The sequence below is a fragment of the Amycolatopsis sp. NPDC051371 genome (genome assembly GCF_040682155.1).
In the GTDB taxonomy this organism is placed as follows: Bacteria; Actinomycetota; Actinomycetes; order Mycobacteriales; family Pseudonocardiaceae; genus Amycolatopsis.
The window spans coordinates 1-56677 of record NZ_JBFBAG010000011.1 but is presented as its reverse complement, the minus strand read 5'-3'; the positions used below and the strand labels follow the sequence as shown (position 1 = coordinate 56677).

55 protein-coding genes (1 of these 55 cut by a window edge) are annotated in these 56677 nt (G+C 72.4%); 29 read left to right on the top strand and 26 right to left on the bottom strand.

Features of this window, described 5'->3' with window-relative positions:
- The 3 genes in view from AB0M59_RS16060 to AB0M59_RS16050 are tightly spaced (at most 29 nt apart) and all read left to right on the top strand, a layout consistent with a single transcriptional unit that may run on beyond the window.
- Positions 1-847, top strand: partial view of a cytochrome P450 gene (locus AB0M59_RS16060; RefSeq protein WP_364615015.1) — the 3' portion only. Its footprint begins 356 nt before the window's first position; 847 of the gene's 1203 nt are visible here — the last part of the coding sequence; the start codon falls outside the window, past its left edge; its stop codon occupies positions 845-847.
- Between the two features lie 29 nt (positions 848-876).
- Complete coding sequence (locus AB0M59_RS16055; protein WP_364615012.1) at positions 877-1266, top strand: hypothetical protein; 390 nt, start codon at positions 877-879, stop codon at positions 1264-1266.
- 2 nt (positions 1267-1268) lie between these two features.
- The gene (locus tag AB0M59_RS16050) at positions 1269-1922 is read left to right on the top strand and encodes a response regulator transcription factor (protein ID WP_364615009.1); all 654 of its coding nucleotides are present in this window, start codon (positions 1269-1271) and stop codon (positions 1920-1922) included.
- 48 nt (positions 1923-1970) lie between these two features.
- On the opposite strand, the gene AB0M59_RS16045 is transcribed toward AB0M59_RS16050, so the two are convergent.
- From AB0M59_RS16045 to AB0M59_RS16035, 3 genes are all read right to left on the bottom strand, one after another.
- On the bottom strand, positions 1971-3122 hold the full coding sequence (locus AB0M59_RS16045) for a S8 family serine peptidase (RefSeq protein WP_364615006.1): 1152 nt from the start codon (positions 3120-3122) through the stop codon (positions 1971-1973).
- Between the two features lie 14 nt (positions 3123-3136).
- Positions 3137-5269: a hypothetical protein gene (locus AB0M59_RS16040; RefSeq protein ID WP_364615003.1), complete on the bottom strand. Its 2133-nt coding sequence runs from the start codon at positions 5267-5269 to the stop codon at positions 3137-3139.
- 111 nt (positions 5270-5380) lie between these two features.
- Positions 5381-6106, bottom strand: a complete 726-nt coding sequence (locus tag AB0M59_RS16035; protein ID WP_364615001.1) for a FadR/GntR family transcriptional regulator — start codon at positions 6104-6106, stop codon at positions 5381-5383.
- A gap of 142 nt (positions 6107-6248) precedes the next feature.
- On the opposite strand from AB0M59_RS16035, the gene AB0M59_RS16030 reads away from it, so the two are divergent.
- From AB0M59_RS16030 to AB0M59_RS15990, 9 genes are read left to right on the top strand one after another with little or no spacing between them, the layout of a single operon-like run.
- Positions 6249-7847 (top strand): ABC transporter substrate-binding protein, encoded by a 1599-nt coding sequence (locus tag AB0M59_RS16030; RefSeq protein ID WP_364614998.1) that lies wholly within the window; start codon positions 6249-6251, stop codon positions 7845-7847.
- Between the two features lie 13 nt (positions 7848-7860).
- Complete coding sequence (locus tag AB0M59_RS16025; RefSeq protein WP_364614995.1) at positions 7861-8820, top strand: ABC transporter permease; 960 nt, start codon at positions 7861-7863, stop codon at positions 8818-8820.
- Complete coding sequence (locus AB0M59_RS16020) at positions 8817-10721, top strand: dipeptide/oligopeptide/nickel ABC transporter permease/ATP-binding protein (RefSeq protein WP_364614992.1); 1905 nt, start codon at positions 8817-8819, stop codon at positions 10719-10721. The genes AB0M59_RS16025 and AB0M59_RS16020 overlap by 4 nt, the downstream gene beginning before the upstream one ends.
- Positions 10718-11671 (top strand): ABC transporter ATP-binding protein, encoded by a 954-nt coding sequence (locus AB0M59_RS16015; protein ID WP_364614989.1) that lies wholly within the window; start codon positions 10718-10720, stop codon positions 11669-11671. The genes AB0M59_RS16020 and AB0M59_RS16015 overlap by 4 nt, the downstream gene beginning before the upstream one ends.
- Positions 11671-12594 carry a dihydrodipicolinate synthase family protein gene (locus AB0M59_RS16010; RefSeq protein WP_364614986.1) on the top strand — a complete coding sequence of 308 codons (924 nt, stop codon included), beginning with the start codon at positions 11671-11673 and terminating at the stop codon, positions 12592-12594. Before AB0M59_RS16015 ends, AB0M59_RS16010 begins: the two co-directional genes overlap by 1 nt.
- Positions 12594-14555, top strand: coding sequence for a beta-galactosidase (locus tag AB0M59_RS16005; protein ID WP_364614983.1), 1962 nt, complete (start codon positions 12594-12596; stop codon positions 14553-14555). The genes AB0M59_RS16010 and AB0M59_RS16005 overlap by 1 nt, the downstream gene beginning before the upstream one ends.
- A 2-nt stretch (positions 14556-14557) precedes the next feature.
- Positions 14558-16384, top strand: a complete 1827-nt coding sequence (locus tag AB0M59_RS16000; protein WP_364614980.1) for a sialidase family protein — start codon at positions 14558-14560, stop codon at positions 16382-16384.
- Between the two features lies 1 nt (position 16385).
- Entirely contained in the window at positions 16386-16934 is a 549-nt protein-coding gene (locus tag AB0M59_RS15995) for an alpha/beta fold hydrolase (protein WP_364614977.1), read from the top strand.
- Positions 16935-16960: 26 nt separating this feature from the next.
- On the top strand, positions 16961-17164 hold the full coding sequence (locus AB0M59_RS15990) for a hypothetical protein (RefSeq protein WP_364614974.1): 204 nt from the start codon (positions 16961-16963) through the stop codon (positions 17162-17164).
- A 7-nt stretch (positions 17165-17171) separates the two neighbouring features.
- Here the strand turns inward: AB0M59_RS15990 and AB0M59_RS15985 are convergent, their stop codons facing one another.
- From AB0M59_RS15985 to AB0M59_RS15975, 3 genes are all read right to left on the bottom strand, one after another.
- Positions 17172-18530: a protein kinase gene (locus AB0M59_RS15985; RefSeq protein WP_364614971.1), complete on the bottom strand. Its 1359-nt coding sequence runs from the start codon at positions 18528-18530 to the stop codon at positions 17172-17174.
- 169 nt (positions 18531-18699) lie between these two features.
- Positions 18700-19161 (bottom strand): HNH endonuclease, encoded by a 462-nt coding sequence (locus AB0M59_RS15980; RefSeq protein WP_364614968.1) that lies wholly within the window; start codon positions 19159-19161, stop codon positions 18700-18702.
- A 110-nt stretch (positions 19162-19271) separates the two neighbouring features.
- Positions 19272-20210: a ferulic acid esterase gene (locus AB0M59_RS15975; RefSeq protein WP_364614965.1), complete on the bottom strand. Its 939-nt coding sequence runs from the start codon at positions 20208-20210 to the stop codon at positions 19272-19274.
- A gap of 163 nt (positions 20211-20373) precedes the next feature.
- Here AB0M59_RS15975 and htpG point away from each other — a divergent pair, with 163 nt between their 5' ends.
- The gene (htpG, locus tag AB0M59_RS15970) at positions 20374-22278 is read left to right on the top strand and encodes a molecular chaperone HtpG (RefSeq protein WP_364614962.1); all 1905 of its coding nucleotides are present in this window, start codon (positions 20374-20376) and stop codon (positions 22276-22278) included.
- A 174-nt stretch (positions 22279-22452) separates the two neighbouring features.
- Here the strand turns inward: htpG and AB0M59_RS15965 are convergent, their stop codons facing one another.
- Positions 22453-23898, bottom strand: coding sequence for a glycoside hydrolase family 76 protein (locus tag AB0M59_RS15965; protein WP_364614959.1), 1446 nt, complete (start codon positions 23896-23898; stop codon positions 22453-22455).
- A gap of 112 nt (positions 23899-24010) precedes the next feature.
- Between AB0M59_RS15965 and AB0M59_RS15960 the strand changes: the two genes are divergently transcribed.
- Genes AB0M59_RS15960 through AB0M59_RS15950 form a run of 3 tightly spaced genes read left to right on the top strand, consistent with a single transcriptional unit; the run spans position 24011 to position 25544 of the window.
- Positions 24011-24349 (top strand): hypothetical protein, encoded by a 339-nt coding sequence (locus AB0M59_RS15960; RefSeq protein ID WP_364614956.1) that lies wholly within the window; start codon positions 24011-24013, stop codon positions 24347-24349.
- 45 nt (positions 24350-24394) lie between these two features.
- Complete coding sequence (locus AB0M59_RS15955; RefSeq protein WP_364614953.1) at positions 24395-25051, top strand: phosphoribosyltransferase family protein; 657 nt, start codon at positions 24395-24397, stop codon at positions 25049-25051.
- A gap of 58 nt (positions 25052-25109) precedes the next feature.
- Complete coding sequence (locus tag AB0M59_RS15950) at positions 25110-25544, top strand: DUF6292 family protein (RefSeq protein WP_364614950.1); 435 nt, start codon at positions 25110-25112, stop codon at positions 25542-25544.
- A 1-nt stretch (position 25545) separates the two neighbouring features.
- Here AB0M59_RS15950 and AB0M59_RS15945 read toward each other — a convergent pair whose 3' ends face one another.
- The 4 genes from AB0M59_RS15945 to AB0M59_RS15930 all read right to left on the bottom strand — a co-directional run bounded on the left by AB0M59_RS15945 (position 25546) and on the right by AB0M59_RS15930 (position 27743).
- Complete coding sequence (locus AB0M59_RS15945; protein ID WP_364614947.1) at positions 25546-25908, bottom strand: VOC family protein; 363 nt, start codon at positions 25906-25908, stop codon at positions 25546-25548.
- Positions 25905-26315, bottom strand: coding sequence for a hypothetical protein (locus tag AB0M59_RS15940; RefSeq protein ID WP_364614944.1), 411 nt, complete (start codon positions 26313-26315; stop codon positions 25905-25907). Before AB0M59_RS15940 ends, AB0M59_RS15945 begins: the two co-directional genes overlap by 4 nt.
- Positions 26312-26761 (bottom strand): DUF4383 domain-containing protein, encoded by a 450-nt coding sequence (locus AB0M59_RS15935; RefSeq protein ID WP_364614941.1) that lies wholly within the window; start codon positions 26759-26761, stop codon positions 26312-26314. Before AB0M59_RS15935 ends, AB0M59_RS15940 begins: the two co-directional genes overlap by 4 nt.
- A 157-nt stretch (positions 26762-26918) precedes the next feature.
- Entirely contained in the window at positions 26919-27743 is an 825-nt protein-coding gene (locus tag AB0M59_RS15930; RefSeq protein ID WP_364614938.1) for an SDR family oxidoreductase, read from the bottom strand.
- A gap of 153 nt (positions 27744-27896) precedes the next feature.
- Between AB0M59_RS15930 and AB0M59_RS15925 the strand changes: the two genes are divergently transcribed.
- Together AB0M59_RS15925 and AB0M59_RS15920 are read left to right on the top strand one after the other, a co-directional pair.
- Positions 27897-28916 carry a hypothetical protein gene (locus AB0M59_RS15925; RefSeq protein WP_364614935.1) on the top strand — a complete coding sequence of 340 codons (1020 nt, stop codon included), beginning with the start codon at positions 27897-27899 and terminating at the stop codon, positions 28914-28916.
- A 56-nt stretch (positions 28917-28972) separates the two neighbouring features.
- Positions 28973-29161 (top strand): DUF2795 domain-containing protein, encoded by a 189-nt coding sequence (locus AB0M59_RS15920; RefSeq protein WP_364614932.1) that lies wholly within the window; start codon positions 28973-28975, stop codon positions 29159-29161.
- A 39-nt stretch (positions 29162-29200) separates the two neighbouring features.
- Here the strand turns inward: AB0M59_RS15920 and AB0M59_RS15915 are convergent, their stop codons facing one another.
- From AB0M59_RS15915 to AB0M59_RS15905, 3 genes are read right to left on the bottom strand one after another with little or no spacing between them, the layout of a single operon-like run.
- Positions 29201-29770, bottom strand: a complete 570-nt coding sequence (locus tag AB0M59_RS15915) for an antibiotic biosynthesis monooxygenase (RefSeq protein ID WP_364614929.1) — start codon at positions 29768-29770, stop codon at positions 29201-29203.
- Between the two features lie 2 nt (positions 29771-29772).
- On the bottom strand, positions 29773-30813 hold the full coding sequence (locus tag AB0M59_RS15910) for a glycosyltransferase family 9 protein (protein ID WP_364614926.1): 1041 nt from the start codon (positions 30811-30813) through the stop codon (positions 29773-29775).
- Complete coding sequence (locus AB0M59_RS15905) at positions 30810-32288, bottom strand: HAD-IIIA family hydrolase (protein WP_364614923.1); 1479 nt, start codon at positions 32286-32288, stop codon at positions 30810-30812. Before AB0M59_RS15905 ends, AB0M59_RS15910 begins: the two co-directional genes overlap by 4 nt.
- 89 nt (positions 32289-32377) lie before the next feature.
- Between AB0M59_RS15905 and AB0M59_RS15900 the strand changes: the two genes are divergently transcribed.
- Complete coding sequence (locus AB0M59_RS15900) at positions 32378-33727, top strand: aldehyde dehydrogenase family protein (RefSeq protein WP_364614920.1); 1350 nt, start codon at positions 32378-32380, stop codon at positions 33725-33727.
- Positions 33728-33839: 112 nt separating this feature from the next.
- Positions 33840-34895: an FUSC family protein gene (locus tag AB0M59_RS15895; protein WP_364614917.1), complete on the top strand. Its 1056-nt coding sequence runs from the start codon at positions 33840-33842 to the stop codon at positions 34893-34895.
- A gap of 77 nt (positions 34896-34972) precedes the next feature.
- Here AB0M59_RS15895 and AB0M59_RS15890 read toward each other — a convergent pair whose 3' ends face one another.
- The 9 genes from AB0M59_RS15890 to AB0M59_RS15850 all read right to left on the bottom strand — a co-directional run bounded on the left by AB0M59_RS15890 (position 34973) and on the right by AB0M59_RS15850 (position 43477).
- Complete coding sequence (locus tag AB0M59_RS15890) at positions 34973-35152, bottom strand: hypothetical protein (RefSeq protein ID WP_364614914.1); 180 nt, start codon at positions 35150-35152, stop codon at positions 34973-34975.
- Positions 35153-35242: 90 nt separating this feature from the next.
- Positions 35243-35848 (bottom strand): NAD(P)H-dependent oxidoreductase, encoded by a 606-nt coding sequence (locus tag AB0M59_RS15885; RefSeq protein WP_364614911.1) that lies wholly within the window; start codon positions 35846-35848, stop codon positions 35243-35245.
- On the bottom strand, positions 35845-37155 hold the full coding sequence (locus tag AB0M59_RS15880) for a UDP-glucose/GDP-mannose dehydrogenase family protein (protein ID WP_364614908.1): 1311 nt from the start codon (positions 37153-37155) through the stop codon (positions 35845-35847). Before AB0M59_RS15880 ends, AB0M59_RS15885 begins: the two co-directional genes overlap by 4 nt.
- Complete coding sequence (locus AB0M59_RS15875) at positions 37148-38098, bottom strand: glycosyltransferase family 9 protein (RefSeq protein WP_364614905.1); 951 nt, start codon at positions 38096-38098, stop codon at positions 37148-37150. The genes AB0M59_RS15880 and AB0M59_RS15875 overlap by 8 nt, the downstream gene beginning before the upstream one ends.
- The gene (locus tag AB0M59_RS15870; RefSeq protein ID WP_364614902.1) at positions 38089-38775 is read right to left on the bottom strand and encodes an SDR family oxidoreductase; all 687 of its coding nucleotides are present in this window, start codon (positions 38773-38775) and stop codon (positions 38089-38091) included. Before AB0M59_RS15870 ends, AB0M59_RS15875 begins: the two co-directional genes overlap by 10 nt.
- Positions 38776-38799: 24 nt before the next feature.
- On the bottom strand, positions 38800-40167 hold the full coding sequence (locus AB0M59_RS15865) for a PfkB family carbohydrate kinase (protein ID WP_364614899.1): 1368 nt from the start codon (positions 40165-40167) through the stop codon (positions 38800-38802).
- A complete protein-coding gene (locus tag AB0M59_RS15860; protein WP_364615477.1) occupies positions 40164-40724 on the bottom strand; it encodes an SIS domain-containing protein in 561 nt (186 codons plus the stop codon). The genes AB0M59_RS15865 and AB0M59_RS15860 overlap by 4 nt, the downstream gene beginning before the upstream one ends.
- Complete coding sequence (locus AB0M59_RS15855; RefSeq protein WP_364614896.1) at positions 40724-42397, bottom strand: carbamoyltransferase C-terminal domain-containing protein; 1674 nt, start codon at positions 42395-42397, stop codon at positions 40724-40726. The genes AB0M59_RS15860 and AB0M59_RS15855 overlap by 1 nt, the downstream gene beginning before the upstream one ends.
- A 114-nt stretch (positions 42398-42511) precedes the next feature.
- Positions 42512-43477 carry a UDP-glucuronic acid decarboxylase family protein gene (locus AB0M59_RS15850; RefSeq protein WP_364614893.1) on the bottom strand — a complete coding sequence of 322 codons (966 nt, stop codon included), beginning with the start codon at positions 43475-43477 and terminating at the stop codon, positions 42512-42514.
- 71 nt (positions 43478-43548) lie between these two features.
- Here AB0M59_RS15850 and AB0M59_RS15845 point away from each other — a divergent pair, with 71 nt between their 5' ends.
- Genes AB0M59_RS15845 through AB0M59_RS15835 form a run of 3 tightly spaced genes read left to right on the top strand, consistent with a single transcriptional unit; the run spans position 43549 to position 46141 of the window.
- Complete coding sequence (locus AB0M59_RS15845) at positions 43549-44409, top strand: polysaccharide pyruvyl transferase family protein (RefSeq protein ID WP_364614890.1); 861 nt, start codon at positions 43549-43551, stop codon at positions 44407-44409.
- The gene (locus AB0M59_RS15840) at positions 44406-45272 is read left to right on the top strand and encodes a glycosyltransferase (RefSeq protein ID WP_364614887.1); all 867 of its coding nucleotides are present in this window, start codon (positions 44406-44408) and stop codon (positions 45270-45272) included. Before AB0M59_RS15845 ends, AB0M59_RS15840 begins: the two co-directional genes overlap by 4 nt.
- Complete coding sequence (locus AB0M59_RS15835; protein ID WP_364614884.1) at positions 45251-46141, top strand: glycosyltransferase; 891 nt, start codon at positions 45251-45253, stop codon at positions 46139-46141. The genes AB0M59_RS15840 and AB0M59_RS15835 overlap by 22 nt, the downstream gene beginning before the upstream one ends.
- A 62-nt stretch (positions 46142-46203) precedes the next feature.
- Here the strand turns inward: AB0M59_RS15835 and AB0M59_RS15830 are convergent, their stop codons facing one another.
- Entirely contained in the window at positions 46204-47412 is a 1209-nt protein-coding gene (locus AB0M59_RS15830) for a glycosyltransferase (protein ID WP_364614881.1), read from the bottom strand.
- A gap of 22 nt (positions 47413-47434) precedes the next feature.
- Positions 47435-48364, bottom strand: a complete 930-nt coding sequence (locus tag AB0M59_RS15825; protein ID WP_364614878.1) for a glycosyltransferase — start codon at positions 48362-48364, stop codon at positions 47435-47437.
- 93 nt (positions 48365-48457) lie between these two features.
- On the opposite strand from AB0M59_RS15825, the gene AB0M59_RS15820 reads away from it, so the two are divergent.
- From AB0M59_RS15820 to AB0M59_RS15795, 6 genes are all read left to right on the top strand, one after another.
- Positions 48458-49072 (top strand): DUF47 family protein, encoded by a 615-nt coding sequence (locus tag AB0M59_RS15820; protein WP_364614875.1) that lies wholly within the window; start codon positions 48458-48460, stop codon positions 49070-49072.
- Positions 49073-50068: an inorganic phosphate transporter gene (locus tag AB0M59_RS15815; protein ID WP_364614872.1), complete on the top strand. Its 996-nt coding sequence runs from the start codon at positions 49073-49075 to the stop codon at positions 50066-50068. It begins immediately after the preceding gene.
- A gap of 100 nt (positions 50069-50168) precedes the next feature.
- The gene (locus AB0M59_RS15810; protein ID WP_364614869.1) at positions 50169-51359 is read left to right on the top strand and encodes a zinc-dependent alcohol dehydrogenase; all 1191 of its coding nucleotides are present in this window, start codon (positions 50169-50171) and stop codon (positions 51357-51359) included.
- A gap of 20 nt (positions 51360-51379) precedes the next feature.
- A complete protein-coding gene (locus AB0M59_RS15805) occupies positions 51380-53404 on the top strand; it encodes a CocE/NonD family hydrolase (protein WP_364614866.1) in 2025 nt (674 codons plus the stop codon).
- A 34-nt stretch (positions 53405-53438) separates the two neighbouring features.
- The gene (locus tag AB0M59_RS15800) at positions 53439-54512 is read left to right on the top strand and encodes an NAD-dependent epimerase/dehydratase family protein (protein ID WP_364614863.1); all 1074 of its coding nucleotides are present in this window, start codon (positions 53439-53441) and stop codon (positions 54510-54512) included.
- Between the two features lie 17 nt (positions 54513-54529).
- Positions 54530-56122: an NAD(P)/FAD-dependent oxidoreductase gene (locus AB0M59_RS15795; RefSeq protein ID WP_364614860.1), complete on the top strand. Its 1593-nt coding sequence runs from the start codon at positions 54530-54532 to the stop codon at positions 56120-56122.
- A 212-nt stretch (positions 56123-56334) separates the two neighbouring features.
- Here AB0M59_RS15795 and AB0M59_RS15790 read toward each other — a convergent pair.
- On the bottom strand, positions 56335-56677 hold a 343-nt coding region (locus tag AB0M59_RS15790), incomplete at its 5' end, for an integrase core domain-containing protein (protein WP_364614857.1).

Genomic DNA, 56677 nt, shown 5'->3' with positions numbered 1-56677 from the left:
GGCCGACGGCTGCTTCGCCGCCATGGAGCGCGCCCGGCCCGCGGACGGGCCCGTCGACCTGCACGAACACCTGTCGTTCCCGCTGCCGGTGCTGGTGATCTGCGAGCTGCTCGGCGTTCCCTACGAAGACCGCGACACGTTCCGCGTGCTGTCCGAGCGGATGGGCCGGATGGACATCGGCTCCGGCGCCGAAGCGGCCCTCGACGAGTTCGCGGCCTACATGGGCCGGCTGGCCGAGGTCAAGCGGCGCTCACCTGGCCAGGACGTCGTCTCGGACATGGTGCGCGCGCAGGCCGAAGACCCCGCGTTCACCGACGACGACCTCGCCCGGCTGGCCGCCGGCCTGCTGTTCGCCGGTCATGAGACGACGTCCAACCGGATCGACCTCGGCGTCCTGTACCTGCTCACCGACCTCGCGCGGCGCGACGCGCTGGCCGCCGACCCTGAGGGCCGGACGCACGGCGTCGTCGAGGAGATCCTGCGGCTGTCCGCGCCGGGCGGGCTCGGGGTGCTGCGGTACGCGCACGACGACGTCGAGCTCGGCGGGGTCACCGTCGCCCGGGGCGACGCGGTCGTCCTCTCGCTGGCGGCGGCCAACCGGGATTCGTCGGTGTTCCCCGCCGCCGCGGAATTCGACCCCGGGCGCAAGCCGAACTCGCACGTGGCGTTCGCTTACGGCGGCTGGTTCTGCATCGGCGCGAGTCTCGCCCGCACGGAACTGCGCGTCGTGTTCGGCTCGCTGTTCCGCCGGTTCCCGGGACTGCGGCTCGCGGTGCCGGTCGATGAGCTGGAGGTCCGGACGAACCGGGTCACCGGGGGAGTGGACCGCGTGCCGGTCCTCTGGTAGACCTGCGGCGGCCACGACAGGAGGAAAACGTGACCCTGTGGGACAAACTCGCGATGGACGACAAGCTCGTCAAGGTGCTGAAGGAGATCCCTCCAGGCCCGGACGCGTCCGAGTTCGGCCCGGCCTACGTCACGATCCACCAGCTGGCCGTCGAGCTGGACCAGCGGTTTCCCGAGGTGCGCAGGCAGCTGGACGTGCCCCTCGGCGGCGGCTCGAACCGGCACACGGGCCTGGTGGAGCTGCTGGGCAAGGAACTGGTCGAGAAGATCAAGCGCTACGGCGACGTGTACCCGATCGAAGCGGCGCAGCTGTCTTCGGTGCGGTTCCGCGAGCTGCGGCTGCGCGGCCCGGGCGGCCGTGACCTGGTGGGCGCGTCGCGGACCGACCTGCCGCTGATCCGCCTGCGGCCCAAGGATTGACCGTGCTGCCACCGCCGCCGGTCCGGGTCCTGGTGGCCGAACGCGACCCGGCGGTGCGGGCCCGCCTGGGCTCCCTGCTGGCCGAGGCCGACGGCATCGAGCTGATCGGCACGGCGTCCGACGCGTCGGCGGCCCGCGCGACCCTCCGCAGCCGGCTGCCGGACGTGGTGCTGCTGGACCTGCGGCTGGGCTCGCTGGGGCCGGTGTTCCGCCGCCCGGCGGTGCTGGCGCTGGTGACGTTCGACTCCGACGCGGGGATCCTCCGGGCGCTGCGCGACGGGGCTTCGGGGTACCTGCTGCGCTCGGCCCGCCGCAACGAGCTGATCAAGGTGGTCCGGCTGGCGGCGGACGGGCACGTGGTGCTCTCACCGGACGCGTCCCGCCGGTTGGTGTCCGCGGCGACGCGGTTGTCCGGGCCGCGGGACGAGCGCTTGGCCGGGGTGGACCGGTTGTCCCTGCGGGAGCGCGAGGTGCTGGTCGGGGTCGGGTCCGCGCTGACGAACGCCGAGATCGCGACGCGGCTCGGTGTGGGGGAGCCGGCGGTGCGGGAGCTGGTGGCTCAGGTGGTGCGGAAACTGGGGTGCGCGCACCGGACCGAGGCCGGGTTGCTGGCTTACGAGCGGGGACTGTGCCGACCGGGTACCGAACGGCCGTGAAGGCCTCCTTACCGGCCATAAGAGCCGGTAAGGAGGCCTTCACGGACTTCAGAAGCCGGTCAGGCCGTTCGGGACCCCCACTCCGGTCGGGGCGTCGTAGCCCGGACCGGCCACGCACAGGTAGTCGTCGCCGCACTTCTTCCCGGCGCCCGACGGGTCGTTGTTGCCCGCCGTGACGTCGACGAACCGGGACGCGTGCGCGTAGATCGTCGATGGCCGGGTCGCGCCCGCCTGACCCGAGCGGCCGATCAGGCCCGCGATGTACGGGGCCGACGCGCTGGTGCCGTTCGCCGGGAGCCAGCCGCCCGCGTCCGTGTAGTGGATCGCGATGTCCTCCGCCGCCGACGCGAGGTCCGCGACCGTTCGCTTGCCGCAGTGGGTGTCCTTCTGCCACGACGGCTTCGCGATGTACGCCGAGCAGCCGCTGCCGCCGTACTGCCACGCGGACTCCGCCCAACCGCGGGGCGAGGACGGGTCGCGGGCCAATGCTGTCCCGCCGACCGCGACCGTGGTGGCCAGGACCGCCGGGTAGCTCGCCGCCGTGAAGCCCGCGTCACCCGAGGACGCCACCACCGTCACGCCCGGGTGCTGGTAGTGGCTCGCGAAGGCCAGCGGTGCGCCGCTTTCCCGCGCGCCGTAGCTGTTCGACACCACCTTCGTTCCCAGCCGGACCGCGGTGTCCTCCGTCTCCGCCAGATCGGCGAACCCGGGTGTGTTGCCTTCGACGACCAGGAGACGGCACGACGGGCAGGCCGCCGACACCATCGAGACGTCCAAAGTGGACTCCATGGCCCAGCCGAAGCTCGCTTCGGGGAGGGGAGCGGACAGACCCTGCTGGTTCACCTTGCGGAAGCAGCCGTTCGCCGTCGTGCAGGGTGGCAGGCCGTACTGCGCCCGGTAGGCCGCGAGGTCCGCCTCCAGGTTCGGTGCGTCGTAGGCGATCGAGATGCCGACGAGCGTGTCCGGCCCCGCCTCGGCCGGCAGCCGGTACGCCGACGCCAGGTCGTCGGCACCCCAGCCGGCCGGGCCGTCGGCCAAGGCGCGCACCGCACCCGGCGTGTACGTGGTGAGGCAGCGCAGCAGGCCTGGACCCGCGTCGGGACACGCTGCCCGCGGTGCCGGTGCGGCGGACGCGGCCGGGGCGAAGACACCCACGGCGACCACTACGGCGCTCAGCACGCCGATGATCGATCTGTGCACAGTGGACCTTCCCCTCAGGACGAATAGACGTGGTAGGCGGCGGTGATCGACTCGGCCACGGTCGCCCCGGCCGCGTCGGCGGCCGTGACGCGCAAGGAGACGTCCATGCCTCGGTACGCGTCCGTGGTCGCGGTGAAGTCCGCGTGGAAGACGCCGCCCCCGCGTGGGGTGACCGTCGCGTCCTGCCAGGTCGTGCCGTCGGTCGAGTACTGCACCGTCGCGGCCGTCACCGGAGAGTCCGCACTCTGCTGCAGGTGCCCGACCGTGAGGTCCAGGCCCTGGCGACCCGACGGCGTCGAGCCGTCCGGCCGCAGGCCGCCGACCGCGTACCCCAGGGTCAGCATCGGCTCGGCCGCGCACGCCCGATCCCGGCCGTCCGAGCCGCGCGCGCAGTACAGCGCCGGCGGGAGCGTCGCGCCCTCGACGTGCTGGGACTTCCACGTCCAGGCCGTGTGGGTGGCCGTGCTCTGGTGGTACATCGGGCCGGTGCGGCCCGCGTCGATCGTGAGCCCCAGGGTCGACGGCCCGGCCGCGACCTCCTGCTCCAGCGCCAGTTCGCTCCATCCCACCGGGCTGCCCTCGGCGATCGTCGCGCCGTCCTGGGTCAGCGTGTAGTGCCCGGTCATCGTGTCCGTCGCCTCGCCGGAGAAGCCGAACCCGGTGTGCCCGGGCTGGTTGTCGCTGAACGGCGTGATCGACAGCCGCAGCAGGTCGCCGGCGCGCGTCGCGGCCGGGATCTCCGGCGCGCTGCCGTCGGACAGCGGCAGCAGCGCCACGCCACCCGCCGGGTGCAGCGGGAACTTGTTCCAGTCCTCCGTGACCGTCGTGCCGCCGGTGTAGGCGTGGAACGGCTCGTACTGGCCCCCGGCCCACGCCGGGAACGGACCGGGCACGACGTACTTCGAGAATCCGCCGAACCAGCGCAGGTCCGGCCCGGCCGAGATGTACTCGGTCTGCTTCCGGGGCGTCTCGATCAGGTGCGACGCCCGGCCGCTGCTGTCCTCGAAGGAAAACATCCCGCTGCGCTGCCGCCGCCCGAGCGTCGCGTACTCGCTGAAGTAGGTCGCGTCCACCGCGGCGACGTCCTTCGCCGTGACCACGTACCGCTGCTGCGGAATCGTACCGACGCTTGCCTTCTGGAGCACGTATTCGTACGGCGTGCCCGGCCCCGGCGGGGACACCAGCCTGCTGTACGGGTACGTCTGCAGCGCGCCGGTCCGGACCGGCGCTGCCGTCGGCGACACCGAGATCGGCACGCCGGGCCCGGCGTCGAAGTCGACCAGCAACGCTGGCCCGGTCCTCGCGGCCCGGCGGAACAGGAACCCGGTGTCGTCGAGCAACGCCGGCCGCGGCGTCACCCAGGTGACCTTGCTGGAGGCGCGTGAAGCGTCCACCCGCACCGTCTTGTCCGCCTTGACCGCGAATTCGGGCTGCGCGCTGAACCGCACCTCGGTCGGGTTGCCGTCGGCGTCGGCGGTCCAGAACAGGCCGAGCGCGCTGTAGTTGCCGTCCGGCGCGCTGAACTTCGCCGTGCCGCCCGCGAAGTGGTTGACGTTCTCGTTCGGGTCGAGCAGGTTGCCGTCGTCGGTGTTGTACAGGAACGCGACGCCGGTGTCGGCCGGTTTGCCCGCGATGTCGTTGGCGTCGACCGACACCGTGCGCAGCACCGAGCGGGGCTGGGCAGCCCGCCGCTCCGGCGCCCCCGAGAGCGCGAAGTTCTTACCCCCGGCGAAGAGCCCCTGACCCCCGAAGTGGCCCCTCGCGTTGTCTTCCTTGAACTGCTTCGCCAAAGCGGCGCCGAACGTCGCCGGGTCGACCGGGACCGAAGCACCGGCCAGGAGCGCCTGGACGTCGAACAGGCTCAGGTCCAGGCCGCGCCCCAGGTAGGGGAGCGCGGTGCCGGGAACCTCGTAGTCGCGTTCGCCCAGCCGCAGGTGGACCAGCGCCCGTGCCATGCCCTTCTCGGCGACAGGCTGGACGTCGTACAGGGACCGGCCGTCCGGCGTGGTCCGGACGGTGACCCGGTCACCGGTGGGCAGGGTGGCGGTGGCCGCTGTTGTCGCGGCCACCGCGGACGGCGGGGCGAGCCCGGTCAGTCCCGCCGAACCGGCGAGCAGGACCGCGAACACCGAAAGTCTTCTTCGCACTGGCTCCTCCGTGTGGTTGTTGATCACCACTACGACGAGCCAGACGCCGGACCCGTTGAGTCCGGTTCTCGATCTTCCGGAAGTTACCTCGATCGGGTCAACGACCGAGAGTCAGGAATGGGCCGCGGGCACCGGCCGCGCGACGCCGAAACCGCCGTACGGACCGGCTTTCGCGCGCTTGCGGACCTCGTCGAAGTGCCGGTGCACGGCTTCGGCCGCGGCGTCGGCGTCGCGCAGCAGGAGCGCGTCGACGATGACCTGGTGCCGTTTCGCGGTGGCCGTCGGCGACGACGCCGGCCCGCCCAGCTCGCTTTCCGCGATCCGGTAGACGTCCCAGAACAGTCCGGTGAGCTCGCGCGCGAGGTCGAACCCGGCCTCGGCGCAGATGAGGTCGTGGAACTCGCGGTCGGCCTCCGCCGCGTCGGGACCCTTGCGCTTCATCCGCGCGACGCACGCCTGCAGCTCTTCGACCAGGCCGGGCCGGTGGTCGGTGGCGACGCGGCGGGTCAGCTCGGTCTCGAGCATCTCCCGCACCTCGAGCAGGTCGCGCAGCCGTCCGACGTCGGTGGCGCCGCGGGCGCGGGTGCGGAAGAGCAGCCAGGTCTGCAGCGACTCCGACCCGGCGGAGCCGACGAACGTGCCGTAGCCGTGGCGGATCTCGACGATGCCGAGGGCCTGCAGGGCCTTGATCGCCTCGCGGATGGAGTTGCGGCTGACGCCGATGTCGTCCATCAGGCTCAGCTCGGTGGGCATGGGTGCGCCCGGCGAGAGCTCCCGCTCGACGATCAGGTCGATGATGCGCTTGGTGATCTCTTCGCTGCGCTGCGGACGGGCCACTGCTGTCCTCCCCGGATGCGTCGTGAGAGGACATCCTACGTCATACGTCCAGAAGGGTTGACCGGCACGCGAACGCATCCTAGGCTCACGCCGGTCATAGGACGTCCCATGTCCTACCGTTCGAGGCCCGCAGGAGACAGCGATGTCCCAGAGCCCGTCGCTCAGCCGCCGCCAGTTGCTGCGCTACACCACCTTCGCCGGGGCGGCTTTGGCGTTCCCGACCGTGCTCGCCGCGTGCGGCGGACCGGCGTCCACCAACAAGACCGGCAGTTCGGCGGGCTCGCTGACCGCCGTCATCGGCTACGGCAACAACCAGACGTGGGACCCGCTGCAGACCGCGTCCGCGTTCTCGATGGCCGCGATCCTGCACTGCTACGAGTCCCTCGTGGAGGGTGACCCGATCACCCGCGCGCCCTTCCCCGGCCTGGCGAAGGCGCTGCCGGCCGACGTCAGCGGCACGAGCCTGAAGTTCGAGCTCCGCGACGGCGCGAAGTGGCACGACGGCCGGCCGGTGACGGCCGACGACGTCGTCTTCACCTACGCCCGCGCGCTCGACGAGAAGGAGAACGTGCTGATCCACAGCTTCTTCTCGCACTGGCTGCAAGAGGTTCGCAAGACCGGCGACCGCTCGGTCGAGTTCGTCCTCAAGTTCCCCTTCCCGTACGCGCTGCAGCGGATCCAGTGCTGCAAGATCGTCCCGAAGCACGTCTACGACGGCAAGTGGGACGACGCCAAGGGGGGCAAGGTCGTCGGCTCCGGCCCGTACAAGGTCGTCGAGCAGGCACCGCTGTCCCACACCAGCTTCGAGAAGTTCGCCGACTACAACGGCCCGCGCCCGGCGGCCTACGACAAGATGCTGTGGAAGTCCATCGTGGACTCCGCCCCGCGCGTCGCCGCGATCTCCGGCGCCACGCCGGACGCGCAGATCGCCGAGAACATCCCGGCCGCCAACGCCGACCAGCTCCGCAAGGCCGGCCGCACGGTCGAGTTCGCCGACGGCGGCAACAACCTCTTCCTGCTCTTCAACACCGCGCACAAGCCGTTCGACAGCAACCTCGTCCGGCAGGCGCTGCACTACGCCATCGACAAGCAGAAGATGATCGACATCGGGCTGAAGGGCGCCGGCTCGCCCGGCACGTCGTTCATCAACCCGAAGCTGCCGTCCTCGCAGCCGGCGTCGCAGGACTTCGTCTACAACCCCGAGAAGGCGAAGCAGCTGCTGCAGCAGGCCGGTGCCACCGGGCTGAAGGTCACGCTGTCCACGACGAACACCTCGCTCGTCGCCGACTGCGTCAAGGTGATCAAGGAGGGCTGGGACGCGATCGGCGTCCAGACCACTTTGGACTCCCAGGACACCAAGGCGCTGTTCTCCAAGCTGGACGCGGGCACCGACTTCCAGGTCGTCGCCACGACCAACAACCCGCTGCAGTTCGGCAACGACCCCGACCTGATGATCCGGTACTACTACGACGCCAAGTCCATCCTCACGAGCAAGTACGCCCGCTTCACCGGCCCCGACGCCCAGTCCCTGCTCACCCTGCAGGACCAGGCCGCGGCGGAGACCGACGAGGCCAAGCGGACCTCGTTGAACAAGCAACTGCTGGACCGGATCTCCGAGCAGGCCGTCATCTACCCGGTCGTGTTCACCCAGCTCGGCACGGCGTGGGACCCGAAGGCGATCTCCGGCGTGCGCGCCCAGGGTTACCCGGGCATCTACCTGAACCAGGCCAAGCCGGTCTAAGAGGAGAACATCCGTGGCCGTCGTCGTGCGGATGCTGCTCAGCCGCATCCTCGCCCTGATCCCGCTGCTGCTCGGCGTGATCCTGTTCGTGTTCATCGTGATGCGGTTCGCGCCGGTCGACCCGGCGCTGGCCGCGTTCGACGGCGCGAACGCCACCGCCGAGCAGCTGCAGCAGTTCCGGCTCGAGAACGGGCTGCTGGACCCGCTGCCGCTGCAGTACGTCCACTTCGTCTGGCACCTGGCCCAGGGTGACTTCGGCACCAGCGTGATCACCAAGCAGCCGGTCGGCGAGACCATCTCGACCGCGCTGCCGCTGACCGTCCAGCTCACCCTGCTCGGCCTGGTCATCGCGCTGGTGACGGCGTTGGTGCTCGGCGTGACGTCGGCGCTGTTCCGCGACCGCTGGCCGGACAAGGTGATCCGCGTGGTCACCCTGGCCGGGGTCGCCGCGCCGGCGTTCTGGGTGGCGCTGCTGCTCGTCCAGTGGCTGGCGGTCGGCCAGGGCCTGTTCCCGACCAGCGGCTACGTCAGCCCGGCCGACTCCTTCGGCGGCTGGCTGAACTCGCTGACGCTGCCCGCGGTCTCCCTGGCGCTGCCGGTGGCCGCGCAGCTGACGCGGGTGATCCGGACGTCGATGGTCGAGGAGCTGGACAAGGACTACGTCCGCACCGCGCGCGGCGGCGGCCTGCCGCCGGTGGTCGTGGTCGGGCGCAACGTGCTGCGCAACGCGCTGGTCACGCCGCTGACCGTGCTCGGCCTGCGGGTCGGCTACCTGCTGGGCGGCGCCGTCGTCATCGAGACGATGTTCGCGCTGCCGGGGATGGGACAGAACATGATCCAGGCCGTCACCGACGGCGACACCGCCAAGGTGCAGGGCTTCGTCATCACGATCGCGATCGGGTTCGTGCTGGTCAACCTGGTCGTCGACGTCCTGTACCTGATCGCGAACCCGCGCCTGCGGAGCCACGCGTGAAGCGCCTGCGCGCGGCCTGGCCCGCGCTCGCGATCCTCGGCGTCCTGCTCCTGGTCGCCGTGCTCGGCACGCTCGTCGCGACGCACAACCCGGACGCGCTGAGCACCGACACCGGCGGCCCGAGCGGCACGCACTGGTTCGGGACGGACACGTCGGGCCGGGACATCTTCTCCCGGCTCGTCGCCGGCACGCGCTGGTCGCTCGCCATCGGCCTGGGGGCGGTGGCGCTCGCGCTCGTGTCGGGGGCGGTGATCGGGGCGTTCGCCGCGACCTCGCACCGCCGGGTGGACGCCGTGGTCATGCGCGTGCTGGACGTCATCATGGCGTTCCCCGGTATCGCGCTGGCCGCGGTGCTCGTCGCGGTGTTCGGCCACGGCATCCTGGTCCTGATCCTGGCCATCGGGTTCCTCAACATGCCGCCGGTGGCGAGGGTGATCCGGGCGAACGTCCTGGCCCAGTACGGCGAGGACTACGTCGCGGCCGAACGCGTCATCGGGGCGAGGCGCTTCTTCGTGCTGACCCGGCACGTCGCGATCAACTGCGCCGCCCCGGTGCTCGTGTACTGCACGGTCACCGTGGCCGACGCGATCGTGTTCGAGGCGTCGCTGTCGTTCATCGGCGCCGGCATCCAGCCGCCGGACCCGTCCTGGGGCTCGGTGCTCGCCGACGGCAAGGACCTGGTGCTCACCGGCGGCTGGTGGGCGACGCTGTTCCCCGGCCTGCTCATCCTGGTCACGGTCCTCGCGCTCAACATCCTGTCGGAGCGCATCTCGGACGCCTGGGCGGCGCCGTCGGCCCGCGCCGTCAAGGCGGCCGAAGTCGCGAAGGCCGTCGCCAAGCGGGAAGACGCCGACACCGCGCCCGTCCTGCCGATCGCCGGCCTGCGGGAAGCGGGGGACCGGCTGGCCCGCACCGCTCGTTCGCTCGACCACCGCGAGACCGTCCTGGAAGTCGACCGGCTCCGGATCGCGTTCCCCGGCCGCCACGAAGGCGTCGACGTCGTCGACGGTGTGTCCTTCAGCGTCCGAGCCGGCGAAGTGCTCGGCCTGATCGGCGAGTCCGGCTGCGGCAAGACGCTCACCGCACTGTCGATCCTCGGCCTCGAGCCCGCGACCGCCCGCGTGTCCGGCCAGATCCGGTTCGCCCAGCGCGACCTCCTCGCGCTGCGCCCCGGCGGCCGCCGCCGCCACCTCGGCCACGACATCGCGATGATCTACCAGGACGCGCTCAGCTCCCTCAACCCGGCGATGACCATCCGCGCCCAGCTCAAGCAGTTCACCCGCCGCGGCGGCACCCGCACCCCGGCCGAGCTGCTGGAGCTGGTCAACCTCGACCCCGAACGGACGCTGCGCGCCTACCCGCACGAACTGTCGGGTGGCCAGCGTCAGCGTGTGCTGATCGCCATGGCGCTTTCACGGGACCCGAAGCTGATCGTCGCCGACGAGCCGACGACGGCTCTGGACGTCACCGTGCAAGCCCAGATCATGGCGCTGCTGCTGCGGCTGCAGGAGGAGCTCGGCTTCGCGCTCATCCTCGTCTCGCACGACCTCGCGCTGGTGTCCGAGATCGCCGACCGCGTCGTCGTCATGTACGGCGGGCAGGTCGCCGAGCTGGGCGCCACCGCCGAGGTCGTCGGCTCGCCCCGCCACCACTACACGCGCGGCCTCCTCAGCGCGGTGCTGTCGCTGGAAGAGAATGAGGCCCGGCTCACCCAGATCAAGGGCGTCGTCCCGGCCCCGGCCGAGTTCCCGGCCGGCTGCCGCTTCGCCGACCGCTGCCCGGCCGCGCGCGCCAAGTGCCACGAAGAAACCCCGGTCCGCTTCGGCGAGCCGGTCGACCACCTCGTCGCCTGCCACTTCCCGGCGGTCGACATCGCCCGCGAGAAGGAGGCGACGGCGTGAACCTCCTGGAACTCGACGGCGTCCACGTCGTGCACAAGATCCGCGGCCGCGGTCTCTTCGGCCACGCCAGCGTCTACGCCCTCACCGACGCCCACCTGGTCGTCAATCCCGGCGAGACGATCGGCGTCGTCGGCGAGTCCGGCTGCGGCAAGTCGACCCTGGCCAAGGTGATCGTCGGCCTGCAGCCCCCGACCGCGGGCACGGTCCGCTTTCGCGGGAAGCCCCTCGACGAGGGTTCCGGGCGGGAGGTCGGCATGGTCTTCCAGGACCCGTCGACCGCGCTGAACCGCCGCCTCGCCGTCGCCAAGATCATCCGCGATCCCCTCGACGTGCACCGCGTCGGGACGCCGGCCGAGCGCGACGACCGCGTCCGCGAGCTGATGTCGCTGGTCGGCCTGCCCGCCAGCGCCGCCGACGCGGTACCCGGCCAGCTCTCCGGCGGCCAGCGCCAGCGCGTCGCCATCGCGCGGGCCCTGGCCCTGCGGCCCGCGCTGCTGGTCGCCGACGAGCCGACGTCCGCCCTCGACGTCTCGGTCCGCGCCCAGATCCTCAACCTGCTGCTCGACCTGCGCGAACAGCTGGAGCTGGCGATGGTGTTCGTCTCCCACGACATCCAGACCGTCAAGAAGATGAGCGACCGGATCGTCACGATGTACCTCGGCCGGGTCGTCGAAGAAGCCCCGGCAACGGCGTTGCCGGACGAGGCCCGGCACCCGTACACGCGGGCCCTCTTCTCGGCGACGCCCAGCCTGCTTCACGCGGTCGAGCCGATCGTGCTCACCGGGCCGGTGCCGTCGGCGACGAACCCGCCGAGCGGCTGCCCGTTCCGCACCCGCTGCCCGAAGGCCACCGACGAGTGCGCCGCCGACCTGCCGCCGCTCGCCGCGGCCGAGGGCGGGCACACCTACCGCTGCATCCATCCCGAGATCCCTACCGGAGTGAGCGCCTGATGCCGAAGTTCGCCGGAATCGTCCCGCCGCTGTGCACGCCGTTCAACGACGACTTCAGCGTGGACACCGACTCGCTGCGGCGCCACGTCGAGGTCCAGCTCGACGCCGGCGTCCACGGCGTGTTCGTCCTCGGCTCCTCCAGCGAGGTCGCCTTCCTGCCCGACGCCCAGCGTCGCGTCGTCGTCGAAACGACGGTCGACCAGGTCGCCGGCCGCGTCCCGGTGCTCGTCGGCTGTATCGACATGACGACATTGCGGGTCGCCGAGCACATCAAGGCGGCCGAAGCCGCCGGGGCCGACGCCGTCGTCGTCACCGCGCCGTACTACACGCGGACCCACGTCGCCGAGGTCGACCGGCACTTCCGCCTGCTGCACGAGCGCACGGCGCTGCCGATCGTCGCCTACGACATCCCGGTCGCGGTGCACACGAAGCTCGACGGCGGGATGGTCCTCGACCTGGCCGCCGACGGCGTCATCGCCGGGCTGAAGGACTCCAGCGGCGACGAAGCCGCGTTCCGGGCCGTGCTGCTGGGCAAGCGCGACCGCGGCCTCGACACCTTCGCCGTGTTCACCGGGTCCGAGCTGGTCGTGGACGCGGCCCTGGCGATGGGCGCCGACGGCGCCGTCCCGGGCCTCGGCAACGTCGACCCGGTCGGGTACGTGCTCATCCACGACCACTTCAAGTCCGGCAACCTGGCCGCGGCCCGCCGCGAGCAGGAGCGGCTGCTGAAGCTGTTCTCGATCACGTCCGTGGCGCCGCCGAGCCGGATGGGCCGCGGTTCGGCCGGGCTAGGTGCCTTCAAGGCCGCGATGAAGATGCGCGGGTTCATCGACAACGCTGTCATGGCGCCGCCGCAGCTTCCCCTGGACGACGAGGAACTGCTGCGGATCAAGGAGAAGCTCGCCGAAGCGGGTCTGCTCTGATGCTCCACTACGGCGCCGACTACAACCCGGAGCACTGGCCCGACGAGGTCCGCCGGGAAGACCTCAAGCTGATGGCCGAAGCGGGCGTCACGATGGTGACGGCGGGGATCTACTCGTGGGCCGGCGTCGAACCGCGGCCGGGGGAGTACGACTTCGGCTGGTTCGACGACGTCATGGACGGCCTCGCCGGCGCGGGAGTCCAGGTCTGCCTGGCGACGATGACCGCGTCCCCGCCGCCGTGGCTGTCCCACGCGCACCCGGAGATCCTGCCGGTACGCGCTGACGGCGTCCGGCTGTCCCCGGGCGCCCGGCAGCAGTTCTGCCCGTCGAGCCCGGTGTACCGCTCGCACGCTTCGCGGCTGGTTTCCGAATTGGCGACGCGTTACGCGGGGCATCCGGCGCTCGCGATGTGGCACGTCGGCAACGAGTTCGGCTGTCACATCCGGGCGTGCTACTGCGATGAGTCGGCCTCGGATTTCCGTCGCTGGCTGCGTGAGCGTTACGAGACGATCGAGGCGCTCAACGCCGCCTGGACGACCACTTTCTGGGCGCAGCACTACTCTGCGTGGGACGAAATCCTGCCGCCGCGCGTCGCGCCGACGTTCCCCAACCCCGCGCAGCAGCTGGACTTCCACCGGTTCTCCTCCGACGCCTCACTCGGCTGTTTCCTGACAGAACAGGCCGTGCTGCGCCGGCTCACCCCGGACACGCCGATCACGACCAACTTCGTCGGCCTGGTGCAGAAAGCCCTCGACTGGCACACGTGGACGCCGCACGAGGACGTCGTCAGCCTCGACTCCTACCCGGACCCGTACGACCCGCGCGCCCACGTCGAAGCCGCGTTCGCCTACGACCTCGTCCGGTCCACGAAGGACCAGCCGTGGATGCTGCTCGAACAGGCGCCGAGCGCGGTGAACTGGCGGCCCCGCAACAGCCCCAAGCCGCCGGGCGCGATGCGGCTCGGCAGCTGGCAGGCCATCGCCCAGGGCGCCGACGCCGTGCTCTTCTTCCAATGGCGGCAGACGAGTGGCGGCGCCGAGAAGTTCCACTCGGCGATGGTCCCGCACGGCGGCCGCGAGACCCGGACGTTCCGTGAGACTGCATCTCTCGGGCAGGAACTGGCGCGGGTGCCCGAGCTGGCCGGGACGCACGTGCGTGCCGACGTCGCCCTGCTGCACGACTGGCCGAGCTGGTGGGGCCTCGAACTGGACTCGCACCCGGCGGCGCTCGAGCAGCTGGAGACGCACCTCGCGCACTACGCGCCGTTGTTCGACGCCAACATCACCTGCGACGTCGTCCACCCTCTGCGGGATCTCACGCGCTACAAGCTCGTGGTCGTCCCGAACTTGTACCTGCTGGAACAGGCTTCCGCGGACAATCTGCGCGCGTACGTCGCGGGTGGCGGGCACGTCGTGGTGTCGTACTTCAGCGGTATCGTCGACGGCTGTGACCGCGCGTACCTCGGCGGTCATCCCGCGCCGCTGCGGGATCTCCTCGGCCTGCGGGTCGACGAATTCTGGCCCCTGACCGGGTCGATCGCGCTGGAATTCGCCGACGGAAAAACGGATTCCGGGTCGATCTGGTCCGAATGGATCGAACCCGAAGGCGCCGAAGTGGTCGCGTCGTTCGCCTCCGGTGACCTGATCGGGCGGCCCGCCATCACCCGGCACGCGTTCGGCGACGGCGTCGCCTGGTACCTCGGCACCCGGCCGGACTTGGGTCCGCTGCTCGACCGCGTCGCGGCGGAGGCCGGCGTGACGCGGGTTCTGGAGGCCCCGCCGGGTGTCCAGGCGGTCGTCCGGCACGGCGCAGAAAGCGCTTACCTGATCATGCTCAACCACGGCACCGAGCCGGTCACCGTCGACCTGCCGCGCGCCGCGCCGGACCTGCTCACCGACCCGTCGCGGCCGGTCAGCGAGGTTCGGCTCGCTCCGCGAGGTGTCGCCGTCCTGAAGGGATGAGAATGAGAACACTGGGGAGATGGGCCGCTCTGGTGGCCCTGGTGGCGAGCTCGCTGCTCGCCGTGAGCCCGGCGCAGGCCGCGCCGCAGTTCGACCAGCAGGTGCTGTTCAAGGCGGCGCAGGACCCCGGGTACAGCTGCTTCCGGATCCCGGCGATCGTGAAGTCCGCCCACGGCACGCTGCTGGCGTTCGCCGAAGGCCGCGTCGACAACTGCGGCGACACCGGTGACATCGACCTCGTGCTCAAGCGTTCCACCGACGGCGGCAAGACGTGGTCGCCGCTGCAGGTCGTCAACCGCGGGGGCGGGGACACGCACGGCAACCCGGTGCCCATGGTGGACCGCCGCACCGGGCGGATCGTGCTGGTCACGACGTACAACAAGGGCCGCACCGACGACAAGGCGTGCGACGTCCCGTGCCCGCGCACCCCGCACTCGCAGTACAGCGACGACGACGGCCTGACGTGGTCCACTCCGGTCGACATCAGCGCGCAGGCCAAGCTGCCGAGCTGGGACTCGTGGTACGCGTCCGGCCCGGTGCACGGGATCCAGCTGACTCGCGGCCGCCACGCGGGACGTCTCGTGTTCGGCGTCAACGCGGAAACCAGCGACGGCACGAACTCGATCGAGAACCACGCCGGGCTCGTCTACAGCGACGACGGCGGGCGCAGCTGGCACGTCGGCGCGGTGGACAGCTACCCGCACCCGGTCGGCGGGACGTACCCGCAGAAGCCGTCCGAAGTGACGGTGGTCGAGCTGGCCGACGGGTCGATCTACGCCGGCGGCCGCGAGCAGGGCGGCACGGACATCGGCAACCGCGACTACGCCATCAGCCGCGACGGCGGCGAGACGTTCTCCCGGTCCTTCACCGCCATCCCCGACCTGGTGACGCCGATGGTGCAGGGGGCGGTGCTGCGCGTCGGGAACCGTCTGCTGTTCTCCTCGCCGTCGGACACCGACCGGCGGCGCTGGATGATGATCCGGTCGTCGTACGACAACGGGCGGACGTGGGAGAACGCCGAGCAGGGCACGCAGATCACCACGGACTGGTCCGGCTACTCGGACCTGGTGCAGATCGGCGGCTCGGAGATCGGGCTCCTGTACGAAGGCGGCGCGGTCGACGCGCGTGACGAGATCCGCTTCGCGCGCTTCGACGAGTCGTACCTGGGCTGGAAGAACTCGGCCGGACCGTCCACACCGGACGTGTCCGGGCATGCGGACGCCCGGGTGCTCGGTGGCGCTTCCCTTGCGGCGGGCCGTTTCGGCGGTGCTGTGACGCTGGACGGCGTCGACGACTACGTCCGGGTGCCGTACGACCCGGCACAGCCTCCGGGAGAGGGTGACCTGACGTGGACGGGCTGGTTCCGGTATGGCGCCACGAAGGGAAACCAGGTGCTGTTCTGGCTGGGCGGGATGGGATCGACGGCGCCCCAGCTGTGGTTGCGCGGTGAACCGGCCAACCACCGGCTGATCGCGATGATGACGACGTCGGCCGGGAGCGCGTCGATCTCGTCAGCCCAGGCGTACGACGACCAGGCCTGGCACCATGTGGCTCTCGAGCGCGCGGGCGGTCGGTTGGTGCTGTGGGTCGACGGCGTCCAGGCCGCTTCCGGGGCCGCGGTCGCCGGTTCGGTGAGCCGGACGGTGTCGTTCCAGCTGCAGCTGGGGCAGCGGCTGGACAACCAGTTCCGCTGGAACGGCTCGTTCGACGAGGTCAGGTTCTACCGCCGGGCGTTGACGGCGGCGGAACTCGACGCTGTCCGGCTGCGGAACGCGGCGGTTCCGGGGGGCCAGGTGCTGCGGCTGCCCTTCGACCGGATCCACGGCTGAGGTGAGACGCCGCCGGCGGTGCCGAACGCACCGCCGGCGGCCTCCGGTTCGAAGGCGGTTCTGGGGCCTTTGTGCTCTGGCGCCGGTCTTCCCGGCGTGTTCGGATCGTGGTCCGGAGGTAACCAAGGGGGCCGTCGGTGACGCCGGCCAGAGGAGCACGGTCGCCATCGGTCTGGCGGACGAGTTCGCCGTCCTCACCTGCGACCGCCGCGCCAATTCGCGCAGCCCGCGCCCGGCCGGCTGGTCCACCACGACCATCGAAGAGCAGGCGGACGACGCGTACGCACTGGTCATGGCACTGGGTCTCGCTCCGGCCGTCGCCTGCGACAACAGCATGGGAGCGATGATCCTCACCGATCTCACGCTGCGGCACCCGGAAGTGGTGCGCGGCGCCATCTTCCACGAGCCGCCGTCGAAAAGTTCCAGCGCTGGGTGGCGGGTGACGACGCCTACGACGCGTTCGATCCGGAGTTCAAGGCTCGGCTGCTGGCCGACGGTGATGCTTGTTCGGCGTCGAACTGACTCCGGCTTTCGGTTACCTCCCCGGTGAAGTCAGCTCGCCGGTGTGCGCGCGCCGTGCGTCGTCACGACGGGTGTGGACAACCGGGATCCGGGGCCACCCACCACTGGCTGTTCGAGTGTTCCCGCTGGCTCTCCGATCGGCTCGGCGCGCGGCTGGTGGAGACCCCCGGCGGGCACGTTCCGCAGCTCACGCACGCGGCGGAGCTGGTGGACCTGCTCCGGCCGATGGTGCGCTCGCTCGCCCGGACCACGGGCTGAACGCGGTTCAGACCGTCCGGCAGGAGAGCTGCGGCCGGCTGGAAGCGTCGCCGTTTCCGGTCACCGCGTTGAAGCCGAACGTCGTCGAGCCGCCCGCGTCGAGTTTCGCGTTCCAGTCCGCGCTGTCCACCGTCACCGTCGAGCCCTCGACCGTGAACGTCCCGTTCCACAGACCCGCGATGTGGTGCCCGTCGGGCAGGGACCAGCGGACGCTCCAGCCGCGCAGGCCGGTGCCGTGGTCGTTGCGGACCGTCACCTGGACCTGGTAGCCGCCCGGCCAGGAGGTCGTCACCGCGTAGCTGGCCGCGCAGCCCAGGTCGGCGGGGGGTGTAGTGGTCGTCGGTGGGGGTGTGACCGGGGGAGTGGACGTCGCCGGCGCGGCGACCGGGGTGCTGCCGTCCGGCACGAGCGCCGTCCCGATCACCACACCCAGGGCCAGCAGGACGGCGCCGCCCGCGGACGCCAGCACCGCCCGCCGGCGCGGGCGGGGGAGGCGCAGCATGCGGGTTTCGGTGCGCGGGCGGGGGCGCGGCGGGGGCAGCGGACGGCCGCCGGTGACCGCCTCGAACAGCTCCTGGACCTCCGCCATCGCCGGGCGCTGGGCCGGGTCGCGCTGCAGGAGGCGGGTGAGCGCTTCGGCGAGCGGGCCGCTGTGCGTCGGCGGAATCGGGTCCTCCCGAGCCACCCGCAGCAGCAGCGCGATCGCGTTGTCGTCGTTGCCGAACGGCGGGCGGCCTTCCAACGCGCGGTAGAGCGTCGCGCCGAGGGAGAACACGTCGGCCGGGAAGCCGGCTTCGCCGCCGCCCGCGACCTCGGGGGAAAGGTAGGCCGGCGTGCCCGCGATGAAGCCGCCGCCGGTCACGGTGCCTTCGCCGGTGGCGCGGGAGATGCCGAAGTCGGCGATCTTGGCGACCCCGTCGTCGGCGAGGAGGACGTTGGCCGGGGTGACGTCCCGGTGCACGATGCCTTCGGCGTGCGCGGCCGCCAGTGCGGAGGCGACCTGCACGCCGATGCGCGCGACCTCGTCGGCGGGCAGGCGCTCCCGGTCGAGCAGGACGTCGGCCAGGCTCCGCGACGGCAGGTACTCCATCACGAGGTACGGCTCGCCGGCCTCCTCGACGACGTCGTGCACGGTGATCGCGTGCGGGTGCCGCAGCCGTGCGGTCAGCCGGGCCTCCCGCAGCGCGCGCAGGGCGGCCTGCTCGCCGGCGGCCTGCCCGATCGCCGGGTCGTACCCCAGCTGCTTGACGGCGACGACGCGGTCGAGCCGCTCGTCGCGGGCGCGCCAGACGACGCCCATGGCGCCCTGGCCGACCCGTTCGGTCAGCCGGTAGCGCCCGGCGATCAGCGGTCCTGCGTCGGTCACGACGACCTCCCGGCCTTCCCCGGAACACACGGATGCGGGGGACGATCGGTTCGAGCTTAACGACCCGCGGTCCGGGACGCCGACGAACGCTCCGGAAGCCATGAAGGGCACCCCCATGGCTTTGAAACCCATCAGGGTGCCCCTCATGGAGCTGGGGCAGGCCGCGTCCTCACCCGGCGAGCGCGTGCAGCTGGTCCCACGTCGGCACGTACGGCGTGAACCGCAGCGTCATCCCCGCCTCGGCCGGCAGCTTGTCCGCCTTCCGCGCGTTGCAGCTGCGAGACGCGCCGCCGCAGGCCGCGACCGTGTTGAGCCAGGATGTCCGCGCGCCGCCGCGGCTCAGCGGCGTCACGTGGTCGATCGTCGTGGCGCGGCGGCCGCAGTACGCGCAGCGGTGGCCGTCGCGGGTCAGCACCCCGCGGCGGGACCAGCGGGGCGGCTGCGTATATCGCCACTTCATGACGACGTACCTCAGCAACCGCACGGTCTTCGGGCGCGGGAACAGCCCGTAGGCGAGACCGTCTTCGGCCTCGTGGATCTCGGCGACGTGCCGCACCAGCATCCGGATGGCGTGCGGAACGGACACGGTCTGGAGCGGCTCGTAACCGGCGTTGAGCACCAGTACACGCATGGAAAACCCCTTTCGATGATGCAAAAGCCGCCCGTCGGCTGGTCCGGCGGGCGGCTTCTGCCTGGTGCGCATCATCGTCGCCGAGGGGCGTGACCTGCGTCAATCGTGTTTCACCGCAGCGGATGCGTGCGGAAGAACCGCCAGATGACCGGCGTCGCGTCGATCACCGTCGGCGTGGCCGAGTCGTTGTTCGGCCGCGTGCTGGGCCAGACGTGCCCGGCCCCTTCGACGCGGTAGTGCTCCAGCGTGCTCCGCCGGTCGCAGCCGAGCCACTTCTGCGCGACGACGCCCTTCACCGGCGTCCACGACACGGGCTTCGGGAAGCAACCGTCCCTTGTGGACCATCCCGCGAGCCAGTCGGGGATGGCGGGCAGGCCCTTCGCCGGGTTGCCGGTGTAGGGGATGGTCGTGTCGGCGGTGCCGTGGAAGTCGAGGATCGGCGCCGGCCGGCTCGGCTCGCAAGCGCCGCCCTGGGGATAGAACGCGCCCGACACCGGGGCGAACGCCGCGATCCGGCCGGGCAGCCGGCAGGCCAGCAGGCCGACGAACCCGCCGCCGTTGGACTTGCCGGCCGCGAAGATCCGGTCGTTGTCGACGCACAGGTCACGCTGCAGCGAGTTCAGCAGGTCGCTGGTGAACAGGACGTCGTCGGCGGCGGCCGAGTAGGGCGCGCCGGTCCAGGCCGACTCGCCGTCGGTGCCGATCAGGCCCTGCGGGTAGACCGAGATCGCGTCGAGCGCCGAGAAGCCGGACAGCTCCTCCTGGTACTGCGACGTGCGCTTGTGCCCGTGGAACGACAGGACCAGCGGGTACGCCCGGCGCGGGTTGTAGTGCGCCGGCAGGTGCACGGTGTACTCGCGGTCAAGACCGCCGGAGACGACGTGCCGGGTGGTCGTCACCCCGGCCGGCACGGGCGCGGCGCGACCGCAGCCGGTGGTGCGGACGGGGTGGTCGACGACGGTCGACGCGGCGGCGGGAGCGGCGAAGACGGTGGTCAGGGCGCAGGCCGCGGCGAACGCGGCCGCCCACCGGGGCAGGGGTCCGGGCACTCGATCCTCCTTGATCGGCAGCGGGGCGTGGCCAGCATCACCCCGGGAGGCGGGGCCCACCTACATTGCGTTCATAAAGTGCGCGACCGGGTGACGCCGAGGAATGTCGGACCGCCTCGGTAGGATCGCCCCACCTCGGCCCCCGCCCCGGAAAGGACCGGAAGTGACCACCCCGATCGAGACGCTCGAGTTCCAGTCGGAAGCGCGTCAGCTGCTCCAGCTGATGATCCATTCGATCTATTCGAACAAGGACACGTTCCTCCGCGAGCTGGTGTCCAACGCGTCCGACGCGCTCGACAAGCTGCGGCTGGAGTCGTACCGCGACAAGGAGCTCGGCGCGGACACGTCCGACCTGCACATCGCGCTCGAGACGGACGCGGCCGGGCGCACCCTGACGGTCCGCGACAACGGCATCGGCATGACACGTGACGAGGTCGTCGCCCTCATCGGCACGATCGCCAAGTCCGGCACCGCCGACTTCCTGAGCAAGCTGAAGGAGGCCAAGGACTCGGCGGCGTCGCAGGACCTCATCGGCCAGTTCGGCGTGGGGTTCTACGCGAGCTTCATGGTCGCCGACAAGGTCACGCTGGTGACGCGCAAGGCCGGCACCACCGAGGGCGTCCGCTGGGAGTCCTCCGGCGAAGGCACGTACACGATCGAGCCGGTCGAAGACGCGCCCCAGGGCACCGCGGTCACCCTGCACCTCAAGCCCGAGGACGCCGAGGACCACCTCTACGACTACACGTCACCGGCGAAGATCCGGGAGATCGTGAAGAAGTACTCCGACTTCATCACCTGGCCGATCCGGATGGCGGGCGAGGCCGCCGAGGGCGAAGAGCCGAAGGTCGAGACCGTCAATTCGATGAAGGCGCTGTGGGCGCGCTCGTCGAGCGAGGTCACCGAGGCCGAGTACCACGAGTTCTACAAGCACGTCAGCCACGACTGGCAGGACCCGCTGGAGACGATCCGGCTGCAGGCCGAGGGGACGTTCGAGTACCAGGCGCTGCTGTTCCTGCCGTCGCAGGCGCCGATGGACCTGTTCCTGCGGGAGCGCAAGCGCGGGGTCCAGCTGTACGTGAAGCGCGTCTTCATCATGGACGACTGCGAGTCGCTCGTCCCCGAGTACCTGCGGTTCGTCAAGGGCGTCGTCGACGCGCAGGACCTGTCGCTGAACGTCTCGCGCGAGATCCTGCAGCAGGACCGCCAGATCCAGCTGATCCGCCGTCGCCTGGTCAAGAAGGTCCTGTCGACGGTCAAGACGATGATGACCGCCGACGCCGAGAAGTACGCGACGTTCTGGCGGGAGTTCGGCCGCGCGGTCAAGGAGGGCCTGCTCGACGACTTCGAGAACCGCGAGGCCATCCTCGAAATCTCGTCGTTCGCTTCGACGCACGACGCGGAGAAGCCGACTTCGCTGCGCGACTACGTCGAGCGGATGAAGGACGGCCAGGAGCACATCTACTTCATGACCGGCGAGTCGCGGTCCGCGATCGAGAACTCGCCGCACATGGAGGCGTTCCGGGCCAAGGGTTACGAGGTCCTGGTGCTGACCGACCCGATCGACGAGATGTGGGTCGACGCGGTTCCGGGCTTCGACGGCAAGCAGTTCCAGTCCATCGCCAAGGGCCAGGTCGACCTGGAGTCGGACGAGGACAAGAAGGCCACCGAGGTCGCGCGCGAGCAGCAGAACAAGGACTTCGAGGGCCTGCTGTCGTGGATGGGCACGGCGCTGGGCGAGGACGTCAAGGAGGTCCGGCTCTCGTCGCGGCTGACGACGTCGCCGGCGTGCATCGTCGGGGACACGCACGACCTGTCGCCGACGCTGGAGAAGATGTACCGCGCGATGGGGCAGGAGCTGCCGCCGATCAAGCGGATCCTGGAGCTGAACCCGGAGCACGGCCTGGTGACGGGCCTGCGGGAGGCGCACACCGCGCGTCCGGAGGACGAGGGCCTGGCCGAGACGGCGGAGCTGCTGTACGGGATGGCGCTGCTCGCCGAGGGTGGCGAGCTGGGCGACCCGGCCCGGTTCATCAAGCTGCTGGCGAGCCGCCTGGAGAAAACCCTCTGAGCCGACGCCCGGGCGGCTCGGCCCGCCCGGGCACGCCGGAGTTCGCGTGAGAGAAGCCGGATCTCGCGTGATTGAAGACGTAACTCGCGTGATTGGGGCCGGAACTCGCGAGTTCCGGCTCCAATCACGCGAGATCCGGGCCGGATCACGCGAGTTACGGCTCGGATCACGCGGTCAGGGGGCGGCGTTCATCAGGTCCAGGGCGCTCTGCTGCCGGGCCGCGTCGGCCTGGTCGAACGGGCCCGCCCACAGCAGCCCGTACGCGTCCGCGCTGTTCCGGTCATTTCCGTACGCCGAGGTCGCCTGGCGCTGCAGGTAGGTCGTGTAAGGGTGGTCCGACAGTGCCTTGTTCAGCGCCGCCAGGTCCCGGGCGTACACGCCCTTGAACGTCGGGCCGTCCGCGCCGCCGCCCCCGGCCGTCTCGCCCGGGTCGCGGAGGATGCCGCCCGGGTTCAGCGAGCCGTTCGTCGTCGACGCGTTCGCCATCGCGCGGGCCTTCGTCAGCAGGCTCGCGTCACCCGTCGCGCGGTTCAGCTCGGTCAGCGCCGCCAGCGGCACGCCCTGGTTGTAGGACCAGACCGCCTGGCCGTTGTTCGCGCACGTCGACGTGTTCAGGCCGTCGTTGACCAGGTTCGAGCCGTTGATCATGCCGCTGCCCGCGAACCACGTCCAGCCCGCGCGGGCGCGCGCCAGGTACGCCGTGTCGCCCGGGATGCGGTTGTGCAGGGCCGCGTTCAGCTGGATGTACAGCGAGTTCGGGATGGCGTTCTTGTAGGTGCGGCTCGTGCTCCACCAGACTCCGCCGCCGCAGACGCCGTCCCAGTAGGCGAACATGTGGTCCGCGTCGGCGCGCGCGGTGTTCAGGTACTTGCTGTCGCCCGTCAGGTCGTACGCGTCCACCCAGGCGAGGCCCCACCACCCGGTGTCGTCCAGGTAGTCGTTCCGGAACTGGCCGCCCTGCGCGCCGAGGTTCTTCGTGTACGTCGTGTCGATCGCGTAGCGGTAGCTCGACATGCCGCTGACGCGGATGTTGTCGATGATCGCGGTGAGCGCGTTGGCCGAGTTCCACCAGCCGGTCGTGTCGAAGAGGCCGGTGCCGAGGTTGTAGCGCTCCATCAGCGCCGTGGCGGCCGCGGTGCGCCGGTCCCAGGCGTTCCACGTCGGGCGGGCCCAGCCGGTGCAGGCGATGCTCCCCGAACCCGCGGGCTGCCCGCAGGCGCGCAGCAGGCCGACGCCCTGGGCGTTCCAGTCGTCGGCGTTGTACATCAGGGTCCGCCAGCCGGTCGAACCCGACGGCGTCGCGGTGTCGCCCAGCTTGCTGCCCGACCCCCACGTGCGCCCGGCGTCGAACGAGCGGTCCAGCCAGACGTGGTCGCCGGCCGCACCGCCGGTGATCGCCGCCCAGCCCATGTCGTCGCCGTCGTCGAGGTGCAGGGAGAGCCGTCGGCCGCTGATGGACGCCGAAGCGCCTTCACGGTCGCCGGGCGAGAGTGCGGGATCCCTGGCGTCGCAGTACTTGTCGCAGATCGCCGCGAGTGGTGCGGCGGCCGGTGCAGGTGCGGGGGCCGGAGTGGGCGTAGCCGCCAGGACCACGGTCAGCAGGGGGATCAGGAAGCTCATCTGTCACCTTCCGCGCTGAAGGGCAATGCTTCCATTTTCGGGTGCTGATAATATTGGTCCAGTCCTTTAACGGACAGGTTTCGGACAGGAATTCCCGCGGTAACCCCCGCGCATGACGAATCTCGACGACACCCCGGCCGCGAAGCTCGACGAATTCGTGCTCGCCCGGCTCGCGGAGGACGAAGAGCGGGTCCGCGCCGGCGAGCTGCCGCTGCTCGACGAGGCCGAGCGGCGGGGCAGGCTGCGCATCATGTACGCCGACGACGGCGACGGCCTCCTGCTGGCCGGCGGCCCGGTCGAGGCGATGGAGGACCGGCACCCGGTGCCGTTCGCCGAGAAGGCCGAGTTCCTGCGCCGCGAGATCCGGGACGTCCACGACGACGCGTCCGTGAAGCTGATCGCCTCGGTGTACGAGGCCCACCCGGACTGGCAGGACGGCTGGCGGGCCTGAGGGGGCGCCGGGCTTACCCTGGCGACTGACGCGGAGGGAGCCGGCATGGGCGGCCAGCGGGTCTTCGCCGACCGCGAGGACGGCGGCCGGCGGCTGGCCGGAGAGCTGGGCCGCCGCACCTGGAGCGGCCTGCTCGTGCTCGGCCTCGCCCGTGGCGGCGTGCCGGTGGCCGCCGTCGTCGCGCGGCGGCTCGGCGCCGAACTGGACGTCGCGGTGGCGCGCAAGATCGGGGCGCCCGGCCGGCGCGAGTTCGGCGTCGGCGCGGTGACCCCGGACGGCCCCGCGATCTACGACGAAGCGATCCTGCGGAGCCTCGAGCTCAGCGCGGCCCGGATGACGCGGGCGGAGCACCGGGAACGCGCGGAGGCCCGCCGCCGGCTCGAGCGCTACCGGGACGGCCGGCCCGCACCCGATCTCGCCGGCCGCGACGTCATCCTCGTCGACGACGGGCTCGCGACCGGCGTCACAGCGACAGCGGCCCTGCGCGACGTGCGGGCCGGGAACCCGCGGACCCTCGTGTTCGCGGCGCCGGTCGGCGCCCCGGGTGCGGTGGCGGGGTTGCGGCACGAAGCCGACGACGTCGTCTGCGTGACCGAACCGCCGGACTTTCGCGCGGTCGGTCAGTGGTACGCGGATTTCCGCCAGACGAGCGACGAAGAGGTCCTTGACCTGCTGCTCCACCTGGGGGAACACCGGGGTTGACCGGGTGGGCGGTGGGGTATCACCCGGCGGGGGTACCGACCGGATGGGCAGGCGCGTGATGATCGAACGGGACGGGCTCGGAGCCGCGGGGCGCGGGCTGAGGCAGTACCTGCTGGCCGTCGCGGCCGCGCTGGACGCGCCCGCCTGGTTCTGCGAGGTGGACGCGCCGGCCACGGCGTACCTCGCGCTCGAGCAGCGGCTCGCGCGGTTCCCGGACCACGAAACGGCACTGCTGTGGGACGAACGCGACGGCTGGGCCGCGGCGGTGGAGTCGGCGACCGGCGAGGACGTCGTCGTGCTCGCGTACCTCGGCGAAGACGTCTTGCCGGCGCCGGAAGCGGTCGTGGCGTTCGTGCGGGGTCTCTACGGCGACAGCTATCCCGGGCAGCCGGATCCGCCGGACTTCCGGAGACCCGGGGCGCCGGACGACTTCGACGAACGCCTCGCCGCCTACGCGGGCGACGACGTCTGCCTGCCCGAGGGCCAAGCCTGAGTCAGCGCGGCGGGAGGACGCAGAACTCGTTGCCCTCCGGGTCGGCGAGCACGATCCACGGGTCGTCCGGCGGGTCGTCGAGGACCTTCGCGCCCAGCATCACGAGCCGTTCCACTTCCGCGCGCTGGTCACCGCCGACCGGTGTCAGGTCGAGGTGCAGCCGGTTCTTGCCCGCCTTTTCTTCGGGCACCGGCTGGAACAGCAACGCGGGACCGTCGTCGAAGTCCAGCTGCCGGTAGATCAGGCCACGGGAGTCGGTCCAGGTCCGCGTCTTTCCGTGCCCCAGCGCCTTTTCCCAGAACTCGGCCAGCAGGTCCGGCTGCCGGCAGTCGACCGCGACGGCGAGGATCCGCGTGGTGCTCACGCCTGCGCCACCACCCGGTTGATCGCGTCGGCGACCAGGTCCGGCTCGGAGACCGTGACCGTCAGACCCGGGTGGCGGATCAGGCCCCACGGGTCGATGCCCGCCACCGGTTCGTGGAACCGCAGGCACACACCGCCTTTGGTCGTGGTGCCGAAGGTCAGGCCGCGGTCGGCGAGCGACAGCCGGACGCCGAGACCGCGAAGCGGGCTGTACGGGCCGCTGACCTCGGCGCCGGCGATATTGTTCAGCGGCGTGGAGACGAGCCACGGCCCGAGCCGGACGCGCAGGCCGTCGGCGTCCAGTTCGAGCCCACTGCGGGGGCCCAGCGCGTGGCGCAGCCACGGGAACCGGACGGCGAAGTCCGCGTGCAGCCGGTAGTGCACGACAACTGCTTCGCTGCTCGTCATGCGCTGCTGCCCTTCGTTGCCTGGCGCGCGGCGGCGCGGGCGCCGAAGATCCCGAGCATCAGCCCGGCGACCGCGGTGAGCCCGTGCAGCACGTTGTCCGCCCAGTTGACGTTGATCGGGTCCTCGGGGTTGATGAACGCCGTCGACAGGACGCCGTAGGCGGTCATCCCGGCGAAGCCCACGAAGAGGACCCAGCAGTAGATGATCGAGCCGGCCCGCCGTGTCGCAGCGAGCAGTCCGAGCACGCCGACCACCGTGTGGACGAGGTTGAGCAGCGGGGTGACGCTGAAGATCCACACCGCGCGGCTGGTCTCGTGGCCGACCGCCGCCGTTTCCGGCGTCAGGAAGCCGGCGATGCCGAGCGCGAGGTAGAGCAGCCCGAGCACGGCGACGGCCGGGCGGAGCCAGACCGGGCCGGTCCGGGAACGGGTCTCGGCGGACGTCATGGGGAGCCTCCTTCGGCGGTCAGAAGCGGATACCCGGCGTCGCGGGCGGGAAACGGGGGGAGTGGAAGGGGCCGGACGGCGGGGGTTGAGGTCCGCCGTCCGGCCCGCGGCCGGGACCCGCGCCGGTCCCTGCAAGCCAGGACGCGGGCCCCTGGTCTCAGGGGGAACGCCACTCGTGCCCGGCGTGCGCCGTTCCGAGCTGGGCGCCCATCAGGAGCAGGCCACCGTCGACGACGAGCGACGTGCCGGTGATGTAGCCGGCCGCCGGCGTCGCGAGGAACGCGACCGCGGCCGCCACTTCGGCGGCGTGGCCGGTGCGGCCGAGCGGGATGCCGGGCCGCTGCTGCTCCCGCGGGTCGGCGTCGGCCTGCCCGGTCATCGGTGTCGAGATTTCGCCCGGCGCCACGGAGTTGACGGTGATGGCGTGCTCGGCCAGCTCCATGGCGAGCACCTGGGTCAGCGCGCCCGCTCCGGCTTTGGCGGCGCAGTAAGGCGCGGCACCGACCCGGGGGATGTGCTCGTGCACGCTGGTGATGGTGATGATGCGGCCGCCCTGGCCGGCGTCGATCATGTGCCGCGCCGCACGCTGCGACAGAAGGAAGACGCCGTCCAAGTCGACGTCGAGGACTTCGCGCCACTGCTCGTAGCTGATGTCGAGGACGCGCTCGCTGCTACCGGTGCCGGAGCAGTTGACGAGGACGTCGATCCCGCCGAGGTCGCCCGCGAACGCGTCGACGACGTCGGCCGCTTCGGGCAGCCGGGTGAGGTCGAGCTGCCTGATGTGGGCGGCTACACCGTGCGACCGGACTTCGGCAGCAGTTTCTTCGGCACCGTCGGCGTCGGAGTGATAGGTAAGGCCCACGTCCAGACCGCCGCCGGCGAGGGCGACGGCGACCGCGCGGCCGATCCCGGAGTCGGCGCCGGTCACGACGGCGCGCCGCGGCGAAGCGGCTTCGGCGGGCAATGGCGCCGGAAGGGACACGGGCCTCTCCTCTCGTTCCCCGGCGGCTACCACGTCCTCAAGGGCCTAAACACCAGGGCTCCGGCAAAGTCCCGGTCGCCCGATCCGGCCTGGCCACCCGACTTCGCGGGAGCCCTGGGCCTAAACGCGACGAGTGCGGGGTACCCCGTCCGGATGAGACTCGCGGTGCTGGACATCGGGTCGAACTCGGCCCAGCTGCAGGTGGTGGACGTGTCCGCCGGGGCGCCGCCGCTCCCGGCGCACGCCGTCAAGGAGCCGACGCTGCTGGCCGAGGAGCTGCTGCCCGACGGGACGCTGAGCGAGACCGGCGTGGAGCGGGTGGCCGCGGCGGTGGGCCGGTCGGTCGACGCGGCGGTGCGGCTCGGCGTCGACCACCCCTACCCGTTCGTCACCGCCGCCGTGCGCGACGCGGTGAACCGCGAGGAGGTCATCGACCGCATCCAGGCGGACTCCGGGATCCGGCCGCAGTTCCTTTCCGGCGAGGAAGAGGCGCGGCTGACGTACTTCGCGGCGCGCCGCTGGTACGGCTGGTCGGCCGGGCGGCTGCTGCTGGTCGACATCGGCGGCGGCTCGATGGAGCTGGTGCTCGGCCGCGACGAGGAACCCGAGCTGGCGATCTCGCTCCCGCTCGGCGCGGGCCGGCTCACCCGCGAGTTCCTGACGGCCGACCCGCCGACGCGCACGCAGCTGAAGGACCTGCGCCGGCACGTCCGCGACACCCTGTCCGAGGTGCTGGACCGGCTGCGCTGGGAGGGCCCGCCGCGGCGGGTCGTCGCGACGTCCAAGACGTTCAAGCAGCTGGCCCGCCTGACGGGCGCCGCGCCCCAGCGCAAAGGACCGTTCGTGCCGCGGGAACTGGCAGTGGCGGACCTGCGGAAGTGGATCCCGCGGCTGGCTCGTCTCCCGGCGGCCGAGCGCGCCGGGCTCCAGGGGATTTCGCGTCCGCGCGCCCGGCAGGTGGTGGCCGGCGCGTTGGGGGCCGAGGTGACGCTCGCCGCGCTCGACGTGCCGAGCGTGGAGATCTGCCCGTGGGCGTTGCGGGAGGGAATCCTGTTGCGGCACCTGGAGAGGGTCGCGAACACGCCGGAGCTGCCACTGCAGCCGCTGACCCGCCACCCGGACGCCACGGTCCGGCAGCTGAGGACGGCGGAGGAACAACCGGTCCCGAGTTGACGTGTGTTCGGCGCAAGCCGGGGTAACCGGCCGTTCCCCGAACGGAAGGACATCCCGTGAGCAAGCCGAACCCGATCGAGCTGCAGAAGTACCTTTCCGGTGTCGACTACCCCGCCCAGCGCGACGATCTCGTACGCGCCGCCGAACGCAACGGTGCCGATGACGGCACCCTCGACGTCGTGCGAGGGCTGCCCGACCGGACCTACGACGGGCCGAGCGGCGTCAGCAAGGAGATCGGCGGCTGACCGGACGCGGCCCGGGCGGGATGCCGCTCGCCCGGGCCGTCACAGCCACCGGCGCAGCAGGCGGGTGACCGCCGGCATCACCACGTACGTCATCGTCGTCAGCAGGACCACGGGGAACATCGCCGCCCTCAGCCACAGCGGCCACGACGCTGTCAGCGGCACCACCCACGCCTGGAACCCCAGCACCAGCGGGTAGACCGCGACCAGCGAGATCAGCCACATCTTCCAGCGGGGCGGGGGTTTCATCGTCGCGATCGCCTCGGACGGGACGTGGAACCACGTCTCCAGCCCCGTCCGGTGCTGCTGGGCCGTCTTGGTCGCGGCCAGGGTCCGGGCGTGGCGCAGCCACTTCTCGCGCTCCGGGGAGTCCAGCCAGTTCCGGAGGTCGCGGCGAGTCGCGAACTGGTGGACCACGTGGAAGTCGCGACTGTCCTCGGTGTGCACGACGGTCGCCGCGAGGTTGCCCGGGTAGTGGGCCGCCTCGGCGGTCGCGCCGCGGGCCCACTCCGCGAACTCGCCGACCCGGTCCGGCTTGGCGCGCCAGCTGTACACCGTGGTCACCGGCTCTTCCGACCGGTCGCGGCGTGACTTGGTGTCCGAAGTGGACATCGCTACAACGCCGAGGTGATCGCCGTGCGGGGGGCGGTGACCGCGCCGAGTTCGGCCACCGCGCGGCAGACGTCGGCCGGGTCGATCGCGTCGAGACAGGGGTGGCCGGGGACCGGGCACACCCGGGCCCGGCTGTCCCGGCACGGCGCGCGCTGGTCGCCGAGCATGACCACCGGCACCCCGTACGGTGCCCACCGCGCCGCCGGCACCACCGGGGCGAACAGCGACACCACCGGGGTCCCCGCCGCCGCGGCCAAGTGTGCGGGGCCGGTGTTCGGCGCGACCACGACCTGCGCTCCCGAGAGCACCGCCGCCAGCTCGGCCAGCGACGTCCGGCCGCCGAGGTGCACCGCCGACGTCCCCGCCACGCCGACGGTGAGGTGCGCTTCGCCCGGCGCGCCCGTCACGATCACGCGGTACCCGTCGGCGGACAGCGCCCGCACCGCCCGGTGGGTCCAGGCGGGCGACGGCTGCCGGGCGGGCACGGACGCGGCCGGGTGCACGACGACGTACGGGCCGCCGCCGGTCAGCCGGCTGACGTTCGGCAGCGGGCGCCGCAGGGCGAGGGCGCCGTGGTCGTCCGGCGGCAGCGAGTACCCGGCCGCTTCGGCGAGCGAGAGCATGCGGACCGCCTCGGGCGGGTCGCCGTCGACGCGGTGGCGCAGGTCGAGCAGGCTCCCCGGGTAGTCCTCGGAGATCGCGCCGATCCACGGCACCCCGGCTTGCCGCAGCAACAGTGCCAACGGCAGCGGCGACTGGTGGAACGAGGTCAGGATCAGCGCCCGGTCGAACGAGCGCGAGCGCACCAGCTCGACGAACGCCCCCGTGTCCGACGCGGTCACCGGCGGGGGCTCGGGGTCGATCCACGGCGCCCGCCAGGTGATCAGGTCGTCGACGCCCGGCAACAGCTCGCCCGCGGCGCGGCCGTGCGGCCCGGCCAGCAGCGTCACGTGGGACGCCCCGGCCGCCACCGCCCGGACGCAGGGCCCGGCGAGCAGCACGTCCCCGAGGTTGTCCTGCCGGACCACGAGCACCCGGGTCATCCGGCGACCCCGGCGAGGCGCAACGCTTCGGACAGGTCCCGGGCGACGGCGGCGTGCCGGCGGGCCCGGGCGATCTCGGGTTCGAGCGTCCGCGCCGTCGGCACCAGCACGGCGCGGGCCCCGGCGGCCAGTGCGGCGTCGACGTCGGCGCCCGTGTCGCCGATGACCACGCAGGACGCGGGATCGACGCCCAGCTCTCCGGCGGCGCGCAGGACCATGCCGGGCGCGGGTTTGCGGCAGGCGCAGCCGTCGCCGTCGTCGTGCACGCACACCTGCCAGGTGCCGAACGGCCCGAACAGCTCCCGGACGCGGGCATTCACGGCCGCGAGCTGGTCCGGGGTGATCAGTCCTTTCGCGACTCCCGACTGGTTGCTCACGACGCCGACCGGGACGCCGCGCTCTCGCAGCCCGCGCACCAGCTCGACGGCGCCGGGCACGGGCCGGACGCCGTCGGGGTCGTTCAGGTAGGGGACGTCGACGATCAGCGTGTCGTCCCGGTCGAACAGCACCGCGACCGGTGGCCTCGGGCGCCGCGCCGCGAGCTCCCCGCGGACGCGGTGGTAGCACGCGGCCGGCGGGATGAGCACGCTGGTGACGGCCATCCGGGCCACCTCGCCCGGCGTGCGGGGACCCGGCAGGATCCGGCGAGTGGCGAACTCCGCCGTGAGCCCGGCCCAAACCCCGGCGGCGAGGACGGCTTTCCCGCGCTGCCGCAGCAACGGCAGCGCGAGCGCGGCCAGTCCGACCACGGTGGACAGTGCGTGCAGCCCCAGCCGGCCGTGGCCGGCACCGGTGCGCTGTCGCCAGAGCACGCCGTGCTTGTGGCGCATGAGCGCGTTGTCGGCGTTGCCGCGCTGGGCTTTCAGGCTGTAGAGGAACCCCGTCCGGCGGGCCGGGTGCGTCGTCAGCCGCTCGCCCCGGTCGATCCGGTGCCCGGCTTCGGCGACGCGCAGCGCGAGGTCGGAGTCTTCGCGGAACGCGCGTGGGAACCGCTCGTCGAAGCCGCCGGCCTCGACGAGCGCGCTGCGCCGGTACGCCATGTCCGCGGTGATCCACCGGGCGTGCTCGAGGCCCGCCGTGCCGCGTTCGTCGTCGGTGGGACGGCGGTCCGCGGGCAGCGGGACCGTGATCCGGCCCTGGGAGGCGGCCACGCCGGCCGGCAGGAACAGCAGGTCCTCGCCCAGCTGCCGGGGCCAGTCGGGGGCGAGCACGACGTCGTCGTCGACGAACGCGATCCACTCGCTCTTCGCCGTGCGCCAGCCGAGGTTGCGGGCGGCCGCCGGTCCGCGTCCGCCGGACCGGAGGACGCGGACGCCGCCGGGAACGTCCAGTTCGGACCCGCCAGGGCGGTCGTCGACGACGAGGATCTCCGCCGGTCGCGGGCCCTCCCCGGTGAGCAGCGTGTCCAGAAGCGGCCGAAGCGTCTCCCGGCCCGTCGTGGGGATCACCACGGTGTAATCGAGCGAAGAAGTCACCGCAGTGGGCTACCCGCGACGGACCCGGTCAAACGGCGTGTCGATCGCGGGCGCGCGGGTAACCGTGCAGCGAGACGAAGGAGGTGCGGATGACCGCGGGGACGATCGAAATCCGGAACCCGGCCGACGACAGCGTCGTCGGCACTGTGCCGGCCGCCGGCGAAGACGAGATCGCCGCCGCCTTGGCGCTGGCGAACGAAACCAAGGCGGAGTGGGCCCGAACCCCGGCCGCCGAACGGGGAGCGCTGCTGCACACCGCGGCCGAACGGCTGCGCGCCCACGCGGACGACCTGGCCGCCGCGAACGAGTCGGAGACCGGGCGCCCGCGTGACGAAGCGCGCGAAGGGGTCATGGCGGGCGCGGGAACCCTCGACCAGTACGCCGAGCTCGGTCCGGTCCACCGCGGGCGCAGTCTGCTCGGCGACGCGGGCGCGACGGACCTCATGGTGCCCGAGCCGCGCGGTGTGGTCGTCGCGCTCACGCCGTGGAACGACCCGGTCGCGGTCGCCTGCGGGCTGCTCGGCGCGGCCCTGGCCACCGGCAACACCGTGGTGCACAAGCCGAGCGAACGCGCACCGCACACCGGGCAGCTGCTGGGCGAGGTCCTGGCCGGCGTGCTGCCCGGCGGCGTGCTGCAGACCCTGCACGGCGACGGCGGGGTCGGCGCGATCCTCGCGATGCGCGACGACGTCGACGTCATCGCCCACGTCGGCAGCACCGCGACCGGCCGGTCGATCGCCGCGAGCGCGGCCGCCACCGGCGCGAAAACGCTGCTCGAGAACGGCGGCAACGACCCCCTGGTCATCGACGGCGACGTCGACCCGGAGTGGGCCGCGAGCCAGGCGGCGCTGGGCGCGTTCGCCAACTCGGGTCAGATCTGCGTGGCCGTCGAACGGATCTACGTGCACGAGGCCGTCGCCGAGCCGTTCCTGGCGGCGCTGGTCAAGGAAGCCGAAGCGCGGACCCTCGCGCCGCTGGTGGACCGGCGGCACCGCGACCACGTGCACTCGCACGTCGAGGACGCCGTCGAGCGCGGCGCCCGGCTGCTGACCGGCGGAGCGGTGCCGGACGGTCCCGGCGCGCACTACCCGGCCACCGTGCTCACCGCGTGCGCCGCCGACCTGCGGGTGCTGCGCGAGGAGACGTTCGGCCCGGTGGCCCCGGTGCGGGTCGTCGCGAGCTTCGACGAAGGACTCGCCGAAGCCGCCAAGGGCGACTACGGGCTCGCGGCGACCGTGCTCACCGCGTCGATGGCGCACGCCCAGCGCGCCTGGCGGGAGCTGCCGGCCGGGACCGTCAAGGTCAACAACGTGTTCGGTGGCGCGCCAGGCGGGGCGTCGCACCCACGCGGCCGCAGCGGGAACGGCTACGGCTACGGGCCCGAGTTGCTCGACGAGCTGACGCAGACGAAGCTCGTGCACCTCGCCCCGCCCGCATGACCGGACGGCGTGACGGGCCCGCGCCCTCCGGCTGAAGGCGGGCGACGACGTCAAGCGCGGCCTCGCCACCGCGTTCGCGCCGGCGGACACCGAACGGCGGGACCGGACCCCGGTGGGCTGGCTCGCCCGCGCGGTGCGCGTGCCGGGCCGCGAACGCCGGATCGTCGTCCAGGCGGCGAAGGCCACGCTGGCGGCGACCGGGGCGTGGCTGCTGGCGACGCTGGTGCTGAAGCTGCCGCAGCCGTTCCTCGCCCCGTACGCGGCCATCTTCCTGGTGGAAGCGACCGTGTACCGGTCGCTGCGCGGGTGGATCCAGCAGGTCGGCTCGGTGGCCACGGGCGTGCTCCTCGCGGCCGTGGCCGGCCAGCTGATCCCGTCGCAGGCCGTCGCGCTGGCCGTCGTCGTGTTCGTGGGCCTGCTCGCGGGGAACTGGCGGCGCTTCGGCGACTCGGGGGTCTGGGTCGGGGTGACCGGCATGCTGCTGGTCTCCTACGGCACGGCGCGGGACCCGGTGCTGATGGGCGACCGCCTCCTGGAGACGGCGCTGGGCGCGGCGATCGGCGTCGCGGTGAACACCCTGATCTTCCCGCCGCTCTACGGCGAACGCCTGGCCACGGCGGCCGACCGATTGGCGACGGCGCTGGCGGACCTCCTGGAGTCGCTGTCGGACCTGGTCCGCCGCGACGAGCCGGGAAACCTCGACGGCCTGCTGTCCCAGGCCCAGGACACGCGCAGCCAGGTGGTGGCGGCCGAAGAGGCGGTCGGCCTGACCCGGGAGGGGCGGAAGCTCAACCTGCGCCGCGGCCGCCCGAAGGACGGCACCCACCACGAGCGTCCACTTCGGACATTGATCGCGCTGTGGCCTTCGGTGGCCCAGCTGATCGCCGCCGTGCGCACCACGGCGGTCCGGCGCGAGCAGCACCCGTTCGAGTACCCGTGGCCGGACGCGCGGAACTCACTGGCCGACCTGGTGCACTTGCTGGCCGGCGCCGTGCAGGCGGTGGCGGTGGCCGGGGAGCCGGTCGACCTGGAGGAGTGCCGCGCGCTGCTGGAGAAGCTGGAGGAGCGGCTGGTGACGGCGGAGGAGGACGGCGTCCCGGCCCGGCTGGGCCTGGGCACGATGACCTTCCCCGCGCGGCTGCTGGTGGAGAAGATCGAAAACCGCTGACTCGGCGGGAAAGCCGTGAATGGCACATCGAGGGACTTCAAGTCCCTCGATGTGCCATTCACGGACCGCGGCGGTCGTCAGTGGACGGCGACGGCTTCCGCTTCGGAGCGGTGGCGGCGGCAGGCCGTGCAGACCATCGTCTGGCCGAGCAGCGTGCCGTCCCCGGCGACCAGCCGGGCGACGTGCAGCGTGGGCAGCCCGCACTCCTCGCACGGAAGGGGCTTGCTGTCGCGGCTGATCATCACTCGGTTCGGCATGGTTTCCCCTGACTGTGGATGGTCCCGACCGCTTACCCCGTGGCCTGCGCCACACTCGTCCGGACCAGTCGCATCACTCGAAAGGAGTAGTCAGGACGGCGGGTACTGCTGCGCTCCGAGCAGGGTCGCCAGGTGGACGGCATTGCGGACGAGCGTCGCGTTCGTCGAGGCCACGGCCTTCGGCGTCTCGTCGAGGTCCTGGTAGTCGCCGCCCTGCATGGCTTCGCCGTTCCAGTACGTGCCGCCCTGCGCGGGCACCGTGAACCCGATGTCGTTCAGCGCCTGGAACAGGTCGGCGATGATCTTGTGGGCACCGTCCTCGTTGCCCACCACCGCCGCGACCGCGACCTTGCCGAACATCGCCGGCCGGCCCTCGTCGTCGGTTTCGGACAGCTCCGCGTCCAGCCGTTCGAGGACGCGCTGGGCGACGCTCGACATGTGCCCGACCCACGTCGGGGTGGCGACCAGCAGGATGTCCGCGGCGGCGATCTTGCGGCGGATCTCCGGCCACTCGTCCCCGGCGCCCATGTCGGCCTCGACGCCCGGGCGGACGTCGTGGTCGACCACGCGGACCACCTCGCCCGTGACGCCGCGCTCGGCGAAGAGGTCGAGCAGCTGACGCGCGATGAGGTCGCTGCTCGACTTCGCGGGCGATGGCTTGAGCGTGCAGGTCAGCGCGAGGACGCGCAGGGTCATGACTGCCTCCGTGGGTGGGTGCCGACCCCGACGTGGGTGAAGCCGGCATGGGCCAGCTCGCCGGAATCGAGCAGGTTGCGGGTGTCGACGACGACCGCGTGCGCGGCCGACGCGGCCAGCCGGGACCAGTCGAGGTCCCGGAACTGCGGCCACTCGGTGAGCACGACCAGCGCGGCGGCGTCCTTGGCCACCAGGTACGGGTCGTCGACCACCTGGACGACGTCCAGGCCCGGCACGGCCCCGACCGCCGGGTCGTGCGCGGTCAGTTCGGCGCCCGCCCGGGCGAGCTCGGCCGCCACCGCCAAGGCCGGCGAGTCGCGCAGGTCGCCCGTGCCGGCCTTGAACGCCAGGCCCAGCAGGCCGATCCGGGCGCCGGCGAGAGAGCCCGCGGCCGACCCGGTGACGGCGAGCCGCACGGCCCGCATGACGCGGGCGCGTTGCCGGGTGTTGACGCGGACCGCGTCGCGCAGGATGCCGAACTCGATCCCGGCCGATTCGGCCGCGTGCAGCAGCGCCGAGGTGTCCTTCGGCAGGCACGAGCCGCCCCAGCCGGGGCCGGGGGCGAGGAACTCCGGACCGATCCGCGCGTCCAGGCCCATCGTGCGGGCGACCTCCCGGACGTCGGCGCCGAACCGCTCGCACAGTTCGGCGAGGACGTTCACGTAGGACAGCTTCACCGCGAGGAACGCGTTGCTCGCGTACTTCGCGAGCTCGGCGCTGGCCGAGTCGGTCGTCACGAGCGGCGCGCCGCTCGGCTCGTAGAGGCGCGCGACCCGGTGCGCAGCGGCCGAACCCGGCGGGTCGGTGCCCACCACGACCCGGTCCGGGTGCAGGAAGTCCTCGACGGCGTGTCCTTCGCGGAGGAACTCGGGGTTGGCCACGACGGGCAGGTCGTCCCGGCGCAGCAACCCGGGCAGCCGGGCCGCGGTGCCGACCGGGACGGTCGACTTGGTGACCACGACGCAGCCGGGCCGCAGCAGCCGGCCGAGCTGCGCCACAACCGTTTCGAGGACACCGAGGTCGGGCCGGCCGTCGCGGTCGGGCGGGGTCGGGAGGCAGAGGAAGACGAGGTCGGCGCCGTACAGCTCGGCCTGGGCGTCGGTGAAGGTGAGCGTGCCGTCGCCGAGGCCCTGGGCGACCAGCTCGGGCAGGCCGGGCTCGGCGATGGCCACCTCGCCCCGGCCCAGCTGGTCCACTTTGGCCGCATCGGCGTCCACGCAGGTCACGCGGTGGCCGAGCCGGGCGAAGCACGCGGCGCTGGTCAGGCCGACGTAGCCCGCGCCGACGATCCCGATGTGCTCAGCCATGCGGCACCCGGGCTTCCAGCGCCGAGCGGGTGGCGGCGAGCACGCGCTCCTCGCCGAGCAGCAGCAGTCCGCCGTCCGGCTCGTCGCCGTGCGGGTTCCCGACGTTCCCGGCCCACAACACGACGTGCTGCCGCGCTTCCGGCGGTGGGCCCCACAAGCGTGGTGGGGTCGGGCCGAACAGGAGCACCGACGGCGTGCCGAACGCGGTCGCGAGGTGCCCGGCGCCGGTGTCGCCGCAGACGACGAGCGCGGCCCCGGCCACCAGCGCGGCCAGCTCCGCCAGATCCGTCCGCCCGGCGAGCACCGCGTCTTCGCCGAGTCCGGCCCGCTCGGCGATCGACCGGGCGAGGTCGCGTTCGCCGGCGCTGCCGGTCAGCACGACGTGGTGCCCGGCCGCGGCCAGCTCGCCGACGACGCGGGCGAACCGCTCCGGCGGCCAGCGGCGCGCGGGGAACGCGGCGCCGGGGTGTACCACGACGGCATCCGGCGCGGGGCTCGGGCCCGGTGGTGCGGGCAGCCGCAGCGCCGTGCGGTCCGCCGGCAGGTGGGCGTACTCGACGAGCCGGCACCAGCGGTCGACCTCGTGCACGTCGGCGCGCCACCGGAGGCCCGGCACATCGGGGAAGTCGGGGTGGTGGTGGGTCAGCAGCTCGGCGGGGTCGGTCTGCAGGAGGTCGTGGAGGCTCTCCGGGCCGCTGCCGTGCAGGTTCACCGCCAGCCTGGGCGGCGGCCCCGGCCACGCCAGCTCGCCGAGCCCGGGCGTCGGCAGGAGCTCGTCGACCGCGTCGATCAGCTCGACCAGGTCGCGCAGACCTTGCGGTGCGGCCAGGACGAGCCGGTCGTCCGGGTACGCGGCCCGCAGCGCCCGCAGCGCGGGGACCGCGGTCAGGAGGTCCCCGATGCCGAGCGCGCGCAGCACGAGGACCGCGGCGCTCACGGCCACGACCCCTCCTCCGACGCGCACACGACGAGCTCGCGGACCTCGGCGCCCGGCGGTTGCTGCAGCGCGAAGACGACGGTGTTCGCGACGTGCTCCGGCTGGTTGAGCTTCGCGTCCGGCGGCGGCTTGTACTGGTCGGTGCGCTCGTCGAAGAAGTGCGTCCACATCCCGCCGGGGATCAGCAGGGTGACGCCGACGCGCCCGGCCAGCTCGGCGGCGAGCGCGCGGGTGAACCCGACGACGCCGAACTTCGAGGCGCAGTAGGCGGTCGCGTCGCTCACGGCCTTGATGCCCAGCGTGGACGCCACGGTGACCACCGTGCCGTGCGAACGCTCCAGGTAGGGGAGTGCGGCCCGGATGACGGCGGCCGTGCCGAACAGGTTGACCTTGACGACCCGTTCCCAGTCCTCTGTGGACACAGTACCGAGGGGGCCGCAGGCGTCGGTGCCGGCGGCGGTGAAGACGCCGTCGAAGCCGCCCGCGCGCTCGGCCAAATCACGTACCGCCGCTTCGGTCGCCGCGGTGTCGGTCAAGTCGGCTTCGACGTATTCGGCCGGGTCGTCGGGGCGGACGCGGTCGAGGACGTACGGGGTCCCGCCCGCCTTGCGGACGGCGTCGACGGTGGCGGCACCGAGGCCGGACGCGCCACCGGTGATCAGGACGTTGCCGAGGGGTCGCATCGCACTCCTTGGGAAGTCGGGGATTCAGGCACCGGTCGCGGCGGCGACCAGGCGGGACGTCGAATAGCCCGGGACGGTCGGGACGAGCACGACTTCACCGCCGTGTCGTTCGACGGCTTCGCGTTCGGGGAGGTCCGCTTGCGCGTAGTCGCCGCCCTTGACCCACACGTGCGGGCGCAGCCGCTCCAGCACGGCGGTGGGGGAGGCCTCGTCGAACACGGCGACCGCGTCCACAAAGGACAAAGCGGTCAGCAGTCGCGCCCGGTCGCGGTCCCGCACCAGTGGCCGGCCCGGCCCCTTGAGAGCCCGCACCGACGCGTCGGAGTTCAAGCAGACGACGAGCGCGTCGCCGAGGGCGCGCGCCTGCCGCAGGAGGCTGACGTGCCCGGGGTGCAGCAGGTCGAAGCAGCCGCCGGTGGCGATCAGGCGGCCACCGCGCTCCCGGACGCGCTCGGCGAGACCGAAGGCGTCGGTGGCCGGCTGCGGGTCCGCCACCGGACCGTCGTTCGTGGACAGTGCCGTGGCCCCGCCGGCGGCGACGAACCGGGCGGCCGCCTCGACCGCCGTCACCACGGCTTCCGTCGTGTCCGCGCCGTCGAGCAGCGCAGCCGTGGCGGCCGCGGCGAACCGGTCGCCCGCGCCGCACGTGTCGGGCGCGGTGTACCCCGACACCCGCGCCGCGGACGGGACCGGCACGGTCGTTTCGCCGAGGCCGTCGGCGAGCACGGCGCCGCGCCCGCCGACGGTGACGGCGACCGCGTCGGCGCGCCAGTGCCCGCGCAGGAGCTTGGCCAGCTCGGCCGGCTCCTCGTGCCCGGCGAGCACCGCGCGCGCCTCGGCGAGGTTCGGGGTGACCAGCCGGGCGCCCGGCACCGGCTGGGCGCCACGCGGGTGCGGGTCCCAGACCACGGGGATCCGTTCCGCCAGCCGGCACAGGAGCCGCCGGACGTCCGGGTTGCGCGTCAGGCCGCGCCCGTAGTCGGCGACGAGGATCGCGCCGGCTCCTTCGAGGATCTCACGCACGCCGGCCGGCAGCGGGCCGGCGGTGGCGGTGCCGTCGCCGGAGTCCAGGCGCAGCAACGACTGCCCGCCCGCGCGGATGCGGGTCTTGCACACCGTCGTGCCGCGCAGGGGCAGGGGTGCGACGGTGACGTCCGGTTCGAGCAGCCCGGTGAGCGCGTGCCCGCCTTCGTCGTCCCCGAGGGGCGTGACCAGCACGACCTCGGCCGCGGACCGCGCGGCCAGCAGGGCGGCGAGGCCGGCGCCACCCGGGCGCCGCCGCCGGGCGGTCAGGTCGACCACCGGCACCGGCGCCTCCGGGCACAGCCGGTCCGCGGTGCCTTCTGCGTCGACGTCGAGCAGCGTGTCGCCGAGGACGACGAGCGGCTTCACGCGGTCACCCCGAGCGCGTCGTCGAGCGCCGCGCACAGGCCGTGCACCAGCACCAGGTGCATCTCCTGCACGGTCGCGACGGTCGGCGCTTCGATCGTGACCGCGTCGTCGCACAACGCGGCGAGGGGGTTCGGGGCGGGCCCGGTCAGCGCCCACGTCGTGACACCCAGCTCGTGCGCGGCCTTCGCGGCGGCGACGACGTTCTGGCTGCCGCCGCTGGTGGACAGGCAGACCAGGACGTCCCCCGGCCGGCCGTGCGCCTGCACCTGGCGGGCGAAGACCTCGTGGTCGCCGTAGTCGTTGACGATGGCCGTGGTCGCGGAGGTGTCCGCGTGCAGCGCGATCGCCGAGAGCGGCCGCCGTTCGTGGCGGAACCGGCCGACGAGCTCGCCGGTCAGGTGCTGGGCTTCGGCCGCGCTGCCGCCGTTGCCGCAGGCGAGCAACCGGCCGCCGGCTTCGAACACGGTCGCCAGGTGCCGGCCCCAAGCGGTGATCTTGGGGGCGGATTCGCGGGTCCGCCGGGCGGCCTCGGCAAGAGCGGCGAGATGGTCTTCCATCACGGCACCTCCTTCTCCTCCGGCGACGCCGCGCCGGCTCGTGTCGGACGAGGACGCCGGAGCACGAACGGCCCCAGCGCGAGCAGGTCGATCGGCGCGGAGCCGAAGCACTCCAGCGCGTCGCGGGGCGAGTCGACCATCGGCCGGCCCGCGGTGTTGAGGCTGGTGTTGACCACGACCGGCAGGCCGGTGCGCCGTTCGAACCCGGCGAGCATCCGGGCCAGCACGGGGTTGTCCCGGTCGTCGACGGTCTGGACGCGGGCGGTGCCGTCGACGTGGGTGACGGCCGGGATGCGGTCCCGCCAGTCCGCCGCGACGTCGTGCACGAACAGCATGTACGGGCTGGGAAGCGGTCCGCGGGTGAAGATCTCGGCCGCCCGCTCGGCCCGCACCATCGGCGCCACCGGGCGGAACTGCTCGCGCCCCTTGACGTCGTTGAGCCGCTCGAGGTTCGCCTTGCGGCCCGGGTGGGCCAGCAGCGACCGGTGCCCGAGCGCCCGCGGCCCGAACTCGGCGCGGCCCTGGAACCAGGCCACCACGTCGTCGTTCGCCAGCGCTTCGGCCACGGCTTCGGCGAGATCGTCCGGACGCTCGTACGGCAGCTTCGCCTTGACGAGGATCTCCTCGAGTTCCTCGTCCGTCCATTCGCGCCCCAGGCCGGCGTCGCCCATCGGTGCGCCGCGCTCCCCGGACTCGGCGGCGAGCTGCAGGGCCGCACCGAGCGCCGTGCCCGCGTCACCCGCCGCGGGCTGTACCCAGAGCCGGTCGAACGGGCCTTCGGCGTGCAGGCGGGAGTTGGCGACGCAGTTGAGCGCGATCCCGCCCGCCAGCGCCAGGTCGCGCTGGCCGGTGCGTTCGTGCAGCCAGTCCGTCAGCTCCAGCAAGATGTCCTCGAGGACTTTCTGGACACTCGCGGCGAGATCGGCGTGGCGTCGGGTGAGCTCCTCGCCGGCCCCCCGGGGCGGGGCCAGCGCCGCCAGGTCGACGCCGGTGGCCCGGAAGCCGCCGTCCCCGGTGACGTGGACGTGCTCGCAGAGTTCGTCGAGGTACTCGGGCTTGCCGTAGGAGGCCAGCGCCATCACCTTGTACTCGTCGCTGGAGCGGGCGAAGCCGAGGTGCTCGGTCAGGTCTTCGTAGAGCAGGCCGAGCGAATGCGGGAGCCGTTGTGCGGCCAGCTCCTTGAACCGGCCGTCGCGGTACTCACCGGCCAGATAGGACGTGCTCTCGCCGCGTCCGTCGGCGACGAGCACGGCGCAGTCCCCGAACGGCGCGGCGAGCGCGGCCGACGCGGCGTGCGCGACGTGGTGGCGCACGAACCGGACGATGCCGGGGTCCAAACCGGGCAGAGCGGACTTGAGGAACAGCGGGGCCCGTTTCGCGAACTCCGTCCGCAGTTCCTCGCCGCTCGGGTCGTGGCCGGGCAGGCCGGCTTCGACCAGCGCGGGGTCGTAGGAATATCCGACGGCGTCGAGGTCCTTCGCGGACAGTCCGGCCTGTTCGAGGCACCAGGCCGCGGCCTGCGCGGGCTGTTCCCAGGTGGAGAACGGGACCGCTTGCTTGCCGTGCTTGCGGCGGCTGAAGCGTTCTTCTTCGGCTGCGGCGACGATCTCACCGTCCACGACCAGCGCGGCGGCCGGATCGTGGAAAACGGCGTTGATCCCGAGGATGCGCATCGACCTGCCTCTGGCGTTCCGGGGTGCGGGCGCTTCGGGCCCGCTCTCACCTATAGCGCTACCCCGCGAAGTCACTCATAAACGATTGCGGGCGAAAGCCCTGGGCGTCGCTACTCAGCGCAGTGGCGCACGGCGGAACCACGCCGCGGTGCGACGGAGACCGTCGTCGGCGTCGATCTTCGGTTCCCACCCCAGGACGTCCCGCGCGAGCGAAATGTCGGGGCAGCGGCGCTGCGGATCGTCGACGACGGCGTCGATGTCCTCGATGGGCGAATCGGAGCCGGTGATCTCCTTGATCCGCTCGGCGACCTGCCGGACGGTCAGCTCGTGCGGGTTGCCGATGTTCACCGGCCCGGGGTGGTCCGACCGCGCGAGGTCCAGGAGACCGCGGACGGTGTCCTCGACGTAGCAGATGGACCGCGTCTGCTCGCCGGTCCCGGTGACCGTGATGGGCTCGCCCTTGAGGGCCTGGTCGAGGAACGCCGGGATCATCCGGCCGTCGTGGGCGCGCATGCCCGGGCCGTAGGTGTTGAAGATCCGCGCGATACCGGTGTCGACGCGGTGTTCGCGGCGGTAGGCGGACGTCAGGGCTTCGGCGTAGCGCTTGGCCTCGTCGTAGACGCTGCGCGGCCCGATCGGGTTGACGTTGCCCCAGTACTCTTCGCGCTGCGGGTGTTCCAGGGGATCGCCGTACACCTCGCTGGTGGACGCGAGCACGAACCGGGCGCCGTCGCGGCGGGCGAGGTCGAGCGCGTGCTCGGTGCCGTGCGAGCCGGCGCGCAGCGTCTCGATCGGCAGGGCGAGGTAATCGCGCGGGGACGCGGCGGAGGCCAGGTGGAACACGACGTCGGCGTGGCAGTTCAGCGGCATCGGCTGCGTGACGTCGTGGCGCACGAACCGGAACCGGTCGTGGCGGCGCAGGGCGTCCAGGGTGTCCGCCGAGGACGTCGCGAGGTTGTCGACGGCGATCACTTCGACGTCTTCGGCGAGCAGCAGCTCGCACAGGTGCGCACCGACGAAACCGGCGCCCCCGGTCACCACCGCACGCTCGAACCGCCTGGTCGCTCCCGCTTTCGTCATGCCGATCCGGCTACCCGGCCCCCGTGCCGGCAAACCCGTTTAGGCCCCGGCACACGGGTACCCGGCCGGGCATGCGAGTTCTGCTCACCGGCTGGGCCGGTTTCCTGCACGGCGAAGCGACGGCAGGGGACGTCCTCAGCCTCCGCGCGGCCGGCGCCGCGCTGACCGCGGCGGGCATCGACCACCACGTCGCCTGGAGCCCGCGCTTCCGGCCCGGTGCCCGCCACCTGCCCGGCGCGCCGCCGGAGGACTACACCCACGTCGTGTTCGTTTGCGGCCCGCTGCACGGGCCGCAGGTGCGCGCGCTGCACGAGCGGTACGCGGCCTGCCGGCGGATCGCGATCGGCGTGTCTGTGCCCGACCCCGGCGACCCGGCGGTGACCGGGTTCCACCGGGTCTTCCCGCGCGACGGCGGCGGTACCGCGGAACCCGATCTCTCCCTGGCGGCGGCCGTTTCCCGGGTTCCGGTGCTGGGCGTGGTCCTCGCATCGCACCAGCCCGAGTACGGCGGTGCGGGACGGCACGACGAGGTCCACGACGTGCTGACCGGCTGGGTCGCCGCCCTGGACTGCGCGCGGGTGCCGCTGGACACTCGGCTGGCGCACGAGGACTGGCAGCGGTGCGCCACGCCGGACCAGTTCGTCTCGCTGGTGTCCACGATGGACGCCATGGTGACCACGCGGCTGCACGGTCTCGTGCTCGGGCTGAAGGCCGGGGTGCCGGTGGTCGCCGTCGACCCCGTGGCCGGCGGTGGCAAGGTGACCGCGCAGGCCGGAGCGCTAGGCTGGCCGGTCGTCGCGGCCGAAGACGCCGGAGACTCCGCCCTGCTCGATGCCCGCCTGAAGTGGTGCCTGTCCACCGCAGCCGTGCCTTCGGCGCCGTCTGTGCCCTCCTTGGCCGGACTGGTCGACGAGCTGGCGGGCTCGCGGTGAGCGCGCGCACGACCGTCGTCATCGCCACCCGCAACCGCGCCGGCGAACTGGCGCGCACCTTGGCTCGGTTGTCCTCTTTGGACCCGCAACCGCCGGTCGTGGTGCTGGACAACGCTTCCGGGGACGCCACGGCCGACGTCGCCGGGCGCTTCCCCGGCGTCCGGCTGATCCGGCTGCCGGAGAACCTCGGTGCCGCCGCGCGCACGCTCGGGGTGCTCGTCGCCGAAACGCCGTACGTGGCCTTCAGCGACGACGACTCGTGGTGGGCGCCCGGCGCGCTCGCCGAGGCCGAGCGGATCTTCGACGAGCACCCGCGGACCGGCCTCCTCGCCGCGCGCACCCTCGTCGGCCCGGAATGCCGCGACGACCCGGTGACGCCCGAGATGGAGAGCAGCCCGCTGGGCCGCCCGGACGGCGCGCCCGGGCCCCTGGTCCTCGGTTTTCTGGCCTGCTCCGCGATCGTCCGCCGCACGGCGTACCTGCAGGTGGGCGGCTTCAGCCCGCTGCTGCACTTCGGTGCCGAGGAGCAACTGCTCGCCTACGACCTGACCGCGCGCGGCTGGGACGTCTGCTACGTCGGGAGCCTGCGCGCCCACCACCACCCGTCGGCGTCGCGGCCACCGTCGTCCTGGCGCCGCCGCGCCGAACTGCGCAACCGGCTGCTCATCGCGGTCCTGCGCCGGCCACCGCGCGTCTGCCGCCGGGAGGTCGCCCGGACGCTCGTCACCGCCCCGCGTGCCGTGCTCGGCGCGGTGCCGCGGCTACCGCGGGCACTGAGCTCTCGCCGCTTGCTGCCCGACCACGTCGAAAACCAGGCCCGGACACTGGAAAGGACCGCCGAATGGCGCGAATCTCGGTCGTGATCATCACCTGCAACCGGCGCCCGCAGCTGCGGGAAACCCTGTCCCACATGACTTCCCTGCCGGACGACCCGCCGATCTTCGTCGCCGACAACGCGTCCGAGGACGGCACGGCCGACATGGTGGCCCGGGAGTTCCCCGGCGTCCGGCTGTTCCGGCTGGGGGAGAACCTCGGCGCGGTGGCGCGCAACGTCGCCGTCGACGAGGTGACGACCCCTTACGTCGCGTTCTGCGACGACGACACGACCTGGCAGCCGGGTGCGCTGACCCGGGCGGCGGACCTCCTGGACGCCCATCCCGGCCTCGGCTCGGTGACGGGCCGCTGCCTGGTCGAGCCCGGCCTGGCCGAGGACCCGATCACGCCGGAGCTGCGCGACTCGCCGGTGCCGGGCCCTTCGTGGCTGCCCGGACCGGCGCTCCTGGGCATCATGGCCGGGCTGACGGCGGTGCGCGTCAGCGCGTTCCGCGAGGTGGGCGGCTTCTCGACCCGGATGTGGCTCGGCGGCGAGGAGGAGCTGTTCGCGCTGGACCTCGCCGCGCGCGGCTGGTGGATGTGCTGGGCCGAGGACGTCGTGGTCCACCACGCGCCGTCGAAGCTGCGCGATCCGCGGCACCGGCGTCGCCTGGGGATCCGCAACACGCTGTGGACGCTGCTGCTGCGCCGCCCGTGGCCGGCGGTCTTCCGCCGCGGCCGGGACGTCCTGCGCACGGCCCCGCGCGACCGGGCGACGGCGGCGGCTCTCTGGGACGTGCTGCGCGGCCTGCCGTGGGTGCTCGTCGGCCGCCGGGTGGTCCCGCCGCACGTCGAGCACGGGCTGCGCCTGCTGGAAGAACCTCAGCGGAACTCCGTGGCCCGGCGTTACGTCGGCTGATTGCCTCGAAGGCCACCATCTGGGCATCCAGTGCCCTGATAGTGGCCTTCAGAGGCGTTCGGTCAGCGGGCCTCGGCCGTCACCGCGCCTTCCGGAACCAGCTTGTGGTACGCGCGCAGCGTGTCGGCCGCGACGCGGTCCCACGAGTAGCGGGCCGTCGCGCGGTCGTGGCCCGCGGTGCCGTACGCGTGGCAGAGGGCCGGGTCGTCGAGCAGCCGGCGGACCCGCGAGGCGAGCTCCTTCGGCTGCCGCGGCCGGACCAGCAGCCCCGTGACGCCGTCGACGACCGTGTCGGTGAGCCCGCCCACCGCGGCCGCGACGACCGGGACCCCGCAGGCCATCGCCTCCAGCGGCACGATCCCGAACGGCTCGTACCACGGCGTGCACACGACGGCGTCGGCCGAGCGCAGCAGGGCGGGCATGTCCTCGCGGGACACCTGGCCGGGCCATTGGACGCGGTCACCGACGCGCAGCCGGGCGGCCAGGTCCCGCAACCGCTTCGCCTCGGGGTCCTGCGACAGCCGGCCACGCTCGGGGCCACCCGCGATGACCAGCTCGGTGTGCGGGAGCTGGGCGAGCGCGGTGATCGCGATGTCGAACCCCTTGCGCGGCACCAGCCGGCCCACGGCGACCAGGCGGTGGCGTTCGCGGCGGCGGGCCACCGGCCCTTCGGTGGTGAACCGCCCGAGGTCGACGCCGCAGGGCACGATCGAGATCCGCGACCGCGGCACGCCGAGGCGCGACAGCTCGAACACCTCGTCGGAGCAGGTGGCGAGCACGCGTCCGGCCTGACGGCCGATCATCCGCTCCAGCCGGATCCGGTCGGCCGGGCTGGTGTCCTGCTCGCCCTGGTACCGCTTCTTGACCGCCCCGAGGGCGTGGAAGGTCTGGACGACCGGGGTCCCGGTCGCGCTCGCCGCGAGGACGGTCGCGAGGCCGGACATCCAGAAGTGCGCGTGCGCCACGTCCGGCCGGTCGGTGGCCCAGCGGTCCTGCAGGAACCTGCCGAACTCGCCCATGTAGGGCAGGAGGCGGTCCTTCGGTTCCTTCCGCGACGGCCCGGCGGGGACGTGCACGACGGCGTACCCGTGCGGCGTCCGGACCTGCGGCGGCTCGTCGCGGCTCTCCCGGCGCGTGTAGACGGTGACGTCGTGGCCGGCGCGCGTGAGGGCCGCGGACAGCTCCGCGACGTGCACGTTCTGCCCGCCCGCGTCGGCCTCGCCCAGTACGGCCAGGGGGTTGGCGTGCTCGGACACCATCGCGATCTTCATCGGTGGGTCTTCCCTTCGGGGTTCAGCGGACCGTTTCGGCGAGGAGGTGGTCCCAAGTGGTGAGGAAGGCGTCCAGCCCGTGTTTTTTCAGGGCGTGTTCGCGGGCGTTCTTGCCGGCGAGCGCGGCGAAGTCGGGTTCGTGCACCAGCTCGCGGAAACCCCGGGCCAGCACGGAGACGTCGGTGGAGAGCACGCCCGCGTCGGCCGGCACGGCCTCGATCGCCTCGGTGGCGGCGAAGACGACCACCGGCATCCCCAGGTGCATCGCTTCCAGGAGGGACAGCCCGAGCGACGTCCACCGGGCGGTGTGCAGGTAGACGCGGCGGCGGGCGATCTCGTCGTGCAATGCCGGTGCGGGGACGTCGCCCCGGCCGCCGACCTCGTCCGTCCCGATGCCGAAGAGGTCCACCGGGGCGGCTTCGGAGAGCGTTTCGAGCAGGTCCGCACCGGTGACGCGGCGCCGGCGCACCGGCTCGTTGATCATCGACACGCCGGCGGCGAGCTCGCCGGTGTAGCGCGCGCCCGGGTCGGGGATGCCGTGCGGGACGACCGTCGTGGGGGCGCGGCCGCAGTCCCACATCGCCTGGTTGAAGTGGGTGACGTGCGCGACGGTGATGTCGGACCGCGTCGCCAGGGGGTGCTCGCTCGACGCCGCGTACGGCCGTGGCGCGTTGTGTTCCACGTAGACGGCCGGCACGCCCAGCGGCGCGACGAGGTCGAACTCTTCCGGGCGCTGCACGACGACGACGTCCGGCTCGACGTCGGCCAGGCGGTCGAGCGGCACCTCGGTGGCCGACGGCCAGTCCCGGCCCGCCTTCCCGAGCCCCCAGGGCGCGCCGTCGGAGGACACCGGTAAGAAGTACTGGTGGCGGCCGCGGACGAACGCGTCCGTCCACGAGCCGTGCACGTGCCAGAGCAGTACTCTCAGGCGCCGGGATCCGGGATGGGTCATGGCCCTCTGGTTTCCCGGAGAACGCCTGTTAAACGTGCCCCCCGACGGGGTACCCGGCTCGCGGCGGTCGCGTCTACGAAGGGACGGCTTTTCATGCGGTTCACCCCACGGGGTACCCGGTTCTTCGACCTGCTCACCGACGCGGCGAGAAACCTGGTGACCGCCACCGCGGTGCTGCGCGACCTCATCGCCGCCGACCCAGCCGACCGGGAGCCGCTCGCCAAGCGCCTGCACGAGGTCGAACACCACGGCGACGAGCTGATGCACACGATCATGGTGGAGCTGAACAGCTCGTTCGTGACGCCGTTCGACCGCGAGGACATCCAGGCGCTGGCCGGGAAGATCGACGACGTGCTCGACTTCATGGACACCGCGGCCGACTTGGCCGTGCTGTACCGGCTCGAGGCCTTCCCGCCGGGTACCGACGTGCTGGTCCGGGTGCTGTGCCGCTGCGCCGACCTGACCGCGTCGTCGATGCCGGGCCTGGCCAAGGTGGGCGAGCTCGAGCCGTACTGGATCGAGATCAACGAGCTGGAGAACGAAGCCGACCGGGTCTACCGGCGGATCCTCGCGCACCTGTTCGAGCCGGGCGGGGACGCCCTGGAGGTGCTCAAGACCAAGGAGGTCGTCGAGCAGTTCGAGCTGGCGGCCGACGCGTTCGAGCACGTCGCCGACGTGGTGCAGACCATCGCCGTCAAGGAGTCGTGAGTGACGGGCACCGCCGCCCTGGTCGTCGTCATCGTCCTGACGCTCTTCTTCGACTACACCAACGGGTTCCACGACGCGGCGAACGCGATCGCGAGCGCGGTGTCGACGCGGGCGCTGACCCTGCGCGCGGCGCTGCTGCTGGCGGCGGTGATGAACCTGGCGGGTGCGCTGCTGTCCACCGGCATCGCCGCGACGGTGGCCAAGGGCATCATCGACGTCCCGGCCGGCCCGGACGCGCTGACGGTCGTCTTCGCCGCACTAGCCGGGGCGATCACCTGGAACCTGATCACCTGGTACTTCGGGCTGCCGTCGTCGTCCTCGCACTCGCTGATCGGCGGGATGGTGGGCGCGGCGCTGGCCGCGGCGAGCACCGTGCACTGGGCCGGGATCGGGGAGAAGGTGCTGATCCCGATGGTGGCGTCGCCGCTGATCGGGCTGGGTCTCGGCTACTTCGCGATGGTCGCGGCGCTGTGGCTGCTGCGCCGAGCGAACCCGCACCGCAGCGGCCGGGTGTTCCGCCGGTTCCAGATCCTCTCGGCGTCCGCGCTCGCCCTCGGCCACGGTCTCCAGGACGCCCAGAAGGGCATGGGCGTGATCGTCCTGGCGCTGGTGGCGGCGGGGGAGCAGAAGACGTTCGACGTACCGTTGTGGGCGACGCTGCTGTGCGCGGCGGCCTTGTCGCTGGGCACCTATTCGGGTGGTCTCCGGATCATGCGGACCCTCGGGCGGCGGGTGTTCCCGCTGGACCCGCCCCACGGTTTCGTCGCGGAGTCGGTGGCGTCGTCGGTGCTGTACGTGACGGCGTTCGCGGTGAAGGCCCCGATCTCGACGACCCACGTGATCACGGCGGCGATCATGGGCGTCGGCGCGACGCGACGGCTGTCGGCGGTGCGGTGGGGGATCGCGCGGGACATCGTGCTGGGGTGGGTGTTGACGTTCCCGGCCGCGGCGGCGGTCGCGGCGGCGGTGTACCTGGTGGCGGACGCGCTCACCTGAGCGCCACCCGCCTGCTCACCTCAGCCGCGTTTGCCCGACCCGCCTGCGGGAAACCGGGACCCGAAGCCCCCACGGGACCCGAACGCGGAAAGGGAGAGCCATGAAGGCAGTGACCTGGCACGGCAAGCGCGACGTCCGCGTCGAGGAAGTACCGGACCCCAAGATCGAGGAGTCCACCGACGCCGTCATCCGCGTCACCTCGACCGGGATCTGCGGCTCCGACCTGCACCTGTACGAAGTGCTCGGCGCGTTCATGACCGAGGGCGACATCCTCGGCCACGAGCCGATGGGGATCGTCGAAGAGGTCGGGGACGCCGTCACCGGGATCAAGCCCGGCGACCGCGTCGTGATCCCGTTCAACATCTCCTGCGGCCACTGCTGGATGTGCGAACGCGGCCTGCAGTCGCAGTGCGAGACCACCCAGGTCAAGGAGCAGGGCAAGGGCGCCGCGCTGCTCGGCTACACCAAGCTCTACGGCCAGGTCCCCGGCGGCCAGGCCGAGTACCTGCGCGTCCCGCAGGCCCAGTACGGCCCGATCAAGGTGCCGGAGGGCCCGCCGGACGAGCGGTTCGTCTACCTCTCCGACGTCGTGCCCACCGCATGGCAGGCCGTCGAGTACGCGAACGTCCCGAAGGACGGCACCGTCGTCGTCTTCGGGCTCGGGCCGATCGGGCAGATGTGCTGCCGCATCGCGCGGCACCGCGGGGCCGCCCAGGTGATCGGCGTCGACCTCGTGCCCGAGCGGCTCGCCCGGGCCCGCGAGCACGGCGCCACCGCCCTCGACACGCGCGACCACAAGGACATCGGCGACGCCATCCGCCAGCTGACCAACGGCCGCGGCGCGGACTCGGTCATCGACGCCGTCGGCATGGAGGCCCACGGCGCCCCGGTCGGCAAGCTCGCGCACAACCTCGTCAACCTGCTCCCGCAGCAGCTCGGCGCCAAGATCACCGAGAAGGCCGGCATCGACCGCATGAGCGTGCTGTACGCGGCCATCGACAGCGTCCGCCGCGGCGGCACGATCTCGCTGTCCGGCGTCTACGGCGGCATGGTCGACCCGATGCCGATGATGGAGCTGTTCGACAAGCAGATCCAGCTGCGGATGGGCCAGGCCAACGTCCGGCACTGGCTCGACGACATCATGCCGGTGCTGACCGCCGACGGCGACCCGCTCGGCGTCGAGGGCTTCGCCACGCACAAGCTGCCGCTGGCCGACGCGCCCCGCGCGTACGAGATCTTCCAGAAGAAGCTCGACGGCGCCCAGAAGATCCTGCTGCAGCCCACCAAGTAATCCCCGGGAGGAATCTGCCGTTGCGAGCCGTCACCTCGCTGCCGTACGAAATCACCGAGACCGACCACGTCCGGATCCCGGTGTCCGACGGAACCGTCCTGTCCGCCCGCATCTGGCGGCCGGTTTCGTCGGACACCCAGCCGGTACCGGCGATCCTCGAGTACATCCCCTACCGCAAGCGGGACCTCACCGCGCCCCGTGACTCGATCCACCACCCTTACCTCGCCGGGCACGGGTATGCCTGCGTGCGCGTGGACATCCGCGGCACCGGCGAGTCCGAGGGGATCCTGGAAGACGAGTACCTCGAACGCGAGCAGCTCGACGCCGAAGAGGTGCTGGAGTGGATCGCCGCGCAGCCGTGGTGCACCGGCGACACCGGGATGATGGGGATCTCGTGGGGTGCGTTCGCCGCCCTCCAGGTCGCGGCGCGGAAACCGCCGAGCCTGCGGGCGATCGTGATCTCGTCGTTCACCGACGACCGGTTCGCCGACGACATGCACTACATGGGCGGCTGCCTGCTCTCGGACAACGTCGCCGAGTCCGGCACCATGTTCGCCTACGCCACGCTGCCGCCGGATCCGGCGGTCGTCGGCGAGCGGTGGCGCGACATGTGGCGGGAGCGGCTGGAGAACTGCAGCCTGTGGATCGAGAACTGGCTCGGCCACCAGCGCCGGGACGACTACTGGCGGCACGCGTCGGTCTGCGGGAACTACAGCGACGTCCAGGTGCCGGTGCTCGCCTCGAGCGGCTGGGCCGACGGCTACTCCAACGCCGTCATCCGGCTGCTCGCCCACCTCGACGTCCCGCGGCGCGGCCTGATCGGGCCGTGGTCGCACAAGTACCCGCACCTCGGCGAGCCGGGCCCGGCCATCGGCTACCTCCAGGAAGTCGTGACGTGGTGGGACCACTGGCTCCGCGGCGCCGAGAACGAGGCCATGGACGGGCCGATGCTGCGGACGTGGATGCAGGAGAGCGTCCCGCCGTCGACGTCCTACGAGGACCGGCCCGGCCGATGGGTCGGGGAATCGACCTGGCCGTCGCCGCACGTGAAGCCGGCCGACCTGCCACTGGCGCCGCACCGCCTCGCGCAACCGGGCGAGGCGGTCGAGAACCACGCGCTGACGGTGTCCTCGCCGCTCTCGGTCGGGCAGTTCTCCGGCAAGTGGGCGTCCTACAGCGCTCCGCCGGACCTGCCCTACGACCAGCGCGAAGAGGACGGCGGGTCGCTCGTCTTCGACACGGACGTGCTCACCGAACGTTGCGAGATCCTCGGCTCGCCCAAGGTGCGGCTGGAGGTCTCGGCCGACCAGCCGGTCGCGATGATCGCGGCCCGGCTCTCCGACGTCGCGCCGGACGGGCGCGCCACGCGCGTCACCTACGGCCTGCTCAACCTGACCCACCGTGACGGGCACGACGAACCAGCGCCGATGAAGCCCGGTGAGCGCTGCGCGGTCGAGATCGAACTGAACGCCGTGGCGCAGGCTTTCCCGGCGGGGCACCGGATCCGGCTGTCACTGTCCACTTCGTACTGGCCGCTGGCCTGGCCGCCGCCGAAGCCCGTGCTGCTGTCCGTCCACACCGGACACAGCGCGCTGGAGCTGCCGGTGCGCCCGGTCTCCGAACCGGACGAGCTGCCGGCCCGGCCGTTCGGCGAACCCGAAGGCGCGCCGCCCATTTCGGTGACCCCGCTGACGCCGGGGGAGCAGCGCTGGACCGTCTCGCGGGACCTCGTCGACTACCACTCGGCGCTCGACATCGTGAAGAACGCCGGGACCGTGCGCTTCGACGACCTCGACCTCGAGGTCAGCCGCGACGTCCGGGAGCGCTACACCTGGGAGGCCGACGACTTCTGCTCGCCGGTCGCCGAGACCGAGTGGTCGGTCACGTTCGCCCGCGGCGAGTGGCTGGCGCGCAGCGAGACCCGCACCCGCGTGTCGTGCACGGCCACCGAGTTCGTCATCGACGCGCAGCTCGACGGCTACGACGGCGCCCGCCGGATCGTCTCCCGGAACTGGCACCGGAGGATTCCGCGGGACCTGGTCTGAGTTTCACCGTCGCGTGACGGGGTACGCACGGGGTGTGCGGATCGTGATCACCGGAGCCACCGGCAACGTCGGAACAGCGCTGCTGGACGCCCTCGAGCCGGGCCACGACGTGATCGGGCTGGCCCGGCGGCTGCCCGACACGACGGCCGAGCCCTACCGCGCCGCGGGCTGGCGTGCCGTCGACGTCGGCGAGCCCGGCGCGGACCGGGAGCTGACCGGGCTGTTCGAGGGCGCCGACGCCGTCATCCACCTCGCGTGGGCCATCTCACCGGTGCGCGGCGACCCGCCGATGTGGCGCACCAACGACCACGGGACCCGGCACGTCCTGTCCGCCGCCGCAGCCGCTCGGGTGCCGCACCTGGTCGTCGCGTCGTCCGTCGCCGCCTACGGGCCCGCGCCGCGGTGGGAGAAGGTGTCCGAAGCGCATCCGTGCAGCGGGATCGCGCACAGCGCCTACAGCCGGGGCAAGGCCGCGCTCGAGACCCTGCTCGACCGGTTCGAGGAGCGCCACCCGGAGGTCGGTGTCGCCCGGCTGCGGCCGTGCGCGATCCTGCACCGGCGTGCGGCGGGTGAGTTCGCGCGCTGGTTGCTCGGCCCGGTGGTGCCCGCCGGCCTCGTCGGCGGCCGCGCGCTGCCGGTTCCGCTGTGGACGGACCTGCGCGCGCAGATCGTGCACACCTCCGACGTCGCCGAGGCGATCCGGCTCGTCCTTGACGCCCGCTTCACCGGCCCGGTCAACCTCGCCGCGCCCGAGACGCTCGACGCCGACGCGTTGGCCGCGGTCCTCGGTGGTGCCCGCTTGCCGGTCCCGAAGCCGTTGGTGCAGGTCGCGGCCCGGGCCGCGTGGTGGACCGGCGCGCTGCCGCTGCACCCGGGCTGGCTCGAGCTCGCCGACCGGGCCGCGCTCGCCGACACGACGCTGGCGGAGACCGCGCTGGGCTGGCAACCTCGGTACGACGCCGCGTCCGCACTCACCGAGCTGGTCGCCGGGCTCCGGTCGGGTGCGGGGGCGGCGAGTGCGCCCTTGGCTCCGCCGCGCCGCGACGGGGCACTGGCCCGGCTCCGCTCCCTCACCCGGGTCGGGCCGAGCCACCAGTCGCAGTCCTGAGCTCCGGGAGGCCGCCAGTGAGTACCGAAGCCGTCGACGCCGTCGTGATCGGTGCCGGCCACAACGGCCTGGTGGCGGCGAACATCCTGGCGGACGCGGGCTGGTCGGTGCTCGTGCTGGAGGCCACGGATCACCCGGGCGGCGCGGTCCGGACCGCCGAGGTCACCGAGCCCGGCTTCCGCAACGACCTGTTCAGCGCCTTCTACCCGCTGACGGCGGTGTCCCCGGCGATCAAGAGCCTGCGGCTGGAGGAGCACGGCCTGCGCTGGCGGCACGCGCCCGACGTCCTCGCGCACGTGCTGCCCGACGACCGCAGCGTGGTGCTGTCCCGGGACGTCGACCGCACGGCGGCGTCGGTCGACGAGTTCGCGCCCGGCGACGGCGACGCGTGGCGCCGGTTGTTCGAGCAGTGGCGAGACATCCGCGAGCCGCTGCTGAACGCGTTGTTCACGCCGTTCCCGCCGGTCCGTCCGGCGCTGAAGCTGTTGCGCCGCACCGGCACGGCCGACGCGCTGCGCCTGGCGCGCATGCTGACGCTGCCGGCCCGCCGCTTCGGCGACGAGCTGTTCGCCGGTGAGGGCGCCCGGCTGCTGGTGGCGGGGAACTCCGCGCACAGCGACCTGTCCGTGGACAACGCGGGCAGCGCGGTCTTCGGCTGGCTGCTCGCGATGATCGGGCAGGACGAAGGGTTCCCGGTACCCGAAGGCGGTGCCGGCGAGCTGATCTCGGCGTTGGTGCGCCGGCTGGAATCCCGCGGCGGCAAGGTCCACTGTGGACGCCCGGTCCGGGAGATCCTCATCGGTGACGGACGCGCGCTGGGCGTACGGGACAGTTCCGGGTCTCCGGTGCGGGCCCTTCGGGCGGTGCTGGCCGACGTTCCCGCGCCGGTGCTGTACCGCAAGCTGGTGGGGGAAGAGTGGCTGCCGCCGCGGCTGGTCGAGGACCTCGGCAAGTTCGAATGGGACAGCGCGACGGTGAAGGTCGACTGGGCGCTCTCCGGCCCGATCCCGTGGACGGCTCCGGGTGCGCGCGGTGCCGGCACGATCCACCTCGGAACGGACCTGGACGGGCTGTCGGCGTTCGGCGGCGAACTGGCGCGCGGCCGGACCCCGCGCCGCCCGTTCCTGCTGCTCGGCCAGATGACGACGACCGACCCGACGCGTTCGCCGGCGGGTACGGAGGCGGCGTGGGCGTACACGCACGTGCCGCGCGGCACGATGGAGAACCGCGCGGCCCTGGAGCGGCGGGCCAAGCGCATGGAGGAGACGGTTGAGGCGAACGCGCCGGGGTTCACCAGCCTGATCAAGGCCCGGTACCTGCAGGGCCCGGCCGAGCTCGCCGACCACAACCCGGGGCTGGTGGGCGGCGCGATCAACGCGGGGACGACGGCGATCCACCAGCAGCTGTTCTTCCGGCCGGTGCCGAGCACGGGCCGGTCCGACACCCCGGTGGACCGGCTGTTCCTGGCGGGAGCATCGGCGCACCCGGGGGGCGCGGTGCACGGCGGGCCGGGGGCGAACGCGGCCCGGGCGGCGCTGGCTCGTGGTGGTCGGCTGGGTGGCGGGTATGCGGCGGTGATCCGGGCGGCCCACCGCGCGATCTACGGGTGATGCCGGTGTCTTGAATGAGTCTTTCAGGACCTGCGAGGTCCTGAAAGACTCATTCAAGGCAATCGGTGGGGCGGGAAGCGGCGCTCGCCTGCGGGCGAGCTTTTTCACCTGGGCGCGCGGGTTCGCCTCGCGCAGAGGTCTTGAATGAGTCATTCAGGACATCCGGCGACCTGGGCTTGCCCCGGTTTGGCAGACAGGGTTGATGAGTGGGGTCAGGCTACCTGAGCTGAGATAGCCGGCTGGCTGGTTGTTTCGTAGGCAGTGGGACTGAGGTAGCCGAGGCTGGAGTGCCGGCGGCGGGTGTTGTACCACCCTTCGACGTAGCCGAAGATCGCCTGGTGAGCCAGCGTTCTGGTGGGCCAGGACTGCCGGTCGAGCAGTTCGGTTTTGATGGTGGCGAAGAACGACTCCGCGACCGCGTTGTCCCAGCACTGACCTTTGCGGCCGACCGAAAGCCGCCCCCCGGCCTCGGCGGCGGTGCGGGCGAACTGAGCCGAGGTGTACTGACAACCCCGGTCGGAATGGAAGATCACCCCCGCAGCGGGACGGCGCTGG

Excerpts from the sequence above, each read along its gene's own strand:
- AB0M59_RS16030 (WP_364614998.1), top strand. The coding sequence starts at position 6,249 with ATGTCCCAGAGCCCGTCGCTCAGCCGCCGCCAGTTGCTGCGCTACACC.
- AB0M59_RS16010 (WP_364614986.1), top strand. The coding sequence starts at position 11,671 with ATGCCGAAGTTCGCCGGAATCGTCCCGCCGCTGTGCACGCCGTTCAAC.
- AB0M59_RS16005 (WP_364614983.1), top strand. The coding sequence starts at position 12,594 with ATGCTCCACTACGGCGCCGACTACAACCCGGAGCACTGGCCCGACGAG.
- AB0M59_RS16000 (WP_364614980.1), top strand. The coding sequence starts at position 14,558 with ATGAGAACACTGGGGAGATGGGCCGCTCTGGTGGCCCTGGTGGCGAGC.
- AB0M59_RS15980 (WP_364614968.1), bottom strand. The coding sequence starts at position 19,161 with ATGCGTGTACTGGTGCTCAACGCCGGTTACGAGCCGCTCCAGACCGTG.
- AB0M59_RS15965 (WP_364614959.1), bottom strand. The coding sequence starts at position 23,898 with ATGAGCTTCCTGATCCCCCTGCTGACCGTGGTCCTGGCGGCTACGCCC.
- AB0M59_RS15960 (WP_364614956.1), top strand. The coding sequence starts at position 24,011 with ATGACGAATCTCGACGACACCCCGGCCGCGAAGCTCGACGAATTCGTG.
- AB0M59_RS15955 (WP_364614953.1), top strand. The coding sequence starts at position 24,395 with ATGGGCGGCCAGCGGGTCTTCGCCGACCGCGAGGACGGCGGCCGGCGG.
- AB0M59_RS15950 (WP_364614950.1), top strand. The coding sequence starts at position 25,110 with ATGATCGAACGGGACGGGCTCGGAGCCGCGGGGCGCGGGCTGAGGCAG.
- AB0M59_RS15940 (WP_364614944.1), bottom strand. The coding sequence starts at position 26,315 with ATGACGAGCAGCGAAGCAGTTGTCGTGCACTACCGGCTGCACGCGGAC.
- AB0M59_RS15935 (WP_364614941.1), bottom strand. The coding sequence starts at position 26,761 with ATGACGTCCGCCGAGACCCGTTCCCGGACCGGCCCGGTCTGGCTCCGC.
- AB0M59_RS15925 (WP_364614935.1), top strand. The coding sequence starts at position 27,897 with ATGAGACTCGCGGTGCTGGACATCGGGTCGAACTCGGCCCAGCTGCAG.
- AB0M59_RS15915 (WP_364614929.1), bottom strand. The coding sequence starts at position 29,770 with ATGTCCACTTCGGACACCAAGTCACGCCGCGACCGGTCGGAAGAGCCG.
- AB0M59_RS15910 (WP_364614926.1), bottom strand. The coding sequence starts at position 30,813 with ATGACCCGGGTGCTCGTGGTCCGGCAGGACAACCTCGGGGACGTGCTG.
- AB0M59_RS15900 (WP_364614920.1), top strand. The coding sequence starts at position 32,378 with ATGACCGCGGGGACGATCGAAATCCGGAACCCGGCCGACGACAGCGTC.
- AB0M59_RS15890 (WP_364614914.1), bottom strand. The coding sequence starts at position 35,152 with ATGCCGAACCGAGTGATGATCAGCCGCGACAGCAAGCCCCTTCCGTGC.
- AB0M59_RS15885 (WP_364614911.1), bottom strand. The coding sequence starts at position 35,848 with ATGACCCTGCGCGTCCTCGCGCTGACCTGCACGCTCAAGCCATCGCCC.
- AB0M59_RS15880 (WP_364614908.1), bottom strand. The coding sequence starts at position 37,155 with ATGGCTGAGCACATCGGGATCGTCGGCGCGGGCTACGTCGGCCTGACC.
- AB0M59_RS15870 (WP_364614902.1), bottom strand. The coding sequence starts at position 38,775 with ATGCGACCCCTCGGCAACGTCCTGATCACCGGTGGCGCGTCCGGCCTC.
- AB0M59_RS15860 (WP_364615477.1), bottom strand. The coding sequence starts at position 40,724 with ATGGAAGACCATCTCGCCGCTCTTGCCGAGGCCGCCCGGCGGACCCGC.
- AB0M59_RS15855 (WP_364614896.1), bottom strand. The coding sequence starts at position 42,397 with ATGCGCATCCTCGGGATCAACGCCGTTTTCCACGATCCGGCCGCCGCG.
- AB0M59_RS15850 (WP_364614893.1), bottom strand. The coding sequence starts at position 43,477 with ATGACGAAAGCGGGAGCGACCAGGCGGTTCGAGCGTGCGGTGGTGACC.
- AB0M59_RS15845 (WP_364614890.1), top strand. The coding sequence starts at position 43,549 with ATGCGAGTTCTGCTCACCGGCTGGGCCGGTTTCCTGCACGGCGAAGCG.
- AB0M59_RS15835 (WP_364614884.1), top strand. The coding sequence starts at position 45,251 with ATGGCGCGAATCTCGGTCGTGATCATCACCTGCAACCGGCGCCCGCAG.
- AB0M59_RS15830 (WP_364614881.1), bottom strand. The coding sequence starts at position 47,412 with ATGAAGATCGCGATGGTGTCCGAGCACGCCAACCCCCTGGCCGTACTG.
- AB0M59_RS15825 (WP_364614878.1), bottom strand. The coding sequence starts at position 48,364 with ATGACCCATCCCGGATCCCGGCGCCTGAGAGTACTGCTCTGGCACGTG.
- AB0M59_RS15820 (WP_364614875.1), top strand. The coding sequence starts at position 48,458 with ATGCGGTTCACCCCACGGGGTACCCGGTTCTTCGACCTGCTCACCGAC.
- AB0M59_RS15810 (WP_364614869.1), top strand. The coding sequence starts at position 50,169 with ATGAAGGCAGTGACCTGGCACGGCAAGCGCGACGTCCGCGTCGAGGAA.